50 protein-coding genes (1 of these 50 only partly in view) are annotated in these 55680 nt (G+C 73.6%); 19 read left to right on the top strand and 31 right to left on the bottom strand.

The annotated features are described in order from the left end of the window. Positions 1–562 carry the 5' portion of a lytic polysaccharide monooxygenase gene (locus ACIQF6_RS33330; protein WP_400901852.1) on the bottom strand. It extends 371 nt beyond the left edge of the window, so 562 of the gene's 933 nt are visible here — the first part of the coding sequence; the start codon lies at positions 560–562; its stop codon lies off the left edge, out of view. Between the two features lie 723 nt (positions 563–1285). Here ACIQF6_RS33330 and ACIQF6_RS33325 point away from each other — a divergent pair. Then, positions 1286–2728 (top strand): lamin tail domain-containing protein, encoded by a 1443-nt coding sequence (locus ACIQF6_RS33325; protein WP_400901850.1) that lies wholly within the window; start codon positions 1286–1288, stop codon positions 2726–2728. Positions 2729–2845: 117 nt separating this feature from the next. Here the strand turns inward: ACIQF6_RS33325 and ACIQF6_RS33320 are convergent, their stop codons facing one another. Continuing rightward, the gene (locus tag ACIQF6_RS33320; RefSeq protein ID WP_400901848.1) at positions 2846–3652 is read right to left on the bottom strand and encodes a hypothetical protein; all 807 of its coding nucleotides are present in this window, start codon (positions 3650–3652) and stop codon (positions 2846–2848) included. A gap of 94 nt (positions 3653–3746) precedes the next feature. After that, the gene (locus tag ACIQF6_RS33315; RefSeq protein WP_400901846.1) at positions 3747–4715 is read right to left on the bottom strand and encodes a hypothetical protein; all 969 of its coding nucleotides are present in this window, start codon (positions 4713–4715) and stop codon (positions 3747–3749) included. A gap of 209 nt (positions 4716–4924) precedes the next feature. Between ACIQF6_RS33315 and ACIQF6_RS33310 the strand changes: the two genes are divergently transcribed. Further along, positions 4925–5890, top strand: a complete 966-nt coding sequence (locus tag ACIQF6_RS33310; protein WP_400901844.1) for a hypothetical protein — start codon at positions 4925–4927, stop codon at positions 5888–5890. Between the two features lie 91 nt (positions 5891–5981). On the opposite strand, the gene ACIQF6_RS33305 is transcribed toward ACIQF6_RS33310, so the two are convergent. The 4 genes from ACIQF6_RS33305 to ACIQF6_RS33290 form a co-directional block, all read right to left on the bottom strand. Next, complete coding sequence (locus ACIQF6_RS33305; protein WP_400901842.1) at positions 5982–6551, bottom strand: hypothetical protein; 570 nt, start codon at positions 6549–6551, stop codon at positions 5982–5984. 93 nt (positions 6552–6644) lie between these two features. Next, positions 6645–7292: a hypothetical protein gene (locus tag ACIQF6_RS33300; RefSeq protein WP_400901840.1), complete on the bottom strand. Its 648-nt coding sequence runs from the start codon at positions 7290–7292 to the stop codon at positions 6645–6647. Between the two features lie 132 nt (positions 7293–7424). Then, a complete protein-coding gene (gdhA, locus tag ACIQF6_RS33295; protein WP_400901838.1) occupies positions 7425–8804 on the bottom strand; it encodes an NADP-specific glutamate dehydrogenase in 1380 nt (459 codons plus the stop codon). A gap of 359 nt (positions 8805–9163) precedes the next feature. Beyond that, a complete protein-coding gene (locus ACIQF6_RS33290) occupies positions 9164–10870 on the bottom strand; it encodes an alpha-amylase family glycosyl hydrolase (RefSeq protein WP_400901836.1) in 1707 nt (568 codons plus the stop codon). A 308-nt stretch (positions 10871–11178) separates the two neighbouring features. Between ACIQF6_RS33290 and ACIQF6_RS33285 the strand changes: the two genes are divergently transcribed. Further along, positions 11179–11682, top strand: coding sequence for a helix-turn-helix transcriptional regulator (locus tag ACIQF6_RS33285; protein ID WP_400901834.1), 504 nt, complete (start codon positions 11179–11181; stop codon positions 11680–11682). Here the strand turns inward: ACIQF6_RS33285 and ACIQF6_RS33280 are convergent. The 4 genes from ACIQF6_RS33280 to ACIQF6_RS33265 all read right to left on the bottom strand — a co-directional run bounded on the left by ACIQF6_RS33280 (position 11675) and on the right by ACIQF6_RS33265 (position 17873). Continuing rightward, positions 11675–12469: a TetR/AcrR family transcriptional regulator C-terminal domain-containing protein gene (locus ACIQF6_RS33280; RefSeq protein ID WP_400901832.1), complete on the bottom strand. Its 795-nt coding sequence runs from the start codon at positions 12467–12469 to the stop codon at positions 11675–11677. The two genes, ACIQF6_RS33285 and ACIQF6_RS33280, sit on opposite strands and share 8 nt — an antisense overlap. Positions 12470–12558: 89 nt before the next feature. Beyond that, positions 12559–14154 (bottom strand): MFS transporter, encoded by a 1596-nt coding sequence (locus ACIQF6_RS33275; protein ID WP_400901830.1) that lies wholly within the window; start codon positions 14152–14154, stop codon positions 12559–12561. A gap of 228 nt (positions 14155–14382) precedes the next feature. After that, entirely contained in the window at positions 14383–15156 is a 774-nt protein-coding gene (locus ACIQF6_RS33270) for a hypothetical protein (protein WP_400901828.1), read from the bottom strand. Then, positions 15150–17873 carry an NACHT domain-containing protein gene (locus ACIQF6_RS33265; RefSeq protein WP_400901826.1) on the bottom strand — a complete coding sequence of 908 codons (2724 nt, stop codon included), beginning with the start codon at positions 17871–17873 and terminating at the stop codon, positions 15150–15152. The genes ACIQF6_RS33270 and ACIQF6_RS33265 overlap by 7 nt, the downstream gene beginning before the upstream one ends. 125 nt (positions 17874–17998) lie before the next feature. Between ACIQF6_RS33265 and ACIQF6_RS33260 the strand changes: the two genes are divergently transcribed. The 3 genes from ACIQF6_RS33260 (at position 17999) to ACIQF6_RS33250 (ending at position 19929) form a co-directional block, all read left to right on the top strand. Further along, positions 17999–18250: a hypothetical protein gene (locus ACIQF6_RS33260; protein WP_400901824.1), complete on the top strand. Its 252-nt coding sequence runs from the start codon at positions 17999–18001 to the stop codon at positions 18248–18250. 203 nt (positions 18251–18453) lie between these two features. Continuing rightward, the gene (locus ACIQF6_RS33255; RefSeq protein WP_400901822.1) at positions 18454–19572 is read left to right on the top strand and encodes a hypothetical protein; all 1119 of its coding nucleotides are present in this window, start codon (positions 18454–18456) and stop codon (positions 19570–19572) included. A gap of 57 nt (positions 19573–19629) precedes the next feature. After that, entirely contained in the window at positions 19630–19929 is a 300-nt protein-coding gene (locus ACIQF6_RS33250) for a DUF6191 domain-containing protein (protein WP_400901820.1), read from the top strand. A 168-nt stretch (positions 19930–20097) separates the two neighbouring features. Here the strand turns inward: ACIQF6_RS33250 and ACIQF6_RS33245 are convergent, their stop codons facing one another. Next, entirely contained in the window at positions 20098–21459 is a 1362-nt protein-coding gene (locus tag ACIQF6_RS33245) for a cytochrome P450 (RefSeq protein WP_400901818.1), read from the bottom strand. Positions 21460–22145: 686 nt separating this feature from the next. Here ACIQF6_RS33245 and ACIQF6_RS33240 point away from each other — a divergent pair. After that, positions 22146–23003 carry a CHAD domain-containing protein gene (locus ACIQF6_RS33240; protein WP_400901816.1) on the top strand — a complete coding sequence of 286 codons (858 nt, stop codon included), beginning with the start codon at positions 22146–22148 and terminating at the stop codon, positions 23001–23003. Between the two features lie 33 nt (positions 23004–23036). Here ACIQF6_RS33240 and ACIQF6_RS33235 read toward each other — a convergent pair whose 3' ends face one another. The 3 genes from ACIQF6_RS33235 to ACIQF6_RS33225 all read right to left on the bottom strand — a co-directional run bounded on the left by ACIQF6_RS33235 (position 23037) and on the right by ACIQF6_RS33225 (position 25945). Then, the gene (locus ACIQF6_RS33235) at positions 23037–23840 is read right to left on the bottom strand and encodes an NAD-dependent epimerase/dehydratase family protein (RefSeq protein ID WP_400901814.1); all 804 of its coding nucleotides are present in this window, start codon (positions 23838–23840) and stop codon (positions 23037–23039) included. A gap of 495 nt (positions 23841–24335) precedes the next feature. Beyond that, a complete protein-coding gene (locus ACIQF6_RS33230; protein ID WP_400901812.1) occupies positions 24336–24875 on the bottom strand; it encodes a MepB family protein in 540 nt (179 codons plus the stop codon). 308 nt (positions 24876–25183) lie between these two features. Further along, entirely contained in the window at positions 25184–25945 is a 762-nt protein-coding gene (locus ACIQF6_RS33225) for a uracil-DNA glycosylase (protein ID WP_400901810.1), read from the bottom strand. Between the two features lie 169 nt (positions 25946–26114). Between ACIQF6_RS33225 and ACIQF6_RS33220 the strand changes: the two genes are divergently transcribed. Beyond that, on the top strand, positions 26115–27095 hold the full coding sequence (locus ACIQF6_RS33220; RefSeq protein WP_400901808.1) for a slipin family protein: 981 nt from the start codon (positions 26115–26117) through the stop codon (positions 27093–27095). Between the two features lie 121 nt (positions 27096–27216). Continuing rightward, positions 27217–27642 carry a CBS domain-containing protein gene (locus ACIQF6_RS33215; RefSeq protein WP_400901806.1) on the top strand — a complete coding sequence of 142 codons (426 nt, stop codon included), beginning with the start codon at positions 27217–27219 and terminating at the stop codon, positions 27640–27642. Positions 27643–27786: 144 nt separating this feature from the next. Here ACIQF6_RS33215 and ACIQF6_RS33210 read toward each other — a convergent pair whose 3' ends face one another. Together ACIQF6_RS33210 and ACIQF6_RS33205 are read right to left on the bottom strand one after the other, a co-directional pair. Beyond that, a complete protein-coding gene (locus tag ACIQF6_RS33210; protein ID WP_400901804.1) occupies positions 27787–28680 on the bottom strand; it encodes an SGNH/GDSL hydrolase family protein in 894 nt (297 codons plus the stop codon). Between the two features lie 106 nt (positions 28681–28786). Beyond that, positions 28787–29251 (bottom strand): PaaI family thioesterase, encoded by a 465-nt coding sequence (locus tag ACIQF6_RS33205; protein WP_400901802.1) that lies wholly within the window; start codon positions 29249–29251, stop codon positions 28787–28789. A gap of 98 nt (positions 29252–29349) precedes the next feature. On the opposite strand from ACIQF6_RS33205, the gene ACIQF6_RS33200 reads away from it, so the two are divergent. Both ACIQF6_RS33200 and ACIQF6_RS33195 read left to right on the top strand, forming a co-directional pair. Next, on the top strand, positions 29350–30459 hold the full coding sequence (locus ACIQF6_RS33200) for a PP2C family protein-serine/threonine phosphatase (protein ID WP_400901800.1): 1110 nt from the start codon (positions 29350–29352) through the stop codon (positions 30457–30459). A gap of 118 nt (positions 30460–30577) precedes the next feature. Next, positions 30578–33451, top strand: a complete 2874-nt coding sequence (locus tag ACIQF6_RS33195; RefSeq protein ID WP_400901798.1) for an FAD-binding and (Fe-S)-binding domain-containing protein — start codon at positions 30578–30580, stop codon at positions 33449–33451. Positions 33452–33634: 183 nt separating this feature from the next. Here the strand turns inward: ACIQF6_RS33195 and ACIQF6_RS33190 are convergent, their stop codons facing one another. Continuing rightward, the gene (locus ACIQF6_RS33190; RefSeq protein WP_400901796.1) at positions 33635–34633 is read right to left on the bottom strand and encodes a Gfo/Idh/MocA family protein; all 999 of its coding nucleotides are present in this window, start codon (positions 34631–34633) and stop codon (positions 33635–33637) included. Positions 34634–34971: 338 nt separating this feature from the next. On the opposite strand from ACIQF6_RS33190, the gene ACIQF6_RS33185 reads away from it, so the two are divergent. Further along, the gene (locus ACIQF6_RS33185; protein ID WP_400901794.1) at positions 34972–35280 is read left to right on the top strand and encodes a hypothetical protein; all 309 of its coding nucleotides are present in this window, start codon (positions 34972–34974) and stop codon (positions 35278–35280) included. Positions 35281–35371: 91 nt separating this feature from the next. Here ACIQF6_RS33185 and ACIQF6_RS33180 read toward each other — a convergent pair whose 3' ends face one another. From ACIQF6_RS33180 to ACIQF6_RS33170, 3 genes are all read right to left on the bottom strand, one after another. After that, positions 35372–36217: a hypothetical protein gene (locus tag ACIQF6_RS33180; RefSeq protein WP_400901792.1), complete on the bottom strand. Its 846-nt coding sequence runs from the start codon at positions 36215–36217 to the stop codon at positions 35372–35374. Positions 36218–36524: 307 nt separating this feature from the next. After that, a complete protein-coding gene (locus tag ACIQF6_RS33175) occupies positions 36525–37523 on the bottom strand; it encodes a glycosyltransferase family 2 protein (RefSeq protein ID WP_400901790.1) in 999 nt (332 codons plus the stop codon). 244 nt (positions 37524–37767) lie between these two features. Then, entirely contained in the window at positions 37768–38541 is a 774-nt protein-coding gene (locus ACIQF6_RS33170; protein ID WP_400901788.1) for a transglycosylase SLT domain-containing protein, read from the bottom strand. A 552-nt stretch (positions 38542–39093) separates the two neighbouring features. Between ACIQF6_RS33170 and ACIQF6_RS33165 the strand changes: the two genes are divergently transcribed. Next, positions 39094–40338 (top strand): metallophosphoesterase, encoded by a 1245-nt coding sequence (locus ACIQF6_RS33165; protein WP_400901786.1) that lies wholly within the window; start codon positions 39094–39096, stop codon positions 40336–40338. A gap of 94 nt (positions 40339–40432) precedes the next feature. Here ACIQF6_RS33165 and ACIQF6_RS33160 read toward each other — a convergent pair whose 3' ends face one another. Continuing rightward, complete coding sequence (locus tag ACIQF6_RS33160; protein WP_400901784.1) at positions 40433–40930, bottom strand: DUF2000 family protein; 498 nt, start codon at positions 40928–40930, stop codon at positions 40433–40435. Between ACIQF6_RS33160 and ACIQF6_RS33155 the strand changes: the two genes are divergently transcribed. Together ACIQF6_RS33155 and ACIQF6_RS33150 are read left to right on the top strand one after the other, a co-directional pair. Further along, positions 40929–41732 carry an AraC family transcriptional regulator gene (locus ACIQF6_RS33155; RefSeq protein ID WP_400901782.1) on the top strand — a complete coding sequence of 268 codons (804 nt, stop codon included), beginning with the start codon at positions 40929–40931 and terminating at the stop codon, positions 41730–41732. The two genes, ACIQF6_RS33160 and ACIQF6_RS33155, sit on opposite strands and share 2 nt — an antisense overlap. Positions 41733–42644: 912 nt before the next feature. After that, positions 42645–43709: a glycoside hydrolase family 6 protein gene (locus ACIQF6_RS33150; protein WP_400901780.1), complete on the top strand. Its 1065-nt coding sequence runs from the start codon at positions 42645–42647 to the stop codon at positions 43707–43709. Positions 43710–44813: 1104 nt separating this feature from the next. On the opposite strand, the gene ACIQF6_RS33145 is transcribed toward ACIQF6_RS33150, so the two are convergent. Continuing rightward, positions 44814–45446 carry a GNAT family N-acetyltransferase gene (locus tag ACIQF6_RS33145; RefSeq protein ID WP_400901778.1) on the bottom strand — a complete coding sequence of 211 codons (633 nt, stop codon included), beginning with the start codon at positions 45444–45446 and terminating at the stop codon, positions 44814–44816. Between the two features lie 129 nt (positions 45447–45575). Beyond that, positions 45576–46055, bottom strand: coding sequence for a MarR family winged helix-turn-helix transcriptional regulator (locus tag ACIQF6_RS33140; protein ID WP_400901776.1), 480 nt, complete (start codon positions 46053–46055; stop codon positions 45576–45578). A gap of 126 nt (positions 46056–46181) precedes the next feature. Between ACIQF6_RS33140 and ACIQF6_RS33135 the strand changes: the two genes are divergently transcribed. Both ACIQF6_RS33135 and ACIQF6_RS33130 read left to right on the top strand, forming a co-directional pair. Next, a complete protein-coding gene (locus ACIQF6_RS33135; RefSeq protein ID WP_400901774.1) occupies positions 46182–47030 on the top strand; it encodes an alpha/beta fold hydrolase in 849 nt (282 codons plus the stop codon). Positions 47031–47153: 123 nt separating this feature from the next. Further along, positions 47154–47537 carry a hypothetical protein gene (locus tag ACIQF6_RS33130; RefSeq protein WP_400901772.1) on the top strand — a complete coding sequence of 128 codons (384 nt, stop codon included), beginning with the start codon at positions 47154–47156 and terminating at the stop codon, positions 47535–47537. 53 nt (positions 47538–47590) lie between these two features. Here ACIQF6_RS33130 and ACIQF6_RS33125 read toward each other — a convergent pair whose 3' ends face one another. Both ACIQF6_RS33125 and ACIQF6_RS33120 read right to left on the bottom strand, forming a co-directional pair. Continuing rightward, positions 47591–47950 (bottom strand): 5-carboxymethyl-2-hydroxymuconate Delta-isomerase, encoded by a 360-nt coding sequence (locus ACIQF6_RS33125; RefSeq protein WP_400901770.1) that lies wholly within the window; start codon positions 47948–47950, stop codon positions 47591–47593. Between the two features lie 107 nt (positions 47951–48057). Continuing rightward, on the bottom strand, positions 48058–48438 hold the full coding sequence (locus tag ACIQF6_RS33120; RefSeq protein ID WP_400901768.1) for an ArsR/SmtB family transcription factor: 381 nt from the start codon (positions 48436–48438) through the stop codon (positions 48058–48060). A gap of 157 nt (positions 48439–48595) precedes the next feature. Between ACIQF6_RS33120 and ACIQF6_RS33115 the strand changes: the two genes are divergently transcribed. After that, positions 48596–49015: a (2Fe-2S) ferredoxin domain-containing protein gene (locus tag ACIQF6_RS33115; RefSeq protein WP_400901766.1), complete on the top strand. Its 420-nt coding sequence runs from the start codon at positions 48596–48598 to the stop codon at positions 49013–49015. 305 nt (positions 49016–49320) lie between these two features. Beyond that, entirely contained in the window at positions 49321–51363 is a 2043-nt protein-coding gene (locus ACIQF6_RS33110; RefSeq protein ID WP_400901764.1) for a SpoIIE family protein phosphatase, read from the top strand. Here the strand turns inward: ACIQF6_RS33110 and ACIQF6_RS33105 are convergent. The 5 genes from ACIQF6_RS33105 to ACIQF6_RS33085 form a co-directional block, all read right to left on the bottom strand. Next, positions 51341–51766 carry an SRPBCC family protein gene (locus ACIQF6_RS33105; protein ID WP_400901762.1) on the bottom strand — a complete coding sequence of 142 codons (426 nt, stop codon included), beginning with the start codon at positions 51764–51766 and terminating at the stop codon, positions 51341–51343. The genes ACIQF6_RS33110 and ACIQF6_RS33105 overlap by 23 nt on opposite strands. Positions 51767–51917: 151 nt before the next feature. Then, positions 51918–52301, bottom strand: coding sequence for a tetratricopeptide repeat protein (locus tag ACIQF6_RS33100; protein ID WP_400901760.1), 384 nt, complete (start codon positions 52299–52301; stop codon positions 51918–51920). A 119-nt stretch (positions 52302–52420) separates the two neighbouring features. Continuing rightward, complete coding sequence (locus ACIQF6_RS33095) at positions 52421–53848, bottom strand: hypothetical protein (RefSeq protein ID WP_400901758.1); 1428 nt, start codon at positions 53846–53848, stop codon at positions 52421–52423. 215 nt (positions 53849–54063) lie between these two features. Next, positions 54064–54573, bottom strand: coding sequence for a Zn-ribbon domain-containing OB-fold protein (locus ACIQF6_RS33090; protein WP_400901756.1), 510 nt, complete (start codon positions 54571–54573; stop codon positions 54064–54066). A gap of 189 nt (positions 54574–54762) precedes the next feature. Next, positions 54763–55479: a TetR family transcriptional regulator gene (locus tag ACIQF6_RS33085; protein WP_400901754.1), complete on the bottom strand. Its 717-nt coding sequence runs from the start codon at positions 55477–55479 to the stop codon at positions 54763–54765. Positions 55480–55680 lie beyond the last annotated feature (201 nt).

Raw genomic sequence — 55680 nt, 5'->3', positions numbered from 1 at the left:
GGCGGCCGGTGCGCTGGGGCAGGTTGACGTTGACGTTGTAGTAGCCGTTGTCCGAGGTGCGCGGGCTGGCGAAGGTGGCGATCGGGTTCGCCAGGTCCAGGTTGGACCACTTCAGCGGCTGGGTCGGGTTGTAGCTGCTGTTGGTGATGTACAGCGACATGACGCCCTGGTGGGGCGCGGTGACGCGGAAGTTGAAGGTGTTCGCGCCGGCCGTCACCGAGGTGGCCGGCCAGTCGGTGCGGGCCCAGTCCAGGGCGCGGTACTTGTCGCGGTTCGCCGAGCAGAGGTGGCCGTCGGGGATGATCTGCTGGGCCTGCCCGTTGGCGTTGGCGATGTTGACCTCGTTCCAGTCGTACAGCGGCTGGGTGCCGCTGTCCGCGACGAGGTCCTTGCAGACCTGGGACTTGGGGGTTTCGGGGCCCTCCGCGTAGCAGGCGGCGACGCGGCTGGCGGGGCCGAACATGGCGCCGTGGGCTCCGGCGGTGCCGGCGGCGAAGGTGGTGGCGACCAGGGCGCCCGCGCCCACCGCGGACGCGGTGAGCAGACGACGGGACCAGGACATGGTTCTCCTCGGAAAAGTGCCGGGTCGATTGTGGGGGAAAAGAGGCGGACGCACGTCCGCCCGACGCCCAGGGAGCGACCCAGGGCGGCGCGGTGTGGACCCGGCACACCGCGATCGGACCGAAGGCTACGATTGGCCTATACCAATTGACAAGTGTCTGCCAGTTTCGGCCGGAGCGCCGGTGGCGGCATTCGGCCACCCACAACGCCCGTGCCGAGCCCCGGACCTGGCGCTACGTCAGAACCCGCCGACCGTCCGCTCGATGAAAAGCACCAGCGGAATCGGCCTCCGACCAGCCCCGTAACCTACCGCCGCCGTACCCGCCCGGCTACGTTCACCCGCCCGTGCGGCTACCTTCACCCTCCGCCGGGGGTACGTGACGGCTCCGGCGGATAAGGAGGTCATAAGCCGCCGATAACCGTGAGCCAAGCCGTCGACAGCGACCCCGACGCGCCGCCCACGCCGGGGCAGGTGGAAGGTCGTGTTCGGCCGGGCGATGAACTTCACCTTCGTCCGCCACGCCACCGCCACCGCCACTGTCACGGCCATCGCCGCTGCCGCTGCCGCCGAGTGCGGACGGTCGTGGGTGTGGACGGTCGTTGGTGTGGACGGGTGTGGGTTCGCCGGGCGTTCATGAGGGGAACAGGTGGCGGTGGGGCTTCGTTGGGGCGGGGTCGGGAGGTTGGTCCGCGCCTGTCCATACCGACCCGAGGGACGGAAACCGTGATCGAACCGCGCGCCCCCAGGTGGCGTCGTCGCCTCGCCCTGCTGCTGGCTGCCGTAGCTCTGCCGGCCGTCGGCGCGGGAGTGCTGACCGCCCCGCCCGCTGTCGCCGCGCCGGCCGACGACATCCGCCTCAACGAGGTGGTGACGACCGGGTCGGTGAACGACTCGATCGAGCTGTACAACAAGGGCACTTCGACGGTCGACCTGTCGGGGTGGATCCTCAAGGACGACAACGACGGCAACAAGTACAAGATCGCCGCAGGCACCAGCCTGGCCCCCGGCGGCTTCAAGGCGTTCGACGTGCACGGCAGCTTCGGTCTCGGCTCCGCCGACAGCGCCCGGCTGTACCTGGCCGACGGCACCACCCTGGTCGACTCGTTCAGTTGGACCGCGCACTCCAACCCGTCCTGGTCGCGCTGCGCCGACGGCACCGGAGCTTGGACCCAGGCCGCCACCCTGACTCTCGGCGCCGCCAACAACTGCGGCGGGAACAGCGGCGGCGGGACCGGCGGTTCGGCCACCCCGGTGGCCTGGCCCGGCAGTTCGGCGATCACCACCGCCGACGCGTCCAACGTGTTCGGCACCGACCTGTCCGGCCTGTACCAGGAGGGCGGGGTGATGTGGGGCGCGCAGAACTCCGGCAAGCTGTGGCGGCTGGTCCCGGACGGCTCCGGCGGCTGGACGCCCGACACCGCGAACGGCTGGGGCTCCGGCAAGGCGCTGCGCTTCCCCGGCGGCACCGGCACCCCCGACGACGAGGGCGTCACCCTGACCGGCGCGGGCTCGGCCGGCGGCGTGTACGTCTCCAGTGAGCGCAACGCCGATGCCTCGTCCACCAGCCGGCTGTCCGTGCTGCGCTACGACGTGTCCGGCACCGGCAGCACGCTGACCGCCACCCGGGAGTGGAACCTCACCGCCGACCTGCCCGCCACCGGCGCCAACCTCGGCCTGGAGGGCGTCACCTGGGTGCCCGACAGTTACCTGACCGGCGCGGGCTTCAAGGACGCCGCCACCGGCGCCGCCTACGACCCGAGCCGTTACGCCGCGCACACCGGCGGCGTGTTCTTCGTCGGCGTCGAGGGCTCCGGCACCGTCTACGGCTACGTGCTGCTGGAGGCCGGCGGGTTCACCAAGGTCGCCACCGTCAGCAGCGGCATGGCCGGCGTGATGGAACTCCAGTGGGAGCCGCAGGCCAACCGGCTCTGGGTGGTCTGCGACGACACCTGCTCCGGCCAGCACCGGGCCTTCCGGGTGGACGCGAGCGGCGCGTTCGCGCTCAGCGCCGTCTACAACCGCCCGGCCGGCATGCCGAACATCAACAACGAGGGCTTCACGCTGGCCGGCGCCGACGAGTGCGTGGGCGGCAGCAAGCCGGTCTACTGGTCCGACGACAGCAACACGAGCAAGCACGCCCTGCGCAAGGGCAGCATCACCTGCTGACGGACCGTCGACGGGCGGGCGGGCGGGCGTCGACGGCGAGCGGATGTCGACGGACAGACGTCGACGGCGGGCGGGCCCGGGCTGCGAGAAGCGGCCCGGGCCCGCGTGCGTGCCGGGTCAGAGATCGGTGGGCGGCGGGGTGTCGGCGGCGGGGCCGAACTCGGCCAGGCCGGTGGTGGATCGGAGCCGGTAGCCGTCGGCCTCGCAGGTCAGCGTGAGCTCGGAGAGCCGGCCGTCGGCGTCGAGCAGCAGGTCGGCCGTGCAGTCCGGTACCCGGTGCTGCGTCAGCCGCTCGCGGGCGGCGGCGTCGAACGCGCCGGTGACCGCCGTCAGCGGCAGTCGGCCGACCAGGTGGAAGCCCATGCCGCCGCGCATCGTCCGGATCCTGGCCAGGCCCCGGAAGGACGCCGGGTCGCTCTGCAGCAACGCCTGCGCCATCGCCCGGTGATCGGCGAACAGCGGTTCCGGCGAGCGCGGCGACCGCACCCACGCCCGGTCGGAAGTGCGGGTGAACGTGGCGTCCCGGGTCACCGTCAGATAGGCCCGGTGCTCGGTCTGTTGCTCCACCGAGACCAGGCCGAGCGCGCCGGTCTGCAGGCCGTCCGACACGTTGACCACGCCCTGCCGTCGCGCGGTGAGCGTGCCGTCCGTGAGCTCGACGGTCAGCACCGCGGAGAACGGTTGCGGCGGCGCCTCCAATGCCGTCCGGAGCTGGGCCAACTCCTGGGCGGGGTCGTTCGGTTCGAGCGCGGACGCGGCGGTCCGCCCCGCCGCGGTCGACAGCCCGGACGGCGCGGGCGGCGCAGACGGCCCGGACGGCACGGGCGCCGGCTTCGGCGCAGGGGCGCCGGCCGAGCATCCTGTCAGCGTGGCCGCCAGCACCACCGCGACCGCTCCGGCTCGGCGCGTCAGTACGGATCCCACTCCCACCCCTACCCCCAACGTGATCAACTTCCGTCACATTGCCGCAGGTCACGGGCGGAGCGCAAGGGTTTTCGAGGCGCGGACGGGGGTCGGCTCAGGAGGTGAATCCGGCGTGCACGTGGTCGTGGTGGGTCGGGTCGCTGAAGAACTGGTTCGGCGTCTGCCCGCCCGTCAGCAGGCGCGGGCCGCCCACGTTGTACGAACCGGCGGCTGCGGCGGCGCGCATGAAGGAGTCGACCAGGTCGGTCGGGGTGGCCGGGTCCACCACCGGGTGGCCGTCGATCTGCCAGGTGTCGAAGGCCTTTCCCAACGGGTGGTCGCTCGGCCGGTCGGTGCCGAACACCAGCAGCGGATGGCCGGAACGCACCACGCTGACCTGGAAGCTGTACGGCCCGGCCAGCGTCAGCATCGCGTTCAGCACCGAGTCGTGGACCTGCCCGCTGCGGATGTCCGCCGCGGCGGCCGGCGGCAGCGTGATCCTGGACTGGGCGAGCACCCGGGTCGCCGGGTCGGAGAGGGTGGCCGCCGGCGGGCCGGGATCCGCGGGGTGCAGAGCGGTGACGTCCCAGCGCGGGGCGGCCTGCGACAGCCGCACGTCCACCGTGGTGCCGGTGGACTGCGGCGCGCCGTCCGACCCGGCCACCCACTGGCGGCACACCACCAGGACGCTCGCCGAGTCGCTCAGCAGCCCGCCGTACTGGGCGTCGATCACCTCCACCGCCGCCTGCGAGGCGTCCGCCAGCAGCGGCCCGCCCTGTGCGGCCAGCCCGGCCGGAAGTCCGAGCGCCGCCACCCGCTGCCCGGCCGCCGCTGCGCCCTGCCCGCCCGGCGGCCAACTGCCGATCGCCTCCACCACCTGCACGGCCCGGAGTTTGACGTCCGGTTGGAGCTCGCCCGGTCCCGGCTGCCAGGCGGCGGGGGACGGGAACGCGGACCCGGTCGGGGACGGGGACGCCGAGCCGGCGGACCGGGCGATCGGATGGGAGGCGGAGCAGGCCGTCAGCGCGGCGCAGCCGAGCCCGCCCAGCAGGACGGCCCGGCGGGGGAGACCAGGTGTGCTCATCCGCCCACTATCGTCGGACGTTTGGCGTGGCCAGAAGTTGACTCGCCGTCAGGTCGACAGATGGCCGGCCGGGTGCCGTCGTGCGACGTGGGTGGCGGCGGGAGTTCCGGGGGCGGCAGAGGCCTTTTCAGATACCCCCTGGGGGTATATGGTTCAGGTGTTGGGAGGGCGGGAGCCCCGAAGGCGCAGTATCTGTCCGAGGAGATGCCATGAGCAGCCACGCCGGCCACGACCACACCGCACATGCCGCACATGCCGCACACACCGTGCACGCCGCGCACGACCACGCGGGCCACGAGGGCGACGCAGGCCACGCGGGCCACAGCCACGGCGGCGCGCAGGCCGGCGGTCTGTCGGTGTCCGAGAGCGGGTACACCCTCGAACTCGGTGCGACGATCCTCGGCGCCGGTCCGCAGACGATCACCTTCCGGGTGGTCGGCCCCGACGGGCAGCCGGTGACCGAGTTCGTGCCCGAGCACGAGAAGGAGCTGCACTTCATCGCCGTGCGGCGGGACACCACCGGCTTCCAGCACGTGCACCCGGTGCGGGACGACAGGGGCGTCTGGACCACCGGGCTGACGCTGACGCCGGGCGACTGGAAGTTCTTCACCGACATCCACCCGGCCGCCCACACCGGAACCCTGACGCTGGGGGCCGATGTCGCGGTGGCCGGCGCCTACGACCCGCGCCCGCTCCCGGAGGCCACCGGGATCGCCCGGATCGGCGGCTACGAGGTCACGCTCGACGGCGAGTTGCCGGCCGGAGAGGCGGGCGAGCTGACCCTCACCGTCCGCCGCGACGGCCGCCCCGTGACCGACCTCGAACCGTACCTGGCCGCGTACGGACACCTGGTGGCGCTGCGTGTCGGCGACCTCGGCTACCTCCACGTGCACCCGGAGGGCGCCCCCGGCGACGGCATCACCGCACCGGGCCCCGAGATCTCTTTCATGGCCGTCGCGCCCTCGGCCGGCACCTACCGCCTGTTCCTGGACTTCCAGCACGAAGGCACCGTGCGGACCGCCGAGTTCACCGTGCGCACGGCCGCGAAGGCGACCACCGCCGCACCGGAGCACGCGCACCACGGGCACGAGGGACACGACGGGCACGAGGGGCACGACGGGCACGAGGGGCACGACGGGCACCACGACACCCACGCCCACCACGGGCACCACTGACGGCGCGAGCGCGCACCCCCGCCGGCCCTGCGCCGGAAAGCGCCCGCCTGCCGACGAGACGTCAGGAAGGGCCAGGAGGCGCCAGGAGGCGTCAGGTCAACATGTAGACCAGGGACCCGATCAGGCTGAGCACGAGGGCGACGACGGCCACCACACCGGGCCGGTGCAGGAAACCGTCCAGCGGTTGCGGCAGCCGGCGGCCCGGGGCGAGGAGTTCGACCAGCTGGTTGCAGGCGCCGGACAGTCCGATGCCGGCGAGCGCCGCTCCGGCGAGGGGGAGCAGCAGGGCCAGGATGTGCCGGCCGACGGTGGGCCGGTTGCAGGTGCCGTCGGGGGTGCAGCGGACCGTGACCACCGCCCCGATGGCGTACTCGTCGGGCGTGTCGTCGTACCGCCACGTGCCGGTGGTGACGCCGGAGCTGCCGGGCCGGCCGATGCCGACGCAGTCGGTGGTCGCGTGCTGGGTCCGGCGGGTGGTCTCGCAGTGCGTGACGGTCATCAACAGGTCGGGGCTGTGGTGCTGCTGCCGCAGTTCCGTCAGGTTCCCCAGGCCGCCGACCAGCATGGCGGCGCCGAGTGCGAACACGAACAGCAGGAGTCCGACGGAGGCCCCGGACGGCGGGTAGCGATCGTTCCATCTGTAAGCCTGCTCATGCGACATGACGATCGGTCTCCCCCGAATGTGATGATCGGCGCACAACCTACCGCTTAGGTCGTAGGCGTCGGAAGGGTGTTCGGCGGGGGCGGCGCGGTGTCAGGTGAGTACGTACGTCAGCGACCCGGCGAGGGTGAGCGGCAGCAGAACGGCGAGCGCAAGACCCAGCCGGACCGCGAAACGGTGCAGGTGGAGCGACGTCATACGGTGCGAGGCGGCGAGATCGGCCAGTTGGAAGGCCACGATGCCCAGACTGATGGTGATCATCGCCACAGCAGCGACCGGGAAGGCCAGGAAAGCGAGCCGGTAGACGGGGAAGGCGGCGCACGCGCCGTCCGAGGTGCAGTGGACCTTGACCACCGTCCCGGGGGCGTAGTTCGGAGCGTTGTCGATCCGCAACGCGTCGGCGGTGACGCCGGAATCGCCGGACTGACCGGTGCCGGTGCATTCGGCGGTCCGGGTACGGGCCTGGCGAATGATGTGGCACTCCGTGATGGTCATCGACCGCTCGGGGCTGTGGAGCTGTTCGCGGATCTTGGGTATGCCGACCAGGCTGGCGAACATTGCGCCGAGGCCGGCCGCGGCCAGGACCAGCGGGAGTACGACGGTGAGCGTCCTGGGGAGCCGTCGCGGCGTGCGCCGCCCGACCGGGCTGTCGGCGTCACGCGGCGGGGTTGTCCGGAGCCCGGTCCGGTCCGCCTTCTCGCTCGAACTCCGGTTCGGTGTCGGATGTGGCTTGTTCGACATGACGAAGCTGCCCTTCCCCCCGGAGGCGACCGTGTGGCACCTAAGTTACTCGCCCGGCCACGCCCGTCGGCAGGGGGCGCGCGAACGGGCCCGGACCGCCGCCGCAGTCCGGGCCCGCTCAGTGACGTGGCGTCAGATCAGGCCCTGGGCCAGCATCGCGTCGGCGACCAGCTCGAAGCCGGCGATGTTCGCGCCGACCACGTAGTTGCCGGGGCTGCCGTACTTCTCCGCGGTGGTGAAGCAGGAGTCGTGGATGTGCTTCATGATCTCGCCGAGCCGGTTCTCGGTGTGCTCGAAGGTCCACGAGTCGCGGGAGGCGTTCTGCTGCATCTCCAGCGCGGAGGTGGCGACACCGCCCGCGTTGGCGGCCTTGCCGGGCGCGAAGGCCACGCTGGCCTCCTGGAAGACCCGCACCGCCTCCGGGGTGGTGGGCATGTTGGCGCCCTCGGCGACGGCCTTCACGCCGCCGCGGACCAGCGCCAGCGCGTCCGCCTCGTGCAGCTCGTTCTGGGTGGCGCAGGGCAGCGCCACGTCGCACGGGACGCTCCAGACGCCGGTGCCCGCCACGTACTTGACGTGCGAGCCGCGCGCCTCGGCGTAGTCGGAGACCCGGCCGCGACGGCTCTCCTTGATCTCCTTGAGCAGGGCCAGGTCGATGCCCTTCTCGTCGACCACGTAGCCGGTCGAGTCGGAGCAGGTGAGCACGGTCGCACCCAGCTGCTGGGCCTTCTCGATCGCGTAGATCGCCACGTTGCCGGAGCCGGAGACCACCACGCGCTGCCCGGCCAGGCTCTCGCCGCGGACCCGCAGCATCTCCTCGGTGAACATCACGCAGCCGTAGCCGGTGGCCTCGGTCCGCGCCTGCGCGCCGCCCCAGCCCAGGCCCTTGCCGGTCAGGACGCCGGACTCGTAGCGGTTGGTGATGCGCTTGTACTGGCCGAACAGGTAGCCGATCTCGCGGCCGCCGACGCCGATGTCACCGGCCGGGACGTCGGTGTACTCGCCGAGGTGGCGGTGCAGCTCGGTCATGAAGGACTGGCAGAAACGCATGATCTCGGCGTCCGAGCGGCCCTTGGGGTCGAAGTCGGAGCCGCCCTTGCCGCCGCCGATCGGCATGCCGGTCAGGGCGTTCTTGAAGATCTGCTCGAAACCGAGGAACTTGACGATTCCGAGGTTGACCGAGGGGTGGAAGCGCAGACCGCCCTTGTACGGGCCAAGGGCGCTGGAGAACTCCACCCGGAAGCCGCGGTTGACGTGGATGTCGCCCTTGTCGTCGGACCACGGGACGCGGAAGATCAGCTGCCGCTCGGGCTCGCAGACCCGCTCGATGATCCGCGCGTCGACGAGCTCCGGGCGCTGCAGCAGGACCGGGCCGAGCGTTTCGAGGACCTCACGGACCGCCTGGTGGAACTCGTTCTCGCCCTGGTTCCGCCGCAGGACTTCCTGGTACAGCGGCTCGATCAGGCGGGCGCCGGCGTCGGTGGACGCGGTAGAGCTGTGGGTGGCCGGCATCAAGGCACAACCTTCCGTGAATCGGATGGTGCACGAGGGCGCCCCGTCCCGGGGATCGCCCTTGGTCCTCCTCGCCGTTGAGGATCGCCGCCGGGCACGTCTGACACGTGCCGCGCGACGGGGTGGGACCTATGGTCCACACCATTGTCCCAGTGCAGACCGGTATTCATCGACAGCGTGTCCAGCATGTGAACACTCGATCAGGTGATTTCGGTCGGCAGGCGGCCTCCGAGGGGCGAAACTCAAGGACTTGTGCAGGTCCAGCGGGGGTTCGGGGCGCGGACGGTGCGCGGGTTTCCGAACCGGCCCGCCCTCGCCGACCACACGGGGCGGGCGAGGGCGGGCCGGGTGGCGTGGCGTCACATGCGGGGCTGGATCCACCAGGCGGTGGTGGCCGGGGGGAGGACGTCGGGTGGGCAGGCGGCGGAGGAGATGAGGGGGGTGCCGGAGACGGGGGCGAGGGCGGGGGTGGTGCCGAAGTTGGTGGCGACCAGCAGGCCGTCGCCGCGGGTGAAGGCGAGGACGTTGGGCGGGGTCTCCAGCCAGCGGAGCGTGCCTTCGCCGAGCTGGGGGAGCAGCCGGCGCAGGTGGAGCGCCTCGCGGTAGAGGTGGTACGGGGAGGTGTGGTCGGTGAGGGCGCGCTCCGCGGTGTGCGCGGCGAAGGACGGGGGCTGCGGCAGCCAGCTGGCGGCGGAGCCGTCGGGGCTGAAGCCGAACGGGGCCTCGGCGCCGGACCACGGGAGCGGGACGCGACAGCCGTCGCGGATGCCCTTGCGGCTGCCGGTGCGGTGGAAGATCGGGTCGGTGATGACGTCGTCCGGCAGGTCGTCGACCTCCGGCAGGCCGAGCTCCTCGCCCTGGTACAGGTACGCCGCGCCGGGCAGGGCCAGCATCAACAGGGCTGCGGCGCACGCCCGTTCGGGGCTGCCGAAACGGGTGGTGGTGCGGACCTGGTCGTGGTTGTTGAGCACCCAGGTGACGGTGGAGCCGGTGGCGGTGATGTCGCGCACCGCCGCGTCGATCACCTGGTGGAAGTGCTCGCTGTCCCACGGCGCGTGCAGCAGGTGGAAGAAGAACGCCTGGTGCAGTTCGTCCGCCCGGACGTACTTGGCCTGCTCGGCGGGCGTCGGGACGGACGCCTCGCCGACCAGCAGCCGCTGCCGGCCGTCGAGTTCGGTGTACTCCTCGCAGATCGCCCGCCAGGCCCGCCAGATGTCGTGCACCTCGGGCTGGTTCCAGGCCAGCGGGTTGACCGAGTCGCGGGTGCGCTCGTCGGCCTCCGGGTCGGGGGAGTCCGGGAGTTCGGGGTGCTTGTACAGGCCGGCGGCGACGTCGATGCGAAAGCCGTCCACGCCGCGGTCCAGCCAGAACCGCAGGACCTTCTCGAACTCGGCCGGGACCTCGGGGTTGCGCCAGTTCAGGTCCGGCTGCTCGGGGGTGAACATGTGCAGGTACCACTGGCCCGCGGTGCCGTCCGGTTCGGTGATCCGGCTCCACGCGGGGCCGCCGAACATCGCCCGCCAGTTGTTGGGCGGCAGTTCGCCGTCCGTGCCGCGGCCGTCCGCGAAGTGGAAGCGCGCCCGCTCGGGGCTGTCGGGGGCGGCGAGCAACGCGTCCTGGAACCACGGGTGTTCGGTGGAGCAGTGGTTGGGCACGGTGTCCAGGACCAGGCGCAGGCCGAGCTTGCGGCAGTCCTCGACCAGCAGGTCGAAGTCCTCCAGGGTGCCGAACATCGGGTCGACGCCCTTGTAGTCCGCGACGTCGTAGCCGTGGTCGTGCTGCGGCGACGGGTAGAACGGGTTCAGCCAGACGCCGTCCACGCCGAGGCGCTTGAGGTACGGCAGCCGGGCCCGCACGCCCGGCAGGTCGCCGATGCCGTCGCCGTTGGAGTCCTGGAAACTGCGCACGTACACCTGGTAGATCACCGCGTCGCGCCACCACAGGGCGTCGGGTGCGACCGGAGCCGGCTGCTCGGCCGGGAGTTCGCGTTCCGCGGGGGCGGCGGCGGACGGGCCGGGGAGCTGGGCGGGGCGCGGCGGGTCGCCGGGGACGACGGACGTGATCATGCGTCACCTTCACGGGAGCGCGCGAGGGAGGTCGCGCTGGCAGGTGTGGGAACCGGCTGACAGGCCGTCAGTTCCTCTGGAATACCTGCATGTTAGGTATAGGCCAAAGTGTGTGTCCAGGAGACTGGGGGGACGGTTGTCACTTCCTGCGCCTCAGGGTGCCACCACCAGGACCGATTCGGCTCGACTTCCCGACGAATAACCGGGCGCGCATCGGGGTAGGGCCACGCCCAGGAGCGCCGCCCGGCGCACGGCCGACCCGGCCAGACCGCCCGGCGCACCCCCCTGAAGTTCAAGGAGGAACCCGCGTGCGGCTACCCCTGCTCGCACTGCTCGCCATGGGCCCCGCGCACGGCTACCAGCTCCGCCGGGCCCTGGAGACCACCTTCGGTCCGGCCTACCCGCGCACCAACGACGGGCAGGTCTACATCACGCTGGGCCGGCTGGAGAAGTCGGGCCTGATCGAAGGTCAGGCCGTCGCCCAGGACGGCCGGCCCGCCAAGCGGGTGTTCGCGCTCACCGACGCCGGGCGGCACGAACTCGTCGACTGGTTCGCCCGGCCGTCCGAGGGCGCCAAGGTCCGCGAGGAGTTCTTCCTGAAACTCGTGCTCGCCCCGCAGACCCGGCTCGCCGACCGGCGCACCCTGATCGACCTTCAGCGCTCGCACTGCCAGGACGCCCTGCGCGGCCTGCGCGCCAGCGCCGACCAGTCCCGCGAACACGACGTGTCCCGGCTGCTGATCGAGGGCGCGGTACTGCAACTGAAGGCCGAACTGGACTGGTTGGAGCGCTGCCAGCAGGAGTTCACGTAGCGGGGCCCGCGACGCCGGCCGTCATGCCGGCCAGCATCCAGTCCAGGGCGCGGTGGAACTCCCGTTCGCGCAGCAGCCGTTCCGACCCCTCCGGCCGCTCGGTCACGAGGCCGGACTCGGCGACCCCAGGGATCGCCAGCACCGCCTCGGTGATGTCCCCGATCAGGCCCTCGACGGAGGCGCCGGCGGCCTGCGCCTTCTCGTCCCAGTTGACCTCGGTCGCGGTGAAGCCGTACGTGTACTGGAAGATCGCCGACAGGGCCGCCATCGCGTCGAACTCCGGCAGCGGCGAACTGCGCGCCACCTCCAGCGAACAGGCCGAGAAGCGCATCGAGTTCGGTCCGATGTTCAGATAGTCGTGGTAGATGCGCACCGCCCACGGATGCGCCAGCATCGCCGCCCGCCAGGTCACCGCCAGCGACCGCAGGCCGTCCTGCCAGTTCAGGCCGTCGCCGGGGCGCGGGAGTTCCATCTCGCCCGCCACCACGTCCAGCGCCAGCTCCAGCAGGTCGTCCTTGTCGGAGACGTACCAGTACAGCGACATCGGCGTGACGTCGAGCCGGGCCGCCAGCCCCCGCATCGAGAACTTCGCCTCGCCCTGCTCGTCCAGCAGCCGCACCGCCGCCGCCACGACCACCTCGCGGTCCAGCCCGCCCGCGCCGCCGCCCGCGCCGCCGCCCGCGCCGCCGGCGGCGGTGCCTGCCGCGCGGGTGCTGCGGCGGCCCCGGGCGGGCTGCGGGGTGAGCCACACGCTCTTCTTGACCTGTGAGGCGCGCTTGACGGCCACGCTGCTCCTTCGCGTTCCGGGGACGGGGCTGGACGGTGCCACCACGGTACGCGCCCGGGCCCGCGCGAGGTGCGCGGGCCCGGGGGTGGTCAGCTCGGCGAAGCCGCAGGTGAGGGCTCCGCCGCGGGAGCCGGGGCGGGTGCGGCGGGCCGGCCCGCGCGGTACAGCAGCGCCGCCGAGACCGCGCCGCCGAGCAGGACGGCCGCCGCGCCGATCAACTGACTGGACGTCAGGCCGTCGGCGAACGCCGTCCGCACCGCCGCGCGGACGCCGTCGTCGGGCGCCGCGGCCAGCGCGTCCGGCAGCGACTTCGCGGCCGAGCCGGGAATTCCGTCGGGCAGGCCCGTCGCGAAGCGCGAGCCGAGCACCGCGCCCAGCACGGCCACGCCGAGGCCGCCGCCGAACTCGGTGGCGGTGCCCTGCACGCCCGCGCCCGCGCCCGCCCGCTCCGGCGGGATCGCGCCCATCAGGGCCGAGGCCATCGCCGGGCTGGCGACCGCGATGCCGGTGCCCATCAGCAGCAGGCCCACCAGCAGGCCGCCGTAGCCGTGCGAGGAGCCCGTCAGCGCGATCAGCACGAGGCCGCCGGACAGCAGCGCCATGCCGGCGGCGACCGCGCCCGCGAAGCCGAGCTTCGGCAGCAGTCGGGCGCCGACGCCCGTCAGGTTGAGCAGCACGATCATCAGGGCCAGCGGCGTCATCCGCAGGCCGGCCTCCAGCGGGCGGTAGCCGAGCACCAGTTGCAGGTACTGGGTGAGCAGGAACAGCGAGCCCGCCATGCCGAAGGCGACCAGAACGCCGCCCGCGGCCGCGCCGTTGAACTGGCGGTTGCGGAAGAAGGCCATGTCCAGCATCGGCGCCGGGGTGTGGGCCTCCCAGGCCGCGAAGCCCGCCAGTGCGGCCAGGCCGACCGCCGCGGACAGCAGCACCCTGCCCGAGCCCCAGCCGTCCACCGGGCCGGAGATGATCGCGAACACCACACCGACCATGCCGACGGTGGACAGCACCGCGCCCGGGATGTCGGGCCGGCGGCCGGCCGGATCGCGGCTCTCCGGCAGCAGGCGGGCCACGGCGACCAGGCCGATCAGCGCCACCGGAAGGTTGATCAGGAAGATCGAGCCCCACCAGAAGTGCGCCAGCAGCACGCCGCCGAGCAGCGGGCCGCCCGCGAAGCCCAGCGAGCTGACAGCCCCCCAGACGCCGATCGCCTTCGGCACCTCCTCGCCCTGGAAGACCTGCATCACCACGGCGAGCGTGGTGGTCATCAGCAGCGCGCCGCCGATGCCCATGCCGGCCCGGGCGGCGATCAGCTGGCCGGTGGACTGGGCGAACGCGGCGGCGGCGGAGCCGATGCCGAACAGCGCCAGCCCCGCCAGCAGGGCGCGCTTGCGGCCGTACCGGTCGGCGAGGCTGCCGGCCGTCAGCAGCAGGCCGGACTGCACTAGCGAATAGGCGTTGATCATCCACTGGATGTCGGCCGTGCGCGCGCCCAACTCCTCGGTCAGCGACGGGATCGCCACGTTCAGCACGGTGTTGTCGAGCAGCACCACCAGGGTGGCGAGGCACACCACCGCCAGGATCACCCAGCGACGCGGGTGCGGAGCGACGGCGGGAACGGACGTTTGTGACAAGAGGAACCCCCTGGAACGGACGCGGACAGGCCCGGCCGGGGCCCGGCCGAGCATGCGTTGTACACCGTAGAGGAAACTCTTCTACGGTGTACAGCGAATACTCGCGGCGCTGGTCAGCGGCGTTGACGGCGGCTCACCGCCCGGCAGTCGCCGCAGCCGGTGAGACGCCGTCACGGTCGGTCGGTGGGCCGGCTCCGGTCGGCCGCGCCGTCGCAGTGCCACCGGGCGGTCGCGGTGCCGGCCGAGCCGCGAGTCCTGCGCGGAACCCGCCGACCGGTGGCGTCAGCCGGCGTCCGGTTCCAGCGCCGGCCCGAGCCAGGCCAGCAGCTGCCGAAGCCGGAGCCGGCTCTGCTCTCCCAGCCCGGGACGGTCGATCATCTCGCGGAGCCAGGAGGCCGCCTCCGGGCCGGCATCGGCCGCCAGGAGGTCGTTCAGCAGCGCCAACTCCTGGTCGCTCGGCAGCCAGAGCACGTCGAGGGCGTGGCGCCAGCACTCGAGTGCGGCCTCGCGCTGGCCGTTGGAGGCCAGGAGCCGGGCGAAGCCCCGGATCTGCGAGACGGAGAGATGTGTCCGGGACTTGATGGTGTCGATCGCTTCGGGAAGGGACCCGAGCCCCTCCACGGCGATCAGATCTCCGAGGGCGGTGGTGATCCGCTGGCCGTCGGCGAGTGGATCGGCGAGCAGCCGGCGCGCGAGCGTGGACACCAGTGGGGGCGGGAAGGCCGTCGACGACCTGAACGCCGCGAGGACGCCGGCCAGCCAGTCCACGCTGGGTTCCGGATCCTCGGCCAGAATCTGTTCCACCACCGGACCGAATTCGGCGGGGCGGGCCTTGACCAGAACGCCGGCGGCGTCCTCGTAGTACGACTCCTCCCACAGGGGCGACCGCAGGGCGAGCGTGGCCACGACGGCGGCTTCGGCGGTGGCCCCTGCGTCGAGCAACTCCTCTGCGCACCACGCGCGTTCGGATGCGCTGAGGTGGGTCCCCTGGTGAATCAGCGCCATGATGGCGGGCGCAGCCGCGCTGCCCTCGGCCGTCAGCCAGGCGGTCACCACCGGGACCGCTCTGGTGGCGGGAAGCTCGGGTGCGGAGAGGGCTGCCGGGCCCACTCGGCGGCCAGCTCGGTCTCGCCGGCCTCGGCGGCCGCCCGGGTCAACCAGGCCGCCAGGTGTGATGGTTGGCTGCCTGCCGGGGTGGCGAACCGCAGCGCGTCGAGAATGGCGTCGGATCGGTCCTTTCCGTGGACCCGTGCCCAGATGTCCGCGGCGTTCTTCAACTGCCGGGCCGTGGCCCGGCCGGTACGGAGCGTGTGCTCGGCGAGGCGGGCGGCCGCGGCCGGCTCGCCGGCTTCCTCCAGCGTCCGCGCCAGCAGGTCGCGGGCGTCCCGGTGGAGGCCGGGCGTCTCCACGAGTTCGTCGGCGCACCCGCCCTGGGTGGCCTTGAGCCAGGCCCGGGCAGCCCGTTGAATGTCACCTGCGCGGGCCGAACGGTCGGCGAGGACTTCCCGGGCCAGCTGCTCGACCTGGTCGGGCTTTCCGAGTACCTCCAGAGCCTCGGCGGCGATCGCCGTCTCCCAGGAGTCGGCCCGGATTCCCTCCCGGACCGAGTGGCTGCGTGCCAGAACCGCCGCCTGGGCGGCGGTGCCGACGCCCAGCGAAATGCGGGCCGCCGTCGCTAGTTGGCCATAGGCGTCGGGCAGGATGTCCGCGAGCAGGGCCTCCGCTTCCGACGGAGCGCTCACACGGCTCAACGCGTCGAGCGCGCCCAGCCGTTGGGACACCGTGAGGACGCGGCTCGCCGCCAGGCGCCGCAGTCGGTCGGCCGTTCCCGGCCGGTCCGCCAGCGCCGACAGCGTGGTGAACGCCTCCGACAGGTCCGACTCGTCGGTCGTGTTGCGGACGGTGTCCTGGAGCCGCTGCAGGATCTCCGACCACTTCTGCCCGCTCACTCGCACGCCCTCGGCGACCAGCAGACCGGCCAGGTTCACCGGGTCCCGCTCGTCGACGGTCCGGCGCAGCAGGTGATCGACGATCAGGTCGGCGTCGCAGTCCGCCCGTTCCGCCCACAGACAGAAGGTGAACAGGGCCAGCGTGTGCTCGGCCTCGCCGAGGCCTTTCGCCGCCCAGCTGTCCAACTCCGGGAAATCGGGCGGTATCTGCCCGGCGTACGACCGCGCGGCCAGGAATTCGGCGAACGAGTGGTGCAGGAAGCGCAGGTCGTCGCCCTGCGGGACGAGCAGGCCGGTGCCGAGCAGCAGGTGTCGGAGTTCGGCCTCCCAGCGGCCGGTCAGCGGCAGGTCGGCAGGGCGGTGGTCGTGGACCCACTGCCGGGCCGCGCCGGTCAGTGAGCCGTCGCTCTCGATCCGGTGCCGGGCCAGCGATTCGACGAGCTGCTGACGGACCTGGCCGATCCAGCCGGTGAGTTCGCCGCCCTGCTGCGGACGGCCCGTGCTGCGGCTCACCAGGTGGTCGTGGAACAGCTGGTAGAGGCTCAACCGGTTGGCGGGCAGCGGCCGGTGCGGGTCGACGGTCGCGCTGACCGCCGCGATGGTGGCCAGCAGCGGGTTCTGCACCAGCTCGCTGAGCCGGCCGTCCTCGGTCTCCTGGAGGAAGCGCGCCGCCGCGGCCTCCGTCTCCACCGGGCCGTGGCCCTGCGCGCGGAACCACTGGGTGGCGAAGTTGCGCAGCTCGGCCCGGCTGAACGGCTCCATCCGGTACGAGCTGAAGGAGGCGCCGCGCAGCGGGGTGAGTTCGATCTCCGGCAGCGGACGGGTCGTCACCAGGAAGCGGTAGTCGCCGTCGGACCGGGCGTGCTGGGCGATCACCCGGATCAGCTGGGCCCGGGCCTGCCGGTCGGTGATCTCGTCGAGCCCGTCCACCATCACCAGCCACTGGGCGCCCTGGACACGGCCGGTGAACAGGCCCGGATCGGCCTCCGCCACCAGGCTGTGCCCCATGCTCTCCTTGGCCGCGTGGCACAGCGCGGCGCTCCACGACCCGGAGTGCTCGACCAGCGCGCGGGCGGCGATCCGCAGCGGCACCAGCGGCTCGGTGGCGGGCGCGTCGAGGCTGCTCTCCTGCCGCAGCCAGATCCGGGCCAGCAGCCAGGTGACATGGTTCGTCAGGGTGGACTTGCCCGAGCCGGGTTCGCCCGTGACGAGGAGGTGGCCGGGCCGCTCGAAGATCTCGGTCAGCGGCAGCACGGTGTCCCGGTCCGGCGAGGAGGCGTGCGCGTGGGGGCTCTCCGGCCCGGTCGTGGGGGTGCCGTGGGCGCCGGGGCCGCCGGTGTCGCGGGACGGCGGCAGCGCCGCCCGCATCTGCTGCCGGACGTAGATCGCGGACAGCGGGGGCTCCTTGACGTCGAGCACGTCGTACGGGAGGCGGTCCGCGGACCGGGACTGCGCCTCCAGGAGGTTGCGCAACGCGAGTGCGGGCAGCGGGAGTTCGGCCCATGAGGTGAGACGTGGACGGGTCGACTGCTGTTCCGCGGCGGTGGCCCGGTCGCGGGCGTCCTTCGCGCGGGTCCAGATCGGGACCACCTCGGCCGGATCCCGGCCCAGCGCCGTCGCCAGCGCCTTGGTGAACTCCAGGGTGAGCAGCCGGGAGGCGTTGTGCACGCCGTACACCGCGGCCTTCCCGGCGAAACCGGTCCGGACGAAGGCGTTCGGGGTGCCGTAGCCGGCACTCACCAGCGCCTGCCGGAACCAGGAGGCGAGCTCCGTCAGCTCCGGGTAGTGCTCCTGCTCGTCCTTCGGCGGACGCCCCGCTGGCATGTCCTCCCCGTCCGGTCGACGACTCGGGATTCCCCGAATTTCCGTAGCCTAGTGGGAAATTGAGGCCCCGCAAGAGTCTGGAATCCGGCCGTCCGGCCACCGACTCACGAGCGGGGAGACCGACCATGGGAGTGTTCGACACCGGCCATCCGGTGGTGCTGACCGTGCTGGGCGCGGCGAGCGCGGCGGCGGCCGTCGCCCGGGCCTGGATCCGCCATCGCACCGCGGTCCGACTCGAACAGGAACGCACCCGGCGGGTGCTCGGCGCGCTGACCGGCGCCACCCGACAGGGCCGGGCCGACGTGGTGCGGGCGTGCGCGGAACTGGAGGGGAAGGCGGCTCGGCCGGGTGACTCCGGCGGTGCGTCGGGGCGTTGAACCCGGGCCGGCGCCGGTGCCGGTGCCAGTGCCGGCGCCGGGCCCGAGGTGGGCGGTCGGATTCGGCCGCAACCGATTGGCGCAGTCGGCAAGCGTTCGGCGGGGCGGCGTGCCAGCGTGGCCTGCCGGGGGTGGTTCAGAGAACGTTCACGGGCCGCGGCCGCCGGTCGTGCCGGCCGGGCCCGCTCCTCAGGAGGCAGTACATGAGACTTCGGGCATGCTCGAGTGCGCTGGCGACCGCCGCGCTGACCGTCGGCCTGACCGCCGCCGCGTCCCCCGGCCAGGCCGTCGGTCCGCGGCCGTTCCTCGACCGGCTGCACACCGTGACGCCCGTCGCGTCCACCGTGCCGGGCAACGGCGACGTGAACCCGTACGGCACGTTCACGGTCAAGGAGAGCGTCGGGGACCTGCACCGGGGCGACGTCCTGGTCAGCAACTTCAACAACTCGGCCAACCTGCAGGGCACCGGCACCACCCTGGTGCAGGTCGCCCCGAACGGCGCCGTGACGACGTTCGCCACCATCGACCCGGCCCACCTGCCCGGCCCCTGCCCCGGCGGCGTCGGCCTCACCACGGCGCTGACGGTGCTGCCCGGCGGCTGGGTGGTGGTCGGCAGCCTGCCCACCGCCGACGGCACGGCCGCCACCGCCCAGGCCGGCTGCCTGCTGGTGCTCGACAAGCACGGCGCCGTCCGCGAGACGATCGCCGGGGGCGGCATCAACGGGCCGTGGGACCTGACCGCCGTCAGCCGCGCCGGGCGCAGCGAGCTGTTCGTCACCAACGTGCTCAACGGCACCGTCGCCGGGAACGGCGCGGAGGTCGACCACGGCACGGTGCTGCGGATCACCCTGCACGACCAGGGCGACCAGCCGCCGCAGCGGGAGACCACCACCGTGATCGGCTCCGGCTTCGCCCAGCGGACCGACCCGGCCGCGCTGGTGATCGGCCCGACCGGCGTCGGCCTCGGCCGCGACGACACGCTCTACGTCGCCGACAGCGTGAAGAACCGGATCACCGCCATCCCGCACGCGCTCACCCGCGACGACAACGCCGGCACCGGCCGGACCGTCACCTCGGGCGGCAGCCTCAACGGCCCACTGGGCCTGGCCGTCACACCCAGGGGGGAGATCCTGACGGTCAACAGCCAGGACGGCTTCATCGTCGAGACCACCCCGGGCGGGCGGCAGGTTGCGAGCAAGCAGATCAACAACGAGGGCAGCCCGGCCGGCGCGGGCGCGCTGTTCGGCCTCGCCCTGGACCTCGACCACGACGCGGTCTACTTCGTCAACGACGCGGACAACACGCTCGAAATCCTGCACTGAGGATCGGACCCGACGGGTCGGGGAACTTTCCGGCAGGAAGCGGGAGTTGACCCCGACATGGTGGCACTGGTGGCGGTGATGGGCAGCCTGGTGTTCCCCGCGGCACTGGTGCTGCTGGGGTTCGCGGCGTCGGCGGCCCGGCGGGTGACGGCCCGCTGGGCCGGTCCGGCGGGCGCCGGGCGCGGCGTCGGCGCGCAGGCGGGGGAGGAACTGCACGCGCTGCTGTACGCGGGCAAGCGGGTGCAACTGGAACAGCGCCGGATCGAACTGGTGCTGCGCGACGACGAGCACGACGGCGCGCCCCCGCGCACCGGGATCGACCTGGCGGCGGGAACGGCCCGGATCCGCGCGGACTGACGACCCATCAGGTGAGTTGTCAGGGTGAGGCGATCCGTAGGCGTGGGCGGCGTGGGCGGTGTGGGCGCGGGACGGTGGTCTGCGGGGCGGGTTGGGGGTCGGGTTTCGGGGCGAAGTGGTGGTGGGGGTGGCTCGGGTCCGCGTTGGCTGATAGCTGCTCTGGGGTTGTCAGGGCGGGGCGATGCGCAGGCGTAGGCGGCGTGGGCGCAGGACGGTGGCCAGCGGGACGGGCCGGAGGTCGGCGTCGGGCTCGGGGACGAACCGGTGGCGGGAGAGCAGGGTGGCCAGCGCGAGGACGCACTCGGTGCGGGCGAACAGGTCGCCGACGCACTTGCGGGCACCTGTCCCGAACGGCAGGAACGCCTGTCGGGCGGCCGGGGTGACCCGCTCCGGCCGCCAGCGGTCCGGGTCGAACTGGGCCGGTGCCACGAACGCCGCCGGGTGCCGGGACACCGCCGCCGGGGAGACCACCAGGGTGGTGCCCGCCGGGAAGGCCCGGCCCGCGAGCACGGTGGGCGCGGTGGTCACCCGGGTGAACAGCCAGCCCGGTGGATGCAGGCGCAGCGTCTCCGCCACCACCCGGTCGACGGTGCCCAGTTGTGCCAGATCCGCCCAGCCCGGGGCACGACCGTCCGGCAGGACCTGCGCCAGCTCGGCGCGTACCTGCTCCGCCGCGGCCGGGTGCTGGGACAGCCGCCACAGCACCCAGGTCAGGGTGGCCGCGACGGTCTCGGTGCCGGCCGCGAGCAGGGTGATCACCTGGTCGTGCACCTCGGTGTCGGTCAGCCGCGCCCCGTCGTCGTCGCGGGCGGCGAGCAGTGCGCCCAGCAGGTCGGGCTCGGCGCCGCCGGGCCGGACGGCGGCGCGGTGGGCGGCGATCAACCGGCGGGTGGCGTCGTGCAGATGGGCCAGCGCCCGGCGGTAGCGCAGGTTCCCCGGCAGCGGCAGGCGGCGGACCGGCGCGGGCAGGAACATCTGCCGGAACAGCCCGTTCAGCACGGTGTCGAAGGACTGCTCCACGCTGCGCGCCAAGTCCGCGTCGATCGTCGTCGAGTAGAGCGTCCGGCCAAGGGTACGCAGCGCGATCCCGTAGAAGGCGGGGAAGGCGTCCACCACCCGGCCGGGCTGCCAGTCGCCGGAGGCGGCCGCGATCTCTGCCTGCATGGCGTGCGAGTAGCGCTCCAACTGCGACCGCCGGAAGGCGGACTGGACCAGTCGACGCTGCTGCCGGTGGTCCCGGTACGGGCAGGTGACCAGGCCGTTGCCCGCCACGTCCCGGGCCCGGTCGTAGAACACGCCGCCCTTGTCGAACACGCGGTGGTCGGCCAGCACCTGGTTCAACAGGTCCGGGTGGCACGGGACCTGAGCGGTCGTCGGCCCCAGCCGCACCGCGACCAGGTCGCCGTGCCGATGCAGCGAGGACAGGTACCCCGCCGACCCGCGCAGCAGCCGGTGCCCGTGTCCGAGCAGCGGCAGGGCGCCCGGCGCGACGGCAGCGGAGTAGGTCGGTGGCTGCGACGACTGCGGCATCCCTCCACGGTAGGCAGCGCGGACCGGCCACAGGTTGCGACGCGCGGGCCGCGGCCCGGCGGACCGGGCGGGGGTCGGGAGCGACAAGGGGTGACGAATACACGTTCGCAGGGTGGTCGGCGGTGTGTGAAGTTGACGTTCCGTCAGGTGCGTTGACGACGGGAGCGGCCGAGGAGGCCGGAGCCGAGCCGGGCGGACGGGCCGCGGCCCTCCGGGGCGAACGGGGCTTCGGGGGCGGGGCCGTGCCGACCGGCCGTCGGGGTCTCGTGGGGGTGGGCGGTGCGGGTGGGCGGACAGGTGTGGAGCGGGGCGGGGTTGTCGGCGTCGGGGAGGGTGTGGTGGTCAGGAGCGTTCGTGCGGTGCGGCGTTGCGGGGCCCGTCCTCTTGGTGGGTGAGCGGGACTTCGGGGGCGGGGCCGTGCCGACCGGCCGTCGGGGTCTTGTGGGGGGGTGGGCGGTGCCGGCGGGCGGTCGGGTGGGGTGGGCGTCGGTGGGCGGACGGGTGTGGAACGGGATGCGGTTGTCGGCGGCGGGGAGTGCGCGGCGACCAGGAGGGACGGCGCACCGCAGCGCTGCCGGAGCCCCCTTGGGGTCGGGCGGGCCGGCGGTGGAAGCCTGCGGCGCGGCGCTCCGCCCGAACCCGCTGCCACCGGCCTACCCTGAACAGCACGGAAGGACGTGGCGAACGTGGCACACCGGATCGACGGCAGCGCGGGGGACGTCCTCACCGCACGCCTGCGTGAGCAGACCGCACGGCTCGTCGCCCTCGAACCCGACGTCCGCGCCGACCGGCCCGACGCCGTCCACCAGATGCGCATCGCCGCCCGCCGCCTGCGCAGCGCGCTGCGCACCCACCGCCGTCACCTGGTCGGCGACCACAGCGGGCTGGAGAGCGAGTTGCGGGTGCTCGGCCAGGCCCTCGGCCGCGCCCGCGATGCCGAAGTGCTCGGCGAACGTCTACTCGCCCAGGCGCACGACCTGCCCGACGGCGGCGACCGCGAACGCGTCCTCGCCGAACTCGCCACCTGGAACAGCCGGGAGACCCGCGAAGGCCGCGCCGCCGTCCTCGTCGCACTCGACAGCCGACGCTTCCGGGACCTGCTTGCCGCCCTCACCGCCCTCGCCGAGAACCCCCCGCTCAACGCCCGCGCGGCCAAGGCCGCCGGCCCCGAACTCACCCACATCCTGCGGCGTGAACACCGCCGCACCGTCGAGCGCCTGGCGGCCGCCGAAGACACCCCCGAGGGCCCCGCCCGCGAACACGCCCTGCACGACGCCCGTAAAGCCGCGAAGCGCGCCCGCTACGCCGGCGAGACCGCCGGCCGCCCCGCCCGCAGCTTCACCCGCCGGATGCGCGCCCTGCAGGACGTCCTCGGTCGGCACCAGGACGCGATCGTCGCCCGCGAGGCGGTACGGGGGCTGTCCGACGGTGGGTTCGGGTACGGGGTGCTGTTCGGGCGGCAGGTGGGGGAGGCGGCGTTCGCGCGGGAGTTGCTGCCGGGTGCGTGGGGGAGGGCGGCGCGGCGGCCGAGGCGGATCCGGTGACGGGGTGGCGGGGTGACGGGGGCTGACGGGGCGTCAAGGGTTGAGGTGGCGGAGGGTGAACTCGGGCAGGGCGAACGAGCCGGCCTGCGGGGAGGCGGGGGCGGTGGGGTGCGCGGCGCCGGGGACGGCTGCGGCGTGGGACTCGGCGTTGTCGAGGGGCGTGTAGTCGAGCACGGCCGGGTCGGGGAGTTGCCAGAAGCGGCGGGTGTTGGCGGAGACGGCGTACGCGGTGGCGAAGCGGACGGCGGGTGGGGCGGCCAAGGCGGCGAGCAGGAAGCCGATCGCGTCGCGCGGGCTGAGCCAGGTCGCCAGGTGGCGGGGTTCGGTGGGCGCGGGCTCGAAGCTGCCGATGCGCAGGCAGACGACGGAGAGGCCGAACTTGTCGGAGTAGAGCCGGCCGAGGGCCTCGACGGCCGCCTTGCTCACGCCGTACAGACCGTCGGGGCGCACCGGGTCCTGCGGGTCGGTGACGTGTTCGACGGGGTAGAAGCCGGTCACCCGGTTGCTGCTGGCCAGCACCACGCGGTCGATGCCGGTGCGGCGCGCCGCCTCCAGGACGTGGTGGGTGCCGAGCACGTTGACGTCGAGGAGTTCCGGGAGCGGGGCCTCGTCCGGCACGCCGCCCAGGTGCAGTACCCGATCGGCGCCAGCGAGGGCCGACTGCACGGCGGCCTGGTCGCGCAGGTCGACGGTGTGCGCCTCCTCGTTGTCGGCCTCCGGTCGCAGCGGTACCCGGTCGAGCAGGATCAGTCGCGTCGCTTCGGCCCGAAGTGCCTTGCGAACCACGGACCCGATGTTTCCCGCCGCGCCGGTCAGCGCCACCGTTCCCAGCTGCATCGGGCCTCCCAGGACGATTCCGACCCCCGCATTCTCGTTGTCGGACTTGCGCCGATCAAGGGCCGGCGGAGTCGGTCCGGTGCGCGTCGGAGCCGGCCGCGGGAGCGTTCGTCGGCAGGCGACTCGTCGGCCTCGTGGTCGGCGACGAGGGCTGCGAGGCCGGTCCGCAGCTCCGGTGCGAGGTGGCTGAAGGCGGTGGTGAACGCCCTCCGGTCGGCGGTGGTGCCCAGCAGGGCCGTCGGGGAGCCGAAGGGTCTGGCCGCTGTGGTCGTGGGGGAGGCGCAGGAGGTCGGCGGCAGCGGCGATCGTACCGTCGACCGGACGAGTTCTTCCGATGCGATCAGTGGTCGTGGGCGACCAGGGACCGGATGACGGGCTGCCGGGTCGGGCGGTTGTGTCGGATCGCTGAGGCCGGCCCGAGGGCGCGCCGGGCGACGCGGACGGCAATGCCCTCGAAGGTTCGGCCGCCGTGCTGTTCCAGGTGGCCGGACGCCGTCACGCGGCGGGCGCCTGCGGGTGGTAGAGGGCGTGGGCGAGAGCCAGGTCGACCGGCCCGTCCTGACCGAGGTCGAGGAAGTAGTTCACCTGCCATGCCTGTGTGCTGCGGGCCTGCCGGTTGGTCGTGGTCACCCACGGCGGGTAGACGCGGAATCCGCGCTTCCCGCCGGAGCCGTCGCGGGAGACGATGCCCCGCTCGTACAACGCCTCGCACGGGAACACGAACTGCCCGAAGCCGTCGTCGTCACGGCTGCTGACGACGAAGAGGTCCACTCCGTCGTCCGTGTCGAAGGGCCGGATCGGTCCCGCTTCGGACCGCTGCCACAGGGTGACGAACTGCCCCACCTTCGTCGGGGTGGTCTTGGCCACGCGGAACCGAACCGACCGGCCGTCGAACGTGAACGCGCAAGCCGCGTACTCGGCGCTCTCCGGTTCGGGCACCGGCAGCGAGCAGCCGAAACCGCTCGGGTCGTACACCGATGCCTTTGCTGCCAGCAGGTCACCGTGAAGCCCCGCCCACGGCTGATTCGAAACCATGCCGCCATCCTGCCACCGCACCCCGTACGCACTGCTTCGGCCCCTCATCCCGCCGGACGCGCACCGCCGCCCCCGAACCCGAGCTGCATCCTTCGGACGGAGCCCGGCGGGTTCCAGTGAGGATGACGATGAGATCGGAGACCGCCGATGGCCGGGTCGCCCGCCCCGGTCGGCGGACTCCGGGCTCGGCTGCCGCGCTGGTGCCCAGGCGATGGCGGGCGAAGCAACTCGTCCAGGTCCGCAAGGGCGCCGCGGCGGTGGCCGGCCTCCTGGCCGGACGGGCTCGTGGGGCGGGTGGTGACGGTTCGTCAGGGCGCGGGCGGGGGCGGGGTGGTCGGGGTCAGGCCCGCTGTGGTGGCGGCGGTGCGGAGGAGGTCGTCGACCATGGCGGGGGTCAGGCGGCCGGTGTAGGTGTTGCGGGGGCTGACGTGGAAGCAGCCGTAGAGGTGCAGGGCGGGGCCGCCGTCGGTGGCGGGGAGGACGGCGTGGGCGCCGTGGCCGAAGGCCGGGCGGGGGCGGGGGACCTGCCAGCCGGCCGCGGCGAGGGCGGGGAGGACCGCCTGCCAGGCGAAGCCGCCGAGGGCGACCACGGCGCGCACGGTCGGGCGCAGGTACTCGAACTCGCGGACGATCCACGGGCGGCAGGTGTCGCGTTCCGCGTTGGTCGGCCTGTTCTCCGGCGGGGCGCAGCGGACCGGGTCGGTGATCCGCACCCCGAACAGCTCCAGGCCGTCGTCCCGCCAGGTGGAGTGCGGCTGGGAGGCCAGGCCGAGCCGGTGCAGCGAGGCGTACAGGAGATAGCCGGACGGGTCGCCGGTGAAGATCCGGCCGGTGCGGTTCCCGCCGTGCGCGGCGGGGGCGAGCCCGACCAGCACCAGGCGGGCGTCGGCGGGGCCGAAACCCGGGATCGGCCGCGCCCAGTAGTCCTGCCCCTGGAACGCCCGGCGCTTGACCCGGGCGGTCTCCTCCCGCCACTCGACCAGCCGCGGGCAGGCCCGGCAGCCGACCACCAACTCGTCCAGCTCGGCCAGCCCGTGGACCCGTTCGACCAGTGCGGAGGGCAGTTCCATGGCCCCGATCCTACGGGCGCGCACCGGCCGTGCGGTGGAGCGGCGATTTGCGGCGGGAAAGCGCTTTCCGGTTGGTGTCGCGGCCGTCGCGGCCGTCCGGCGGTGGCCGCCGCGTCGCGGAGTAGCGTGGAATGCGAGTCTGTGTGCCGTACAGGTCGAGGTGACGGCGATGATCGTGGTCGATGTGGTGATTGCGCTGGTGCTGGTCCTGGCGGTGCTCGCCGGGCTGAGCGTGCGCATGGTTCAGCAGTACCAACTCGGGGTGGTGTTCCGGTTCGGCCGGGTACTGGACGAGATCCGGCGGCCGGGGCTGGTGCGGATCGTGCCGATCGCCGACCGGCTGCGCCGGGTGAACGTGCAGATCATCACCATGCCCGTCCCCGCGCAGGAGGGCATCACCCGGGACAACGTGACCGTCCGGGTCGATGCGGTGGTGTACTTCAAGGTGGTCGACCCGGTGAAGGCGATCGTCAACGTGCAGGACTACGCCTTCGCGATGTCGCAGGTCGCACAGACCTCGCTGCGGTCGATCATCGGCAAGAGCGAGTTGGACGACCTGCTGGCCAACCGCGAGCCGATCAACCAGGGCCTGGAACTGATGCTGGACAGCCCCGCGCTGGGCTGGGGCATCCAGATCGACCGGGTCGAGATCAAGGACGTGGCGCTGCCCGAGTCGATGAAGCGCTCGATGGCCCGGCAGGCCGAGGCGGACCGGGAGCGGCGGGCCCGGATCATCACCGCCGACGGCGAGTTCCAGGCGTCCGCGCGTCTGTCGGAGGCCGCGAAGGTGATGTCCGCGACTCCGGCCGCGCTGCAACTGCGGCTGCTGCAGACCGTGGTGGAGGTCGCCGCCGAGAAGAACTCCACCCTGGTGCTGCCGTTCCCGGTGGAGCTGCTGCGCTTCCTGGAGAGTTCCACCGAGCGCAACACCGCGCAGGCCGTCGAGGCCACCGAGGTCGCGGCGCAGCTCGCCGAGGCCGAGCTGCCGGGCGGGGACGAACCGCAGGCGGGAGTCGAGCAGTTGGAGCTGCCGGAGGTCGCGGCGGTCGCCGACGAGACCGCGCTCCCGGAGCGGCCGTTGAACGTCGCGCCCCCGCAGGCGGCTTCGCCCCCGGCGGCGCCGAACGAAGCTCCGCGGCACGCGGCGTGACCGGACGGGCGGGGTGCGTGGCCGCAGGGCCGGCGAGTGCGGTCAGCGGTGGCGGACGGTCCGCGGGCAGGGCCAGCATGGAAGACGGCCAGTGGACACAACCAGCTCGGGAGGTCCGGCCATGACCACCGCGAAAGAGATCATGCACCCGGGAGCGGAGTGCGTCACCGGCGAGCAGACCCTCGCCGACGCCGCCCGGATCATGCGCGAACGCGACGTCGGCGCGCTGCCGATCTGCGGCGAGAAGCAGCAGCTGCTGGGCATCGTCACCGACCGGGACATCGTGCTCAGGTGCATCGCCGAAGGGCGCGACCCCGGCTCCGTCCAGTGCCTCGAACTCGCCCTGGGCCGCCCGATGGTGATCGAGGAGGACGAGGACGCGGAACTGGTGCTGGAGGTGATGGAGGACCACCGGGTGCGCCGACTGCCCGTGATCAACCACCCGGACCACCAGCTCGTCGGAATGATCAGCGAGGCCGACATCGCCCGGCACCTGCCGCAGGAGCGGCTGGCGGAGTTCGTCACGGCCGTCACCGCCGCGCGCTGAGTCCGGCGCCCGCTGACGCCGCCGCGCGCTGAGTCCGGCGCCCGCCGAGTCCGCCGCGCGCCGAGTCCGGTGCCTGCACATTCCGGACGCAGCGGTGCTGCTCCGCCGCACTCGGGTGCGGCGGAGCAGTGGTCCGACGGTCCGTCAGTGCATGTACTGCTTGGGCAGGTTGGCGAGGAAGGTGTCCGCTATCACCTGGTAGCCCGCGTCGTTGGCGTGGATGTCGCCGCGCGCCATGTTGGTCCACTGCATCACCCGGGCTACGTTCAGCGGCACCTGCTGGCCGCCCAGCGGCACCAGCGGCGCGAACGAGGTGGTGTCGAACGCCGCCGCCACGTCGGCGGTCGGGACGCGGTGCCTGGCGTCCACCGTCTCGATCACCGAGTTGAGGCTGTTCGCCAGCGGGACCGACGCCGTCGCCATCGCCTTGCCCTGGTCGCCCGTCATCCAGGCCGCCAGGAACGGGTCGTACAGGTTCATGCCGACGATCCGGGTGTGCGGGCCGGCCGCGGCCTGGAGCTCGCCGAGGATCCGGTCCAGCCCGGTGCGGACCTGCTCGATGCCGTTCAGCGCACACGGCAGGTCGAGCGAGCCGCCCGCCGCGCAGCGCTGCACGTCGTTGGCGCCGATGTCGATGGTGACCAGCACCTCGTCCTTCCAGTGCGCCTTCAAGTAGGCCACCGCCGCCTCCAGTTGGGAGCCGCCGAAGGAGTGCGGGTACGGGCAGCCGCCGTTCGCCATGGTGCCGGTGGTCTCGCCCGGGCAGCCCAGGTCGGTGAACTCGAAGGGCCGGCGGTCGTCCGCCGCCCGCTCACCCAGCGTCCGGGCCAGATCCTGCGCATAGCCGCGGCCCACGAGGTGACCGCCGGTCGGCGTGGACTGGTAGCCGGCCGCCAGCGAGTCGCCGACCGCCAGGTAGTACGCGGTGGCGTGCTGCCCGCCCGGTGCCGCCGAAGCGGGAACGGCCGCTGCGCCGGCGAGCGTCAGAGCGGCGAGCGCGGTCGCAACGAGCGCGCGGCGGCGGGGGATCGGGCGCATGGAGCCTCCAGGGCGAATGATCGCGATCAGACGGATCAGAGGAGGCTACTGCTCAGTACGCCGTCAGGGACAGGGGTGTGCACGCACCTCGTCGACCGGGTGGGGATCAGCCCGGGAAGGCGTAGACGGTGGTGGCGTGCGCGACCGGGTCGTCCGGGGCCTCCGGCGTGGCGAGGGTGATCTCCGCGAACGCGATCCGCCGGCCCAGCTTGGTCAGCCGCGCCGTCACCAGCAGCTCGGTGTCGCGGGCCGCCCGCTGGAAGGTGATCGACTGCTGGACGGTGGTCATCGGCGCGAAGCCGCCCAGCGCCGAGGAGACCGCGACGACCGTCGCCGTGTCGGCCGCCGCCATCATCGCCTGCCCCGACAGCCCGCCGCCGTCCCGGGCCAGCCGGTCCGACCACGGCAGCCGCAGCACCGCGTGCCGCGAGCCGGTCTCCACCACCGACAGGCCCAGCTCCCGCACCCACGGCGCGAACCGGTCGGCGAGGATCAGGTCGCCCTCGGCGGGCGTCAGGGCCTTCACAGGTGCGGCACTTGCACCGGGCGCGGCGTCCGGGGAGGTCGTCATGGCGCGATCGTAGAGGCCGCCGACGACGCACCGCCACACCCCGCGCGCGGAGCGTCCACCGGGTCGTGGGCGGACCCGGCGCGAGGCATGGTGGTGGGGTGGGAGTGCGGCGGAGTCTGGCGGAACTGCGGAGCGAGTGGCGCACCGGACACCTGCTGGTGCTGCTGCCGCTCGGCCTGATCGTGCTGATCTCCGTCGTCGACATCGTGATCTCCCCGGACATCCACCTCGGCCCGCTGCTGGCGGTCGCCCCCGCGATCACCGCGTCGTTCGCGGGCACCCGCCTGACCGCCCTGGTCGGCGTCCTCGCCCTGGTGGCCCAGATCCTCATCGCCCGGTTCCACGGCGGCCTGTTCACCGCCAACCATCTGACCCAGATCGGCGCGCTCGCGCTGGTCACCGCCGTCATCGTCGCCTTCTGCCGGATCCGCGAACGCCACGGACGCGAACTCACCCGGGTCCGCACCGTCTCCGACGCCGTCCAACGCGTCCTGATGCGCCCGCTGCCCGAACACGCCGGCCCGCTGCGGATCGCCACCCGCTACCTCGCCGCCGACGACGAAGCGAACGTCGGCGGCGACCTGTACGCGGCCGTGCGCGCCGGACCCGCGACCCGTCTGCTGATCGGCGACGTCCGCGGCAAGGGCCTGGCCGCCGTCGGCGACGCCGCCGCGCTGCTCGCCGCGTTCCGCGAACTCGCCCACCGGCACGAGGACCCCGCGCAACTCGCCGACGCGCTGGAAGCCTCCTACCAGCGCCACCTCGCGGAAGTCGCCGACGCTGGCCAGGACGTCCGGGAGAACTTCGCCACGGCGCTGGTACTCGACCTGCCCGACGACCGCCCCGTGATCCGCCTCGCGGACTGCGGACACCCGCCGCCACTGCTGCTCACCCCCGCCGAGACCCGTCTGCTCCCCGTGCACCGCGCCGGCCCCCCGCTGGGCATGGGCGACCTCGCCCCCGTCGACCGCCGCACCGAGGAGTTCGCCTTCCCGCCCGGCAGCACCCTCCTGCTGTACACCGACGGCGTCACCGAGGCCCGCAACCGCGACGCCGTCTTCTACCCCCTGCCCACCAGGGCCGCCCGGCTCACCCCGGCGGCGACGCCGTGCGAGTTCCTCGACCGCCTGCGCCGCGACCTGCTCGGGTACGTCGGCGGCCGGCTGCTGGACGATGCGGCGCTGGTCGCCGTCGGCCGGGAGGAGTGACGCGGGGCGCCACTGGCCGGGTGATGGCCGGGCAGGGGCGGGGCACCGGCCGGCCGGTCGCGGCGCTGCGCGTGTCCACCCACGGTGACGGTTGCCCCCGGCTGGGATGATCGGGGGCATGGCCTCAGATCTCGCCCGTGCCCTCGCTGCCGCCGTCCGTGGCGAGGTCCGCTTCGACCCGGCCGAGCGGGCCGTGTACGGGCAGGATGCGTCCAACTACCGGCAGGTGCCGCGCGGGGTGGTGAAGCCGGCCGATGCGGACGACGTGCGGGCGGCGGTGGCCGTGTGCCGGGAGTACGGGGCGCCGGTGGTGGCACGGGGGTCCGGGACGAGCATCGGCGGGCAGGCGATCGGGCCCGGGGCGGTGGTGCTGGACTTCCGGCGGCATTTCGGCAAGGTGTCGGCGGTGGATCCGCAGACGCGGACCGCGCGGGTCGAGCCCGGCACCGTGCTGGACGAACTCCAGCGCGCCGCCCGGCCGTTCGGGCTGCGGTTCGGTCCGGATCCGTCAACCCACAGCCGGTGCACCATCGGTGGGATGATCGGGAACGACGCCTGCGGCTCGCACTCGCTCGCCTGGGGGCGGACCTCCGACAACCTGCACAGCCTGGACCTGCTGCTCGCCGACGGCACGGAACTGACCGTCACCGGCCCGCTGCCACCCGCCGAACGGGCCGCCCTGGCGGCCGCACCCGGCCGACCCGGAGTCCTGCACCGGGAGTTGCAGGCCCTCGCCGCCGACAATCTGGCGCTGCTGCGCCGCGCCGTGCCGGTCCTGCCGCGCCGCGGTTCGGGCTATCCGCTGGACGCGCTGCTCCCGGAGCGCGGATACGACCTGGTGCGCGCCGTCACCGGCACCGAGGGGACGTGCGCCCTGCTGCTCGGCGCCACCGTCCGGCTGGTGCCCGAACCGCCGCACCGGGCCCTGGTGGTGGCGGGCTACCCGGACGAGACGGCCGCTGCCGACGCGGTGCCGGGGCTGCTGCCGCTCGGCCCGCTGACCTGCGAGGGGATGGCTGCCGACCTGATCGCCGCACTGCTCGCGGCGGGGCCGCGCCCGTCCGTGCTCGACCGGCTGCCCGACGGCGCGTGCTGGCTCTTCCTGGAGACCGGCGGCGCGACGGCCGCCGAGGCCACCGACCGGGCCCGCCAACTCGCCGACGCGGTACGGCGGGAGCGCACCGCGACGGCCGCGCTGGTCACCGACCCGGCCGAACAGCGGGCGCTGTGGTCGATCCGGGAGGCCGGCGCCGGCATCGTGACCCGCCTGCCCCCGGCCCCGGACGGCACGCCCGGGGGCGCGGCCTGGCCGGGCTGGGAGGACTCGGCCGTTCCGGTGGAACAACTCGGCTCCTACTTGCGGGAGTTGAGGTCGCTTTTGCGGCGGCACGGCCTGCGCGGCGTGCCGTACGGGCACTTCGGCGAGGGGTGCGTGCACCTGCGCCTCGACTTCCCGGTGCGCGAACGGCCGCAGGCGATGCGGGAGTTCCTCGTCGAGGCGGCCGATCTGGTGGTGGCGCACGGCGGTTCGCTGTCCGGCGAGCACGGCGACGGGCAGGCCCGGGCCGAACTGCTGCCCCGGATGTACCCGCCGCAGGTGATCGACCTGTTCGCCCGGTTCAAGCGGATCTGGGACCCGGACAACCTGCTCAACCCCGGCCTGCTGGTCGACCCGCGCCCGCTGGACGCCGATCTGCGCTTCCCCGGACGGGAGTTGCCGCTCACCCTGGCCTACCCGCAGGACTCCGGCAGCCTGCTGAACGCCGTGCACCGCTGCGTCGGCGTCGGCAAGTGCGTGGACACCACCAGCGGGGTGATGTGCCCCAGCTACATGGTGACCGAGGAGGAACGGCACTCCACCCGAGGCCGGGCCCGGCTGCTCGGCGAGATGCTGCGCGGCGAACTCGTCACCGACGGCTGGCGCTCCCCGGAAGTCCGCGAGGCGCTCGACCTCTGCCTGGGCTGCAAAGGCTGCGCGAGCGACTGCCCCGTCCAGGTCGACATGGCCACCTACCGGTCCGAATTCCTGTACCACCACTACCGGTTCAGGCCCCGACCGGCCGCCCACTACTCGCTCGGCCTGCTGCCGCTGTGGCTGCGCCTCGCGCACCTCGCACCGCGTGCGGCGAACGCCGCCCTGCGCGGCCGGCTCAGCGGCGCGCTGCTCAAACGCCTCGGCGGCATCGACCCGCGACGTGCCCTTCCCGCCCTCCCGCCCCGCCGCTTCACCTCCTGGTTCCGCAGCCACCGCGCCGCCCATCCCGCGGACCTCGGCGCCCCCGCGGTGCTGCTGTGGCCCGACTCGATGTCCGAACTCCTGGACCCCGCACCGGCGATCGCGGCCGTTCAGGTGCTGGAACGCCTCGGCTTCCGGGTGCAGCTGCCGACCGGCCCGGTGTGCTGCGGACTCACCCTGATCGCCGGCGGCCAACTCGGCCTGGCCCGGCGGGTGATCGCCCGCAGCCGGCGCCACCTGCCGCCCGACCTGCCGGTGATCGGCCTGGAGCCGTCCTGCACCGCCACCCTCCGCGGCGACTGGCCGAAGCTCCTCGACGGCCCGCTCGAACTCCCCGCCCGGGTCCGCACCTTGGCCGAGTTCCTGGACGAACGCGAGGTCGTCCTGCCGCAGCTGACCGGGCCGGCGATGACCCAGGTGCACTGCCATCAGCACGCCGTCCTGGGCACCGCCGCCGATCAGCGCATCGCGGCGCGCCTCGGCCTGACGAACCGTCAACTCGACGCCGGATGCTGCGGGCTGGCGGGCGCCTTCGGCTTCGAACGCGGCCACTACGAGGTTTCGGTCGCCATCGCCGAACGCGCCCTGCTCCCCGCGGTCCGGGCCGCCGACCCCGACACCCTGCTGCTCGCGGACGGCCTCAGCTGCCGCACCCAACTGACCCAACTGGAGCCGTCCGCACGACCGTTGCACCTCGCGCAGGCCCTGCTCCGGGCCTTCGAGCAATCGGAGCAGGGCGGCCGCCCGCCGGGATAACGCCACCCGCTGCGCGGGGCGGGCGGGAGGGCGGTGGGTGTACCGGGGAACTTGCCGGGGGCGATCGGCGGGTGTCCGTTGCATCGGGCCTTCGTGCTGTGCGGGGTGTGTTGGGGGCCGCTGGGGGTGTCCGGTCGGTGGGTGCCTGGTGCTCAAGGCTTTCGGGTTGCCGGAGCGGAGCGCTTATTCGCCGGGGTAGCGGACCCCGATCCGGTCCCGCACGGTGTCCAGGGTGCGCATGACGGCGAGGGTGCCGTCGAGCGGGACCAGGGGGGATTCGGTGGCGCCGGTGCGCAGGCAGTGGACGACCTCGGCGGCCTCCAGGCCGTAGCCGTGGCCGGCGGGGGTCGGGCTGTGGAAGGTTTCGGGGGCGCGGCCGTCGCGGTGGAGGGTGAAGCCGGCTGGGCAGAAGAAGTCGCGGTCGATCTCGATGCGCCCCAAGTCGCCCTGGACCGAGGCACGTTGGCCGCACTGGACGTCGAGTGAGCAGGACAGCAGAGCGGTCGCACCATTGCGGTGGCCGAGCAGGATGCCGGTGTGCGCGTCCACGCCGCGGTCGGTCAGCCGGGCGTGGGCCTGTACGGTCTCCGGCTCGCCGAGCAGCAGGTGGGCAAAGGCCACCGGGTACACCCCGAGGTCCAGCAGCGCGCCGCCGCCGGTCGCCGGGTCCCACAGGCGGTGGTCCGGGTCGGTGGGGCCCACGAAGCCGAACTCGGCCTGGACGGAGCGCACTTCACCGATCGCGCCGTCCGCGATCAGCTCGGTGATCCGGCGGACGGCCGGGTCGAGGTAGGTCCACATCGCCTCCATCAGGAAGACCTCGCGCTTGCGGACCAGCGCGACCAACTCGGCGGCCTCCCCGACGTTCAGCGTGAACGGCTTCTCGCAGAGCACCGCCTTTCCGGCCTCCAGCAGCAGCTTCGTCGCGGCGAAGTGCGCCGAGTGCGGGGTGGCCACGTACACCACGTCGACCTCGGGGTCGGCGGCGAGCTCCTGCCAACTCCCGTACGCACGCCCGATTCCGTGCCGCTCGGCGAACGCGCGGGCGGACTCCTCCCGCCGGGACGCCACCGCGAACACCTGCGCGCCGGGTACGGCGGCCAGGTCTTCGACGAAGGAGTGGGCGATGCCGCCGGTGGCGAGAATGCCCCAGCGGACCGGACGGTCGGTGATCGGCTGCACGGGAGTCCTTTGCGACGGCGGGGCACGGGCTCGTTCAGCCTAGCCATCGGCCCACCAGCAGGAACACCCCGGCCGGGTCCGTCCGTGCCGGGTGGGCGGACCGGGTCGGGGAGGGCACCGGCCTGGCGGCGACGATCTCGGACCTCGCGACCACGGCCGCCCTGCCCGGTCCGGCGGCCGGATCCGGTGGCCGGATCTGATGCGGGCAGGAGCGATCCTCGGCCCGGCCACCCGCGTGGCGTGGCCGAGGCCGCCGATCGGCCGGCCGCACCGGCCGTACCCGCCGCACCGGCCGACTTGCGGTGGGGCGGCGTCGGCAGGCGGCTACCTCGGCGGTCATGGAAACCGAACATCGCCTGGTCCGTGACGTCCGGCCGGAGTTCGTGGAGGAACCGGCACTGCTGCTGGAGGCGGAGGACGAGCCGGAACTGGCCGCCGGCGCACGGGAGCTGAGGCTGGTCGCGCAGTGCGACTGCGGCGACGACTTCTGCCGGAGCTTCCACGCCGCTCCGCACCCGCCCGGCCTGCCGTACGGTCCGGGCCACCGCTGCCTGCCGTTGCCCGCGACCAGCGGCATGGTCGTGCTGGACGTGGTGGACGACCGCATCATGTACGTCGAGCTGATCGACCGCCCGCCGCTCCGGTGAGGCCGGACGGGCGGGCGGCCCGATGCCACGTCAATCCGTGGATGCCACCGGGGTCCTGCTCCGACGTGCGGTCAATCGGCCGGCCGTCGGGTCAGGCGGATTCGGACGGCGCGGTGGCCTGCTGGGGGATGGTGATCGCGGGGAGGTCGGCGGCCTGCGGCTTGGCGAGGGAGACGTCGGGGCCGGCCGGCGGGGCCGGTGTCGACTGGCCGGTCGGTGAAGTCGGAGCCGTGGCCTGGATTTTGTCGTCGCGTTCGTCGTCGCCCGCCCCGTCGCGGGTGGTGAGGACGGTGTCGAAGACCTCGCGGAGCTTGTCGGTGGCCTGCTTGGAGAAGAGGCCGCACAGGCCGGCGATCCCGGCGAAGCCGTACGGGTTGGTGGCGGTGCCGTCGGTGCCGTTCGCGAACAGGCCGCCGCGGAGCAGGAAGTAGACCAGCAGCGCGAGCGCTCCGCCGATCGCCGTGCGCAGCAGGTACCAGGGCAGCCAGCTCGGCAGGAGCTGGCGGTTGCCCGCGTAGGTGGCGAAGGACGTCGCGGCGTGCACGAAGCTGCCGAGTCCGCTGGTGGCGAGGACGGCGATCAGCATCGCCGTGTTGGAGGTCAGGCGCCAGGGGCCGAGGCCGAACACCGACCACGGCTCCGGGGAACCGGTCGGGGCGTGTTCGGCGGTCAGGGTGGTGAGCGGCGTCCAGACGCTGATCAGCGCGGCCACGCAGACGATCGCCTCGGCCAGCAGCAGCAGACCGAGCAGCAGGACTGCCCAGCCCGCCATCTGCTGCTGGGGCGGGAGTTGGCCGGTCGGATCCGACGCGGGGCCGCCGTTGGAGGCGTACGGGTCCGGGGCGGAGTCCGGAGTGGCAGCCGGGGCGGAGGTCGGGGCCGAGGCCGGGGCCGCGGTCGGCGACGGGCCGGCCGCCGGGGAGACAGGGGGAGTCATCGAGGAGTTCGCCTTCCGGTCCGGTGGTGCACGGCAGAGGGTGCACGGAGGGTGGCGCGGCAGAGCCGGTCGCGGGGAGGGACTCTACCGTCCCGGCCGGTTCGACAGTCCGTCAGGAGGCCCGGGTGGAACGCGAGATGGCGTCACCCGGGAGTGCGGGCGGCGCGACGCCACCGGCCCCTGTCGGATCGTGTACCCGCCATGGATCGTGTACCCGCCGCGGGGCGCGGGGAAGCGTCGGCGGGCGGGGACGTACCGGCGGGGTGGGGACGCCTCGGCGGGGCGGGGGAGCGCCGGCCGGCGGGGTTCAGCGGCGTACGCCCGCCAGGCGGGAGAACTTGGCGACCTCGAAGGTGGCGTACGAATTCGACGCCAGCAGGGAGAACTTGATGCCCTCGCGGCCGTCGGGGCGTTTGTAGCCGTCCGGGAGGAAACGTTTGTAGTGCTCGGCGGCCCGCTGGAAGAACTGCGGGCGCTCGGTGCGGGTGAGAGATCCCGGCAGGTCGAAGACGAACAGGTAGTGGCGGACCATCCGGGTGAACAGGTGCGCCCGGATGCCGGGGTCGACCGGCGGAGCCTCGGCGGGCTGCGCGTCCAGCAGCTCGAAGGTGCTCTCGTAGCGGTCGAACAGGTCGAAGTGGCTCGCCCCCTCGCTGCCCTGCGGGTGCAGGGTGTGGCGGCGCCGGATGGTGACGCACTCGCGGTCCAGCACCGCGATCCGGGTGGCGGCCAGCAGCGAGCGGTGCACCGCCGGGACCTCCTCGTAGAACCCGTCCGGGAAGGTCGGGGCGGTGCCGGTGCGCACCAGCCGGTCCCAGATCAGCGGCGGCGCGCCGAACAGTTCCGGGTGCTCGGCCGGGGCGAACACGTCCGGCCCCGCCGCGGCCAGCAGCTCGGCCGCGTTGCCCGGCCACACCTTGCCCCGGTACTCGCGGTTGTGGCCGAACAGCAGCAGATCGACCTCACCGGTCTCGGCGAGCCGGGCGGCCATCGCCTCGAACGCGTCCGCCGGCAGCAGGTGATCGGCGTCCAGGAACAGCAGGTACTCGCCGCGCGCGTGCGCCGCGCCCGCCATCCGGGCCTGCCCGATGCCGGGCTCCGTCTCCAGCCGCAGGACCCGCACCCGGGCGTCGCGCAGCTCGTACGCCTCCACCAGCCGCTCCTCCGGGCAGTGCGGGGAGGGTGTCCGGACCACGATGATCTCGAACTCGCGGAAGGACTGTCCGAGCAGGGAGTCGAGGCACTCCTTCAGTTGTTCCTGCTCGTCGTAGGCGGGAAGCACGACGGTGATCAGTGGTGGGGCCATGGGCGGGAGGCTAGGGGCGGGGACAGCCTCAGGCAAAGGTCGGAAGCCGCTCGAAAGTGGCCATTCCGGACAGGAACGACGGGAAGTTCGCTGAATCTTCACCAAACGAACACGAACGTGCGATGAAATGTCCGGATAGGGGGCAGAACGCCGTGACTTGCTGACGTATCGTCAGATGTACGCATGGTGGCGGAGCTGCGCACACACCGTGCCCAACCCCACCGAGAGGTGTGGACCACAGCCCTCAGTACCAGGTGTGCGCCTGCCAGAACGACCAGGCCGCACACGGGCTGCCGTACGTCTGGTTCATGTACTGCAGGCCCCACTTGATCTGGGTCGCCGGGTTGTCCCGCCAGTCCGCACCCGCCGACGCCATCTTCGAGCCCGGCAGCGCCTGCATCAGCCCGTACGCACCCGAGGACGGGTTGGTCGCGTGCACGTTCCAGCCGCTCTCGCGCTCCACGATGTTGTTGAAGCACTGCAACTGCCCGGCCGGCACGAGCTGCGCCGCGATCTGCTGCGGCGTTCCGCTGTACGTCTTCGCGAGCGGGGACGGGGAAGCCGTCGCGGACGGGGTCGCGGAAGCCGTCGCGGGAGCGGTCGCGGACGGCTTGCTGCTCGGCAGTGCCTGGCGCTGCTGCGCCCGGGATGCGGCCTCCGCCTCCGCCCGCGCCTTCGCCTCCGCCGACGCCTTGGCGTCCGCGCTCGCACTCGCGTCCGCGCTCGCCTCGGCCTCCGCCCGGGCCTTCGCCTCTGCCTCGGCCTGCGCGTCGGCGCTTGCACTGGCGCTGGCACTCGCGTCGGCGGCAGCGGCCTGCGAGGCCAGGGCGTCCGCCGCGAGCTGCTGGTCGCCCACCGACATGGGCCGGGCCGCGGCGTCGGCCGGGGTCGAGTGCTGCGGCAGGGCGATGGCCAGCGCGGAAGCGCCCGCGACCGCGAGAGTCGCCACGCCCGTCACCACGGCGTGGCGGTGACGGCGGAACTTCCCCGAAAGGCTGGACGGACGGCGATGCGACATGGAGATCTCTCTTCTTGTGCGGGCCGGACGGCCGGTGGGACACGGCGGCCCGCCGACCGGCACGCACCCGGCCGCCCCGCCGTCATGGGGGTACGGCGCGGCGGGCGGTCGAACGTGGCAGCGGGGCAGTGGCCGGCGAGACCGGCCGGACTGCCCGACGGACGGGGGACATTCTTGACAGATCACGGAGAGTGGCTCAAAAAGCCCCGCCACTACGGCGCGTAGTAGCGGGGCGGCGACGGGCGGGCCGCCCGCCACCCTCCGGCGGCCTGGCGAGAGGGTTGGTCCGGACCATCCCCCGACGGCCACCTGATTGCCGCTGACCTGCGAAATTGCGGTAGCCTTCGGTGGTCGGACGGCGAACCGCGAGCGCCACCCGACCGGCACCTCGGCACATCCACTATCGAGGACCGTAGAAGCCCACCACGCTGTGGGAGGGCTCACAGGAACCGAACACGCCCGGGCACACCCCGTACCCGGACGGCCACGCCCGGTGGGACGGAACCGCACCCCGGTCACAGCCCGCGATCACCACGCCCCGATACTGGCCACATGGTGATCGCGGTGGTGGGGATTGCGGCGCTCGGACTGCTCGGGGCGGCGCACTGGTACGTATGGCGACGGCTGGTCCGCGACGTCTCCGGCCCCGGCAGCCGGTACCGGCGCGCAGGCACCGTACTCGTCGTCCTGCTGCCCGTTCTCTCCGTACTGGCCCTGATCGGCGGCCGGGCCTTCCCGCTCGCCGTGGAACGCTGGTTCGCCTGGCCCGGCTACCTCTGGCTCGCCGTTCTGCTCTACCTGCTGCTCGCGCTGCTGGTCGGCGAACTGCTGCGCCCGCTGCTGCTCCGCTTGCCGCTGCTCCGCCTTCTGCCGCTGTTCCGCTTTCCGCGTCGCCGCGAGATCCGGTCGGCGGCGGAAGTACCGGCGGAACCCGCGGCGCCCGTCGTGCAGGAGGAACCGGCGGCCGCCGAGCCGTCGCGGCGGCTGTTCGTGTCGCGGGTGGTGGCCGGGACGGCAGCCGGCGTCGCCGCCGGCGTGGTGGGCAACGGCGCGTACGGGGTACTGCGCGGGCCGCGGGTGAAGCAGGTGACGGTGCCGCTGGCGAAACTGCCGCGCGCCGCGCACGGCTACCGGATCGCCGTGGTCAGCGACATTCACCTCGGCCCGATACTCGGCCGGGCGCACACCCGGCGGATCGTCGACACCATCAACGCGACCCAGCCCGACCTGATCGCCGTGGTCGGCGACCTGGTCGACGGCACCGTCCCCGAACTCGGCCCCGCCGCCCGCCCGTTGGCCGACCTGCGGGCCAAGGACGGCGCGTACTTCGTCACCGGGAACCACGAGTACTTCTCCGGCGCCGCGCCGTGGGTCGACTTCGTCCGCGAACTCGGCGTCCACCCGCTGGAGAACGCCCGCGTCGAACTGCCCTGGTTCGACCTCGCCGGCGTCAACGACATCGCCGGCACCTCGCAGGGCCAAGGCCCCGACTACGAACGGGCATTGGGCGACCGGGACCGCGGCCGGGCGGCCGTCCTGATGGCGCACCAGCCGGTGACCGTCCACGACAGCGTCCGCCACGGCGTCGACCTCCAGCTCTCCGGCCACACCCACGGCGGCCAGCTCTGGCCCGGCAACTACCTGGCCGAGCTGGCCAATCCGACCGTGGCCGGCCTGGAGCGGTACGGCGACACCCAGCTCTACGTCACCCGCGGCGCGGGCGCGTGGGGCCCGCCGGTCCGGGTCGGCGCGCCGTCGGACATCACGGTGGTCACGCTCGCTTCGCTCCGAGTCTGAGCCGCGTCAGCGCTGCGCAGCGATCCCTGTGGTCCCTGTGGTCCCTGCGGTCTCTGCGCTGTTCCGGGACGGGGGCGTTCCTGCTGACAGCTGCTCACGGGTGCATGCGCGCCCCCTTGAGCACCTTGTCCACGGCGTTGCGCGGCCCGTGCAGGGCCAGCCCGACCAGATCGAGCGCCGCCGTCGGGACCGCGCGGACCGCCGCCCGGTTGTCCCGGTCGTTGCCGGTGCCGAACAGCTCGGCGGTGAACACCGCCACCGGCAACGAGCGGGACAGCGCCCGCGCGTGGGCGGACGACAGCAGCTCCCCGGCTCCCTCGAACACCAGCACCGGCTGACGGAACATCGGCAGGTACGCCGTCCCGTCCGCGTCCGCGTACGGCTCACCGATCAACTCCGGTACGGCGGTGCCCAGTCCGCTCACCAGGAAGGCCGTCACGTTCAGGCGCTGCCAGGGTTCGAGGTCCTCGCGGAGCAGAACGGCGATCTTGGTGTCGAAACGGGGGGTGACGGGGGCGCTGGTCGGAGTGTGCGTGTCCATGGAGTGAGCGTGCCGGTCGGGGCGCGGCGCGGTCTTGTACGTTCTTTGCATGGCAGCGGCGGCCCGGCAGCAGATCACCGCCTGGCGACCGCGCGTCCCCGGCGTCGTCGAGGTGCTGCACGCGCACCTCACCGAACACCGCTACCCCATGCACGTCCACGACGCCTGGACGCTGCTGATCGTCGACGACGGCGCCGTCCGCTACGACCTCGACCGCCATCGCCGCGGCACCCCGCACGACACCGTCAGCCTGCTGCCGCCGCACGTCCCGCACAACGGGTCGCCGGCCACCGAGGCGGGCTTCCGCAAACGCGTCCTTTACCTCGAACTCGGGCAGCTCGGCACGGAGTTGATCGGCCCGGCGGTGGACGGCCCCGACCTCGCGGACGCACTGCTGCGAGAGCGGGTCGGACAGTTGCACGCGGCGCTCGGCACACCCGGGGAGGAATGGGAGGCGGAAAGCCGGCTGGCGCTGATCAGTGCGCGCCTGCGAGAGCTGCTCCGACCGCGAACGGCGGTCCCCGCCAGGCCGGTTGACCAGGGCCTCGCGCACCAGCTGCGCGACCTGCTGGACGCCCGCCTCACCGAACGCACCACCCTCGACGAAGCCGCGGGGCGACTGCACGCCCACCCCGCGCACCTGGTCCGCAGCTTCACCGCCGCGTTCGGCTTGCCCCCGCACCAGTACCTCACCGCCCGCCGCATCGACCGCGCCCGACACCTCCTCCTCGACGGCCACCCCCCGACCACCGTCGCCACCACCCTCGGCTTCCACGACCAGCCCCACCTCACCCGCCACTTCCGCCGCATCCTCGGCACCACCCCGGCCCGCTTCGCCCGTGGCGGGCGGTAGGGAGGTTGCTGTGCGCGCGGGCGTGCGGGTGTCGCGCTGCGCGCGGCGGCTGGGGGGAGTTGAGTGGGACGTCGCCCCGGCCCGCTTCGCCTGTGGCGGGCGGTAGGGAGGTTGCCGTACACGCGGGTGTGGGGGTGTGGCGCTGCGCGCGGCGGCTGGGGGGGGAGTTGAGTGGGGCGTCACCCCGGCCCGCTTCGCCTGTGGCGGGCGGTAGGGGGTGCGCGGGGGTGTGGGGGTGTGGCGCTGCGCGCGTTAGGGGGTGCGCGGGGGGTGTGGGGGTGTGGCGCTGCGCGCGTTAGGGGGTGCGCGGGGGGTGTGGGGGTGTGGCGCTGCGCGGCGCTGGGGGGAGTTGAGTGGGGCGTCACCCCGGCCCGTTCGCCCGTGGCGGGCGGTAGAGGGGGTGAGCGGGGTGGTTGGGCGTGTGGGGTTGGGTGCTGTGCGTGGCTGTGGGGGAGTTGAGTGGGGTGTCGCCCCGGCCCGCTTCGTCTGTGGCGCGCGTTAGGGGGTGCGCTGTGCGCGGGGGCGTCATCCCGGCCCGTTTCGCTCGTGGCGGGCACCGGAGGGTGTGCTGCGCGCGGGGGCGGGGGGCGTTGAGTGAGGTGTTCTCCGGGGGTGGCGGTCGCTCGGGGGAGGCGGGTGGCTGGTGGCCGGGGGTGAAAGTTTCATGGGGTGGGGTGGGGGGTTTCGGGGCTGGAGGGGCGGGGGGTTGACGGGGTGGTGGTCGGGGTGGGTGCATGGCGGCCTTCGTCGGGTGTCGAGTTGGGGTGGGAGAGGGCTGCCGTGCGTCGTCGGTTGTCGCGTTGTGTGCGGGCCGTGGTGGGGCTTGCGGTGTTGTTGGGGTCGGGGCTCGGGGTGGCGGCGGGGCCCGCGGGGGCGGCGGGGCCGGGGCTGGGGGCGGGGACGCGGTTCTATGTGGATCCGGACAGCAGTGCCGTCCGGCAGGCGTGGGCGGATCTGAAGGCGCACGACCTGGTGGGGGCGGAGGCGATGGCCGAGCTCGGGTCGTGGCCGGTGGCGCAGTGGTTCAACGGGACGTCGACGGCGCAGCAGACCACGGACGCGATGGCGGCGTTGCAGCGGAAGGCGGCGGTGGCGCGGCAGGTGCCGGTCACGGTGGCGTACAACGTGCCGGGGCGGGACTGTTCGCAGTACTCGGCGGGCGGGGCGGCGAACAGCGCCGAGTACGCGGCGTGGATCGACGCGCTCGCGCGGGGCATCGGCGACCGGACGACCGTGGTGGTGCTGGAGCCGGACGGCCTCGCGCTGTCGCCTGCGTTCTGCGGCGGCACTGCCGCCCAGCAGCAGGACCGGCTGGCCGAGATCGGGGCGGCCGTGGACCGGCTGACGCGGCAGCGCGGGGCGCTGGTGTACCTGGACGGCGGCCACAGCGGGTGGCAGAGCGTCGGCACGCAGGCCCGGTTGCTGATCGACGGCGGGGTGGACCGGGCCCGGGGCTTCTTCCTGAACGTGTCGAACTACATGACGGACGCGTCGCTGATCCGGTACGGCACGCAGGTGGCGAAGTGCGTCTGGTACGTGGAGCACACGCCGGGCGCGGTCGCCGACAGCTGCGCCAACCAGTACTGGCCGGCCGCCGACGCGGACACCTGGTACGCGGCGCACGTCCCGGCGGACGCCGTGCTCACCCACTTCGTGATCGACAGCAGCCGCAACGGCCAGGGCCCGTGGACCCCGCCGGACGGCAAGTACACCGGTGACCCGCAGACCTGGTGCAACCCGCCCGGCCGCGGCCTGGGCACCCGTCCGACCGCCGACACCGGCGTCGCCCAGCTCGACGCGTACCTGTGGGTGAAGGTGCCGGGCGAGTCCGACGGCAGCTGCACCCGGGGGACCGCCGGGCCCACCGACCCCGAGTACGGCATCGTCGACCCGGCCGCCGGCGGGTGGTGGCCCGAGCAGGCGCTGACACTGGTGCGCAACGCCACGCCGAGGTTGGGCTTCAACATCCGGCATTGAGGTGGTGGGCCCGTAACGCCGAGGCCGAGCTCAAGAAGCTTGTTGTACCGATCACGGTGGACGAGGGTTCGACTGAGGGAAGCTCGGTCGGGCGATCTTGTCGTCCGCCAGGTGTGAAGGCAGGGCCTCCGGTGCAGCTCGCGGTTGTCGAGACCGTGAGCACGCCAGGAGGCCCTGTTGTCGCTGTGGCGTGCCCTCGCGCCTGCGGGCTCCGATTCCGCGGCCCGTACGTGCGACTTGTCGCGCTCATCGGTTCGGGAACGCCGGGGACGGGCCGTACAGGCGGCCGAGGTGTCCGTCCGACACGAGCGACGAGGGGTGGGCCGTGGTGCGTGACGCGATGCCCGTGCCCGCATGACTCGAGGGCAGGGGCGGGCAGCCGGAGGGCTGCTGCCATCGGCGGACGGTCGAGGTGGTGCGCTACCTGGCGGGCGATGCCGGGGGACTTCCCCTTCTGGGATCGCGTCCACGCGTTCTTTCGGCGCTGGAGGAACATGCAGAAGGTGACCGGCGGGGTGCTCCAGGTACAGCTGTCTGTTGATCGTGATCGAGCCGTAGGCGTTCACGATCTCGCGGAAGTCGGCGGGGAATTCGATGCCGAACTCTCGCTCCATTTCGATCCACGGCGCCGGATCCGACCAGTTGAACCGGGGCTCGCCCAGCAGGGCCCTGACCTCCGAAAGCGTTGCCACCACCAAGCCCCTTCCCCATGTTCCGGCCGTCCCGGCCGCGACCCGCGACCCGGTAGCCTACGGGCCACCGACCCGGCCGACCGCACGCCCTCAACCCGAGTGACTGGCCCCGTCCCGACGCCCCACCAGCGACCGGCTGTTCTGCCACGTCTACGGGGGAGGTGGCGGCAAGAGGGGCCCGTACTCCTTCGCCCCCGCGCTGGAATCCGGGCGCACCTCCTGGTCGGCCTACCGGCCGCTGTGCGCCTGGGGCCCGCCGCCGACGCCACCGCGGTCACCGGCCGAGCCGGGCCCGGGGCGGCCTCCCGGGTCGAAGGGCAAGCAGCGGGCCACACGCCACGACGTCGGAAAGCACGGTCAAACGCGCCGGGACGATCAAGGAGCACCAAGTCCGCCGAGGACAAACGACAAGTCAGCCCTTGTAGACCAGCCCGGTCAGGTCGGCGTGCGCCGTCCAGCCCAGCGACTCGTACAGAGCCTGGCCCTCGGCCGTCGCCCCGAGCACGGCGAGCTCCGCGCCCTGCTCCAGCGCGGCATTGCCGAGCGTGCGCATCACCAGCGAGCCCAGCCCCCGTCGCCGGTGCGTCTCGTGGGTGGCGACCCGGTCGACCGCGGCCACCGTGCCCACCACGGCGGTGTACCCGTCGGCCGCGAGCTCGCCCGCACCGGTTCGCACCCGCACGTGGACGACCCCGTTCACCACCTCGGTGCTCACCTCGTACCCGCCCGCCACCCGCGCCTCGGCCGGGCGCAGCGGAGCGGTCATCATCATCTCCGGCCCGCCCAGCTGCCAGCCCGGCCCGGCCCACTCCAGCGCGCGCTGCGGGTCCACGAACGCCTTGATCCAGGTGTACGGCACCTGCTGTGCCGCCTCGGCGGCGGCCCGCACCACGTCCTCGCGCGGGTCGAGCAGCACGTGCCGCGCCTTCTCCCGCGAACGCGGGGTCTCCACCCGCAGGCCCCACGGGTGCTCGACCGGCCCGGTGTCCTGCCGGGCCTTCGCCAGCCCCCTGATCCACCCCAGAAACAGCTCGGTGTCCAACACGAGCACTCCCCCTCGGTTCCCGATCGAACGGCACAGGCTACCCGCCCGTCCCGGAACGAACCGCGGTTCAGCAGGTCAAGTGCCCCCCAGGTCAAGTGCCCCCAGGTCAAGCGCTGAGCCCAATGCCGGTCACGGGCCGGGCGGGCCCGCCGTGTGGTGGCGGGCGACGAGGGCCCGCATGGACGTCAGGAAGCCCTGGACGGTGGCGAGTTCGGCGGGGGAGAGGTCGTTCACCAGGGCGACGGCGTCGGCGATGAGCGGGCCGAAGAAGCTCTGGCCGAGCGTCATCGCCTGCTCGGTGACCTCCAGCAGGACGCGGCGGCGGTCGTCGGGGTCGCGGGTGCGGCGGACATGGCCGAGGCGTTCGAGGCGGTCGACGACGGCGGTGGTGCCGGCCGAGTTGAGGCGCAGCTCGCGGCCGAGCAGGCCGGGAGTGGCGGGGGTGCCGGAGCGGGCGGCGTCCAGCAGGGCGATCAGCGCGCGCAGGTCGGTGGGGTGGAGCCGGTTGCGCCGGGCGAAGGCTGCGGCGAGCAGGTCCAGGTCGACGGTGAGGGCGCGGAGCTGATGGACCGTCTGCAGGCCCTGACTGTCGGGGAGTTCGTCGGTCATGCGGGGCGGCCTTTCGACGGGGCGCCTGCCGGGGGCGGATGCGTGGCGGCAGGTATGGCTGCATAGTATCTCGCTGAGCGAGATACTTGTTCAGCGAGAAAACTCTGCCTGCCGGAGGCTGCCGCCATGGCGTTCGACCGTTCCGCGTTCCTGTCCGCGTACGACACCCTGCTCGACCGCTGGCCCGTCGAGGTCGGGCGGATCGACCTCGAAACCCCGTACGGCACCACCCGGGTGAACGCCGCCGGACCGGCCGGCGGGCCGCCGCTGGTGCTGATCCACGGCGGCGGCTCCACCGCGGCGAGCTGGTGGGCGAACGTCGGCGAACTCGCCCGCCGGTCACGGGTGTTCGCAGTGGACCGGATCGGCGACGCGGGCCGCTCCGCGAGCGGCGGACCGCAGCCGCTGCGCAGCGTCGAGGACCTGCACGGGTGGCTGGACGCCGTCCTGGACGGGCTCGACCTCACCGCCGCCGACCTGTGCGGGCACTCCTACGGCGGGTGGATCGCGCTGAGCTACACGCTGAGCCGGCCCGACCGGATCGACCGCCTCGCGCTGCTCGACCCCACCGGGTGCCTCACCGGCTTCTCGCCCCGCTACCTCCTGCGCGCGGCCCCCGTGCTGGCCCGCCCGACCGAGGCCCGCGCCCGGTCCTTCCTCGGCTGGGAGACCGGCGGCATCCCCCTCGACCCGGACTGGGCCCGCCTGTACGGCCTCGCCATGAGCTTCCCCGCCGCCCGCCCCGTCACCGGCCCGCGCCCCGCCGCCGGGGCGCTCGCCGCGCTACCCGCCCGCTGCCTGCTGCTGGCCGCCGCCGACAGTCGCGCCCACAACCCGCGCACCCTCGTCGCCCGGGCCTCCCGGCTGCTCCCGCAGGCCGAAGTCCGCACGCTGGAGGGCGTCTCGCACCATGCCCTGCCGTACACCCGGGCGGAGGAAGTGAACGCGGCGCTGACCGGCTTCCTGGAGCGGTAGGGCCGCTCCGCCGGGACCGCCTCCGGGGTGGTCGACGTTGTCCGAAAATCGGATGGCAACTCCTTCCCCGGCCCTGCTGTTATGAGCACCTCAACCGCAGGAACAACTCAAGGGGGAACAGTCATGGGCAAGGTGCTCAAGCGCGCCGCCGTCTCCACCGCCGCTCTCGTCGCCGCGGCCACGGCCGTGGTCGGCGCCGGGGCCGGCAGCGCCCAGGCCTCGGAGGTCATCGGGCTCGGCAACACCTACAGCGCCGGCGTCTACTCCTCGCCCAGCGCGAGCTCCGCCAAGGTCGCCGGCGTGCCCGACCTGCACCCGGGCGACTCGGTCGCGGTGAACTGCTGGACCGTCGGCACCAGCGTCGGCAACTTCGGCAACGTCTGGTACCACGCGTTCCAGGAGATCTACGCGGGCTCCCCCTACCTCCAGGCCGGCGGCTGGGTCTTCGCCCCGTACGTCGACGGCGCAGCCGCGTTCCACAGCGGCGCCATCCCCAAGTGCCCGTGACACCCACGTAGTTACCCGTCCGGGCCGGTGGTCGCCACCGGCCCGGCGGCGTGCTACCAGCCGGTGCGCAGACGGTAGGACGGGGTGAGGTCGCGGACCTCCGCGGAGCGGACCACCTCGCGGCCGAGGACGGGCCGCAGGTGCTTGTCGAGCAGGCGCAGCACCTCCTCGGACAGCCGGGCCTTCAGCCCCTCCGGCCGGCCCGGCAGCAGGCCGATCGCGATGTGCACGAAGGCGGTCAACTGGCCGTCGACGTCGTCCACCCAGGTCTCCGCCGCCTGGCGGAAGAAGGTCTTGCACACGCCCCGGGACGCCACCCACTCGCGCACCATCGGGTGCAGTTCGCGGACGAACCCGGGGCGGTCGAAGGAGTCGGCCAGCTGGGGGGAGTAGTCGACGGTGATGTGGGGCATGGCGGGACCTTCTTCGCGCAGATGCTTGGCTTCTACACCTGCCATCTAATCCCCATCTCCGTCCGGCCTCGCGCCCGGGGGCCCACATGCTGGACGCGGCGGCGGGCTCAGCCGCCGGCGGGAGCGGGCCCGGCAGGGGCGTCGCGGATGCCCAGGCGCAGGTGTTCCACGTGGTGGAGGGCCTGGTCGAGGAGCTCGGCGACGTGGTTGTCGTGCAACGCGTAGACGACCGAGCGGCCGTGCCGCCGGCCGGTGACCAGACCGAGGTGGCGCAGCAGCCGCAGCTGGTGCGAGCAGGCGGAGGCCTCCAGCCCGGCGGCCTCGGCCAGCTCGCCGACCGAGCACGGGCCCTCCTGGAGCCGGGCCAGGATGTACAGCCGGGACGGGGTGGCGAGGGCCTGGAGGGTGGCCGCGACATCGGCGGTCCCGACGGCGTCCAGACGTTCGCGGACGGTGGCGCTGCCGGCGGGGTCGGTTCCGTGGCCCATGGGCCCATCGTAGCGAGGTGACCTGAAGACCTGTTCAGATGCTCAGATAGGGTGGGCGGGTCGTCCTCCCCGCTTGCGAAGGGTCGCCCGCCATGGCCTCCGTCCCGGACCGAAACGCCGCGCAGCCCGCCGTCGGGCCCCACCGGGCGAGCACCGGATGAGCGCGCGGGACGACCGCCCCCGCCCGGCCCCGGCCCCGGCGCCCGAGGCCCGCTGCACCGTGACGGTCTGTCGCGGATGCTGCTGCGGCGTGGCCGGGAAGATTCCCCGGCTCGACCACGAGGCCCAACTCGCCGAACTGCGCACCGCGCTGGCCGACCTCGCCACCGTCCGGCGCAGCGAGTGCCTGGACGCCTGCGAGCAGGCCAACGTCATCGTCGTCCAGCCCTCCGCCGAGGGCCGCCGGGCGGGCGGGCGTCCGGCCTGGCTCGGCCTGGTCAACGACCGGGACGCCGCCGCCGACATCGCCGACTGGATCGCCGCCGGCGGCCCGGGCCTGGCCGAGCCGCCGGCCGTGCTCGACCTGTACGCCTTCCGGCCCCCGCGCCGGGTGCGCGCCGAACTGGAGCGCCGGTAGCGCTGCTGCGGGAGCGCCGGCAGCCCCGTTGCGGGAGACCCGGCAGCCCCGCCGGGGGAGCGCCGACGGCCCCGTCCCCGCGGTCGACATAATGGCGCGTTAAAAGCGGCACATCAGCGGGGGAAATCCGGGCGCGGCCATTGGCCCGGCCGGAGCCGGGAGTGTAGGAATGGGCGTATGACCCGGTTTCGGGCAGCACCCGGCGGACCTGGCGCGGCGGGCCACACCTCCCCGCGCCGGGCGTCCATGGCCCACCGCCCCGCACCCCCGTCCGCGGTGACGTTCCCCCAGGCCGGACGGTGCGGATGAACCGGGAAGCGCACGGGACGCACCCGTTGGCGGGCGCCGAGGCGGCCGTCGTCCGGGAGGGCCTGCTGCTGATCGACGCCGACCGGCGGCTGCTGTACGCCAACGACGAGGCCCACCGGCTGCTGAAACTGCCCGCCGACTGCGAGGGCCGCCCGGTGCGGGCCCTCGACCTGCCGGACGGCCTGATCGGCCTGCTGGACGGCGAACGGGACTTCAGCGACGTGCCGATCGCCGTGCACGGCCGCACCCTCGGCCTCGATCTGCGGCACACCGCCGGGGCCGGCGGTTCGGCCTGCCGGGTGGCCACGCTGCGCGACACCGCCGTCCTCGCCGATCCGGACACCGCCCGCCGCCGCCTGGAACTGCTCTACCGGGCCGGGGCCTCCATCGGCACCACCCTCGACATCACCCGCACCTGCCAGGAACTCGCCGCCGCGCTCGTCCCGGACTTCGCCGACTACGCCTGCGTCGACCTCTGCCAGGGCGTCCTCGACGGCGGCGAACCCCGCCCCGGCCGGCACGGGGCGATGCACCGGGCCGCGCTCACCGGGATCACCGCGCTGCCGCCGCTGCTGCCCCCGGGGGCGGCCGTGCCGATCGTCCCCGGCACCCCGCGGGCCCGTGCCGTCGCCACCGCCCGGGCCGTGGTCGAACCCGACCTGTCGGCGGCGCTCGACGTCTGGGACGAAGTCAGACCTGGCACCGTCGACGCCATGCGCGACGAACAGGTGCACACCCTGATCGCGGCGCCGCTGTGCGTCGGCGACACCCTGCTCGGGGTCGCCACCTTCTGGCGGGCCAGGCCGCGGCCGGCCTTCGACGAGGAGGACGGCGCACTCGCCGAGGAACTGACCGCCCGGGCCGCCGTCCTGGTCGACAACGCCCGCCGCTACACCCGCGAACACACCATGGCGGTGGCCCTCCAGCACAGCCTGCTGCCCGCCGAACTGCCCGAACAGCAGGCCCTGGAGGTCGCCTCCCGCTACCTGCCCGCGCAGGCCGGCGTCGGCGGCGACTGGTTCGACGTGATCCCGCTGTCCGGCGCCCGGGTCGCCCTGGTGGTCGGCGACGTGGTCGGCCACGGCGTGCACGCCGCCGCCACCATGGGACGGCTGCGCACCGCCGTGCACACCTTCTCCTCGCTCGACCTGGCCCCCGAGGAACTGCTCGGCCACCTGGACGCGCTGGTCAACCGCCTCGACCAGGAGAACCCCCGCCCGGACGTCGTCGAACGCCCGATCACCGGCGCGACGTGCCTGTACGCCGTCTACGACCCCGTCACCCGCCGCTGCAGCTTCGCCCGCGCCGGGCACCTGCCGCCCGCCGTGGTGCACCCCGACGGGCAGGTGGAGATCCCCGACCTGCCCGGCGGGCCGCCGCTGGGAATCGGACAACTTCCCTACCAGACCGCCGAGTTGGAACTCCCCGAAGGCAGCCGGCTGGTGCTGTACACCGACGGGCTGGTGGAATCCCGGACGCACGACCTCGACCACGGGATGAAGCTGCTGCGCGCCGCGCTCGCCCACCCCGGCCGCAGCCCCCGGGAGACCTGCGACGACCTGCTCGACGCCCTGCTGCCCGCCAACCCCGCCGACGACATCGCCCTGCTGGTCGCCCGCACCCGCGCCCTGCCCGCCGACCACGTCGCCGACTGGGACGTCCCCGCCGACCCCGCCGCCGTCGCCCGGGTGCGCGCCGCCGTCACCCGCCGACTCGACGACTGGGGCCTGACCGAGCAGGCCTTCGCCGCCGAACTCGTGCTCAGCGAACTGATCACCAACGCGATCCGGTACGCCAGCGGACCGATCCGGGTCCGGCTGCTGCGCGACCGCGCCCTGATCTGCGAGGTCTGGGACGGCTCCGCGACCTCCCCGCACCTGCGGCACGCCACCGACACCGACGAGGGCGGGCGCGGCCTGTTCCTGGTCGCCCAGCTCGCCGAGCGCTGGGGCACCCGCTACCCCGCCAGCGGCAAGGTCATCTGGGCCGAACTACCCATCGGGGCAAGCGAGTCGCTCACTCCTCGCACAACTGCTTGAACAGCTCCAGATCGGTCCGCACGGCCTCCTCCACCGCCCTGCTCTGGGCGAACCCGTGCGGACCGCCCAGCGCCTCCTTCAGCTCGTCCGGGTCGTACTCCAACCGGATCTGCACCTGCGTGTGCGCGGCGTCCAGCGGGCGCAGCGCGAAGGTGCCGCGCAGCGGCGGGCCGTCCACCGTCTCCCAGCTCATCACCCGGCCCCGGCCGTGATCGGTGAGCTCGGCGTCCACCTGGTGCCGCTCGCCGCCGAACTCCACCTCCAGATCCGCGTGCCGCCGCCCCCGTGCGGTGGCGTGCACCACCCCGCCGACGAACTCCGGATACTCCGCCACCCGGTGCAACTGCGACCACGCCGTCCCCACCGGGGCGGTCACCTCGATCTGCTCCTCCAGGGTCCGCATCGCGCGCACCTCCGCATCCTCGGCGCTCCCTCCAGCCTGCCAGCGCCGACAGCGCACCGCCCCCGCCGGGCGGTACCCGGCGGGGGCGGTGCGTGCGGACCGGTCGCTCCGGTGGGAGCCGGACCGGTCGGCCGTGCGGGAGACGGACCGGTCAGTCCTGCGGGAAGGCGCCCTCGAACGCGGCGGCCAGCCGCAGGTACGGCACCGCCTCGGCGTGCCGGCCCTGGCGCTCCAGGACGCGGCCGAGGACCAGGTGCGCGTAGTGCTCGACCGGGTCGAGCTCGATCACCGTGCGCAGCTCCTCCTCGGCGCGGCGCAGCTGGGCGGAGTGGTAGTACGCCCGGGCCAGCAGCAGCCGCGGGCCGACCTGCTCCGGGGCCTCCTCGACCAGCTCGACCAGGATCCGCGCGGCGTCCGCGTACGCCTTGGAGTCGAAGAACAGCTGGGCGCGGGCCCAGCGCTCGGCGACCGTCCCCTCGTGGAGGCTCGCCTCGGGCCGCAGGCCCGCGGTCTGCGGGCGGAAGTCGGTGGTCATGCCCTGCTCCTTCCCGTCCCCGGGTCCGTCCTCGGATCCCCGGTGCCGGACCTCCGCGGCCCGACAGGTGGTTGAACATTCACCCACCGGGGTCTATTCCGCGGTCGACGACGGGGCGATCAGGACCCCGTCGCCAGGTCCAGCAGCCGCAGCATGAACTCCGCCGGCAAGGCCGGATTCGCCGCCGCCACGCCCGGCCGCGCGTCCGGCTCCAGCAGGCCCAGCAGCACCTCCAGCGGCAGCCGGGGATCGCCCGCCGCCGCCCGCGCCACCGCCTCGTCCGGATCCTCCGCCAGCCGCGCCAGCACCTCCGGCGCCAGCTCCGGATCGCGCAACGCCGCCAGCCGCAGCGCCGCCTCCGGCCGCTCCGCCCACCCCGCCAGACCCGGCGCGGCGAACCGCTCCAGCGCGGGCAACGAGGACGGGCCCAGCAGCTCCGCGTACACCGACCGCAGCAACTCGCCCGGCGCATCCGCACAGTGCTCCGCCAGCGCCAGCCGCACCACCGGCTCCGAGTCCTTCGCCAGCAGCGCCACCACCTCGCCCGGCAGGTGCTCCAACGCCGCCACCGCACGCCGCACCAGCGGATGCGCGGAGCGGGCCAGCCGCAGCAACTCCGCCGGATCGCCCTGCCGCTCGGCCACCCACGGCAGCTCCGGCGGCGCCGCGTCCGACGTCCCGAAGTCCACCGCCGAACGCTGCTGCTCCGTCAGATCCGGCCGCAGCGACACCGCCAGCCGCACCGCCGCGTCCGGGTCGACCGCCAGCGCCAGCGCCAGATCCGTCGGAAGCTGCGGATTGCCCGCCGCCGCCCGGCGGATCCTCGGGTCGTCGTCCAGCACCAGCCACTCGCCGAGCGCCCGCTCCAAGGCGGCCCCCGCCGCCGTCCGCTCCCGGCGCACCGGATCGCTCTCCGCGATGTACCCCGCCAGCGTCACCGGCAGCGGGCGCTCCACCCGCAGCGCGCGCTGCACCGCCGCCCGCACCGCCGGATCCCGGTCCGCCCGCAGCGCCGTCCGCACCCGGGCCGGCAGCCGGGCCCAGCTCTCCGCGCCCACCGCCGCGGCCCGCACCAGCGCCGAGCCGTCCTGCGCCAGATACACCAGCAGCTCCTCCGGCAGCCCCGCGCACCCCGGCACCCGGCGGCGGGTGTCCGGATCGCGGTCGCCCGCCAGCGCCGCCAGCACCTGTTCCGGCAGTGGCACCCGGTGCGCCGCCGACGCCGCGGCCCGGCGCACCCGGCGCTCGCGGTCCGCGGCCAGCACCGCCAGCACCGGCGGCTCCAGCTCCGGCCGCTCCGCCAGCGCCGCCCGGACCCACCAGTGCGGGTGCCGCAGCGCCGTCTCCCGCACACAGCCGGGCAGCTCCGGTCGGCGTGCCAGCCAGCTCGCGCCCGCGCCGTCGGCCGTATCGTTCAGCAGCCGGACCAGCACCTCGGACGGGGCCGCCGGATTGGCCGCCAGGCCGGCGCGCCACTCCCTTCCCGGCGGCGGGCCGGACAACGGTCGCCAGACGGCGGCCGGCTGATGGGCGCTCAGATCGAGCACGTGTAGTACCTCCCCCGGAACGGCAAACGTCACCGACCCTACCCGCGTGGTGGCGCTCCGTGCACGGGATCGCGCCAGGCCTGCACCTTTGGACCGCAGGATGGATCCCAGGATGTGGGAAGTATGTGCGCGGTGCGGACCGCCGGGAGAGGAAGCGGCTTGATGGGCCGCCCTCTCGTGGCACCCGGTGCCACGAGAGAGGGGGTGGCGGTGCGTCAGGAGCGGGGAACCAGACGGAAGGTGAGCACCCGGCCACCCTCCTCGCTGGCAACCAGCTGCACCCGGGCCCCGATCGGCACCGCGCCCGGCAGCCCGCCGAGCACCGACGCCTGCACGGTGAAGCCCTCGTCCAGCACGATCAGGTACGGGCGGCCCAGGTGCGGGCCCCGACGGGTCGGACGCAGCAGGCGCTGCACCGTCCCCTGCCCGGACGCCACCGCCGGCTCCAGGTCCGCCGACCCGCACACCGGGCACAGCAGGCAGGTCGTCGCACTGGCCGAGTGGCACCAGTGGCAGCGGCGGTAGCGCAACTCGGTCTCGGCGACCGGGCGTTCGGGGCGGACGTCGGGTCGGACGTCGGGGCGGACGTCGGGGCGGACCAGGAACGCGGGCGGGGCGAAGTGCGGGCCGAACTGCGGGGCGAACGGGTCGGCGGCGGTGTCTGCGCCGGTGATGGTCGTCGTCGGGGCCGTCGTCGGCGCGGCCGGGGCGAGCGTGGGGGTCATGGCCGTCTCCTTGCTGAGCCGGTGTGCGCCGCCGTACCGCCGCCTGGGTGGGGCGTGCGGTCGGGGCGGTCTGCCAGAAGGGACGGTATGGCACTCAGTGCCCCGTGTAAAGGTACCGAGTGCCAGTCGGTACGTCAGATCATCGGCGTGGCGGACGAGGGCCGACCGGACAGCCGGGACAGCGGCCGATCACTGCTCCAGGGCCGCCTCGACACCCTGCACCACCCGCCACATCGGCGTTCCCCGGCGTGCCACCATGACGACCACCTCCTCGTCCTGCGACTCCGACCGGCCCTCCGCGGCGCCGTCGCCCCAGGTGTCGATCACCAGCTGCAGCGCCTCGTCCACCGCCGCGCCCACGTCACCCTCGCCGCCCGAGCGCAGCCACGACCGCAGCGCGAAGTTGTGCGCCGCGACCACCGCCGCCGCGATCACGTCCGCGCGCAGCGCGCCGTCCGCGCGGGCCGCGTAGCGGGTGCGCAGGTGGCCGGCCAGCGTGCGCTCGTAGCGCCACACCACGGAGAGCTCGTGAGTGCGCAAGTTCGGTACCTGCTTGGTCAGTTGGTAGCGCCCGACAGAGAACGCCGGGTTCCCCGCGTACATCCGCAGCACCAGCCGGGCCGCGTCGCAGACCTGCTCCACCGGGTCGCCCGCCGGGTCGGCCTGCTCCAGCATCGCCGTCATGTCCGCCAGGCAGCCGTCGTGGTCGGGGAAGACCACCGCCTCCTTCGACGGGAAGTACCGGAAGAACGACCGCCGGCCGACCCCCGCGAGCGAGACGATGTCGTCGACCGTGGTCTGCTCGAAGCCCCGCTCCGAGAACAACTCGAACGCCGCCTCCACCAGGGCGTCCCGCATCGTCGGCCGGGTCGCCGTGGTTCCGCCCTGCTCATGCACCTCGCTCATACCCGGACGGTAGCACCGACCCGGGCCGGAAGGCTGGGCGAGACGATACTCAGTGTGCATAATCGGGGGTACTGAGTGCCATAACCGAGGAGACTGCCATGACCCAGGACTTCGACCTCTACCGGCTGGGCGAGGAGCACGAGATGCTCCGTGAGTCGGTGCGTTCGCTGGCGGAGGCGAAGATCGCCCCGTTCGCGGCGG

The organism is Kitasatospora sp. NPDC092948, assembly GCF_044754805.1.
In the GTDB taxonomy this organism is placed as follows: Bacteria; Actinomycetota; Actinomycetes; order Streptomycetales; family Streptomycetaceae; genus Kitasatospora.
Note: the sequence above shows the minus strand (reverse complement) of the source record. Positions and strands in the feature narration are given on the sequence as shown.

What these genes read in the sequence shown, in the direction of transcription:
- ACIQF6_RS33260 (WP_400901824.1), top strand. Translation starts at nt 17,999, where the DNA reads ATGGGAGTGTTCGACACCGGCCATCCGGTGGTGCTGACCGTGCTGGGC.
- ACIQF6_RS33115 (WP_400901766.1), top strand. Translation starts at nt 48,596, where the DNA reads ATGAGCGCGCGGGACGACCGCCCCCGCCCGGCCCCGGCCCCGGCGCCC.
- ACIQF6_RS33140 (WP_400901776.1), bottom strand. Translation starts at nt 46,055, where the DNA reads ATGACCGACGAACTCCCCGACAGTCAGGGCCTGCAGACGGTCCATCAG.
- ACIQF6_RS33220 (WP_400901808.1), top strand. Translation starts at nt 26,115, where the DNA reads ATGATCGTGGTCGATGTGGTGATTGCGCTGGTGCTGGTCCTGGCGGTG.
- ACIQF6_RS33100 (WP_400901760.1), bottom strand. Translation starts at nt 52,301, where the DNA reads ATGACCACCGACTTCCGCCCGCAGACCGCGGGCCTGCGGCCCGAGGCG.
- ACIQF6_RS33125 (WP_400901770.1), bottom strand. Translation starts at nt 47,950, where the DNA reads ATGCCCCACATCACCGTCGACTACTCCCCCCAGCTGGCCGACTCCTTC.
- ACIQF6_RS33135 (WP_400901774.1), top strand. Translation starts at nt 46,182, where the DNA reads ATGGCGTTCGACCGTTCCGCGTTCCTGTCCGCGTACGACACCCTGCTC.
- ACIQF6_RS33310 (WP_400901844.1), top strand. Translation starts at nt 4,925, where the DNA reads ATGAGCAGCCACGCCGGCCACGACCACACCGCACATGCCGCACATGCC.
- ACIQF6_RS33315 (WP_400901846.1), bottom strand. Translation starts at nt 4,715, where the DNA reads ATGAGCACACCTGGTCTCCCCCGCCGGGCCGTCCTGCTGGGCGGGCTC.
- ACIQF6_RS33090 (WP_400901756.1), bottom strand. Translation starts at nt 54,573, where the DNA reads ATGACCCCCACGCTCGCCCCGGCCGCGCCGACGACGGCCCCGACGACG.
- ACIQF6_RS33180 (WP_400901792.1), bottom strand. Translation starts at nt 36,217, where the DNA reads ATGACTCCCCCTGTCTCCCCGGCGGCCGGCCCGTCGCCGACCGCGGCC.
- gdhA (WP_400901838.1), bottom strand. Translation starts at nt 8,804, where the DNA reads ATGCCGGCCACCCACAGCTCTACCGCGTCCACCGACGCCGGCGCCCGC.
- ACIQF6_RS33225 (WP_400901810.1), bottom strand. Translation starts at nt 25,945, where the DNA reads ATGGAACTGCCCTCCGCACTGGTCGAACGGGTCCACGGGCTGGCCGAG.
- ACIQF6_RS33275 (WP_400901830.1), bottom strand. Translation starts at nt 14,154, where the DNA reads ATGCTCGGCCGGGCCCCGGCCGGGCCTGTCCGCGTCCGTTCCAGGGGG.
- ACIQF6_RS33185 (WP_400901794.1), top strand. Translation starts at nt 34,972, where the DNA reads ATGGAAACCGAACATCGCCTGGTCCGTGACGTCCGGCCGGAGTTCGTG.
- ACIQF6_RS33245 (WP_400901818.1), bottom strand. Translation starts at nt 21,459, where the DNA reads ATGCCGCAGTCGTCGCAGCCACCGACCTACTCCGCTGCCGTCGCGCCG.
- ACIQF6_RS33215 (WP_400901806.1), top strand. Translation starts at nt 27,217, where the DNA reads ATGACCACCGCGAAAGAGATCATGCACCCGGGAGCGGAGTGCGTCACC.
- ACIQF6_RS33130 (WP_400901772.1), top strand. Translation starts at nt 47,154, where the DNA reads ATGGGCAAGGTGCTCAAGCGCGCCGCCGTCTCCACCGCCGCTCTCGTC.
- ACIQF6_RS33230 (WP_400901812.1), bottom strand. Translation starts at nt 24,875, where the DNA reads ATGGTTTCGAATCAGCCGTGGGCGGGGCTTCACGGTGACCTGCTGGCA.
- ACIQF6_RS33210 (WP_400901804.1), bottom strand. Translation starts at nt 28,680, where the DNA reads ATGCGCCCGATCCCCCGCCGCCGCGCGCTCGTTGCGACCGCGCTCGCC.
- ACIQF6_RS33250 (WP_400901820.1), top strand. Translation starts at nt 19,630, where the DNA reads ATGGTGGCACTGGTGGCGGTGATGGGCAGCCTGGTGTTCCCCGCGGCA.
- ACIQF6_RS33110 (WP_400901764.1), top strand. Translation starts at nt 49,321, where the DNA reads ATGAACCGGGAAGCGCACGGGACGCACCCGTTGGCGGGCGCCGAGGCG.
- ACIQF6_RS33305 (WP_400901842.1), bottom strand. Translation starts at nt 6,551, where the DNA reads ATGTCGCATGAGCAGGCTTACAGATGGAACGATCGCTACCCGCCGTCC.
- ACIQF6_RS33175 (WP_400901790.1), bottom strand. Translation starts at nt 37,523, where the DNA reads ATGGCCCCACCACTGATCACCGTCGTGCTTCCCGCCTACGACGAGCAG.
- ACIQF6_RS33290 (WP_400901836.1), bottom strand. Translation starts at nt 10,870, where the DNA reads ATGATCACGTCCGTCGTCCCCGGCGACCCGCCGCGCCCCGCCCAGCTC.
- ACIQF6_RS33255 (WP_400901822.1), top strand. Translation starts at nt 18,454, where the DNA reads ATGAGACTTCGGGCATGCTCGAGTGCGCTGGCGACCGCCGCGCTGACC.
- ACIQF6_RS33170 (WP_400901788.1), bottom strand. Translation starts at nt 38,541, where the DNA reads ATGTCGCATCGCCGTCCGTCCAGCCTTTCGGGGAAGTTCCGCCGTCAC.
- ACIQF6_RS33195 (WP_400901798.1), top strand. Translation starts at nt 30,578, where the DNA reads ATGGCCTCAGATCTCGCCCGTGCCCTCGCTGCCGCCGTCCGTGGCGAG.
- ACIQF6_RS33205 (WP_400901802.1), bottom strand. Translation starts at nt 29,251, where the DNA reads ATGACGACCTCCCCGGACGCCGCGCCCGGTGCAAGTGCCGCACCTGTG.
- ACIQF6_RS33265 (WP_400901826.1), bottom strand. Translation starts at nt 17,873, where the DNA reads ATGCCAGCGGGGCGTCCGCCGAAGGACGAGCAGGAGCACTACCCGGAG.
- ACIQF6_RS33235 (WP_400901814.1), bottom strand. Translation starts at nt 23,840, where the DNA reads ATGCAGCTGGGAACGGTGGCGCTGACCGGCGCGGCGGGAAACATCGGG.
- ACIQF6_RS33160 (WP_400901784.1), bottom strand. Translation starts at nt 40,930, where the DNA reads ATGCAAAGAACGTACAAGACCGCGCCGCGCCCCGACCGGCACGCTCAC.
- ACIQF6_RS33105 (WP_400901762.1), bottom strand. Translation starts at nt 51,766, where the DNA reads ATGCGGACCCTGGAGGAGCAGATCGAGGTGACCGCCCCGGTGGGGACG.
- ACIQF6_RS33085 (WP_400901754.1), bottom strand. Translation starts at nt 55,479, where the DNA reads ATGAGCGAGGTGCATGAGCAGGGCGGAACCACGGCGACCCGGCCGACG.
- ACIQF6_RS33165 (WP_400901786.1), top strand. Translation starts at nt 39,094, where the DNA reads ATGGTGATCGCGGTGGTGGGGATTGCGGCGCTCGGACTGCTCGGGGCG.
- ACIQF6_RS33155 (WP_400901782.1), top strand. Translation starts at nt 40,929, where the DNA reads ATGGCAGCGGCGGCCCGGCAGCAGATCACCGCCTGGCGACCGCGCGTC.
- ACIQF6_RS33120 (WP_400901768.1), bottom strand. Translation starts at nt 48,438, where the DNA reads ATGGGCCACGGAACCGACCCCGCCGGCAGCGCCACCGTCCGCGAACGT.
- ACIQF6_RS33300 (WP_400901840.1), bottom strand. Translation starts at nt 7,292, where the DNA reads ATGTCGAACAAGCCACATCCGACACCGAACCGGAGTTCGAGCGAGAAG.